The organism is Vibrio sp. 10N.286.45.E10, from assembly GCF_002874195.2.
GTDB classification, from domain to species: Bacteria; Pseudomonadota; Gammaproteobacteria; order Enterobacterales; family Vibrionaceae; genus Vibrio; species Vibrio crassostreae.
Window position 1 is genome coordinate 1,326,443 of record NZ_MCWD02000002.1, and the last position, 57,671, is coordinate 1,384,113.

Genomic DNA, 57,671 nt, shown 5'->3' on the forward strand with positions numbered 1-57,671 from the left:
TTCACATGCAGAACAGGCCGAATTTAATTTAGTGTTATACAAACATTCAAAGATAGAAATATCTAAGATAGAAGAAGCGATTAGCTTGAATAATCGTAATATCGATGGAGACACTCAAGACCCAGATATAATATTCTTTATCAAAAGTTTTTTTTTAAACCAGCTTGAGTTTGACCAGACCTCCCAGCTGGAAGTTGATGGTTCAATTTTATATAACGACTCAAGTCACCAGACATCAAACATCAGTCTAAATTGGGAAATTATAAAAGATAGTAATGATACAATTATTAAAAGAGGTAATATCAATTTTGAAAATTTGATTGGTGAGGGTAATTTTGAATTTACTCCTTCATTGCCTTCGTTATCAGGAGATTATACTCTTTCAGCTACTGCAGAAAATAATTCAGGTGTTGAAAGTAATACAGTAAGTATTCCATTTTATGTAAGTGAGAGTATAGACCCCCGATTGTCTCTGACATTAAACCAATTTTCGTTTGACCGGACCTCCCAGATGGTAGTTGATGGTTCAATTTTATTTATCGACTCAAGTTACCAGCCATCAAAAATCAGACTAAATTGGGAAATTATAAAAGATAGTAATGGTACAACTATCAAAAGCGGTAATATCACTTTTAAAAATTTGATTGGTGAGGAAAATTTTCGATTTACTCCTTCATTACCACCGCTATTAGGGAATTATACACTTTCAGCTATTGCAGAAAATAACTCAGGTGTCGTGATTGACACAAAAAATATTCCGTTTTATGTAAGTGAGAGTAAACAATCCCAATTGAGTCTGGATTTCTTAGCATTTAATGAGATGTATGCATATATTAAATTGTCCCCTACTGATCCCAATCTCGATTTTTGCCGAGCGTATTACACGTTAGACACCCAATTCACTGGATATGCTAATTTCAATTTTAGACGGGAATCTTGTGATAGTGATAAACAGCAACTGGTTCTTAAAGCACCATGGCGCGGCGCCCGCGGTGAAAGGGAAACGATAAGTGGCACCGCAAGGGTTGGTAAATATTCTGCTAAGAATAGCGCTATAGTAAGGTAACTGAGATTACTGTTGAGTAAATTGTTTCTATAGCAATTAAAAATTCATTACATCCGTGAATGGTTAATAGTAATGTTATTATAACTTGTCTTTAATGCATTTCTTAAATTAATATTTAAAATATCAAGTTAAGGAGTTGAATGATATTGTTAAATAGTGTGATATTTAATAATTGTTACTAATAGATGGTGTCTTAAATGAAAGAGAGTTTATTTAAATACAAAGCAATATCGGACTTCGGTAACAAAATCACCGGCTCTGTTTTCGCTAATTCTACAGAGTCAGCAATCCGGAAAATAGAATCAAAAGGGTACGTATTATTAAATATAAGGAAAGATTATACTTTATCTTTTAGTAATCACCTTTCGTTATCAGACAGCATGAAATTTACTGAAGAGGTGTTCGCCTATGTTACTTATGGTCTAACATTTGGTGAAGCATTACAGTATGTATCGGATGATGAAAGATTGAGTACGGGAATAAGGTACTCTGCATCGCTAGCGGCTTCACTTTTATCTAAAGGCAACGATATTTCTGTTGCTTTATTCAAATCAGGTTTTAATAAAAGATTGGCATCAGCAATATCAGCAGCAATGTATTCGGGAAGATTAGAACAAATGCTGCCGGAAATTATAAAACAATATAAAACAATACGTAAGATCAGAGGGCAATGGATATCGCTTTCTATTTATCCGTTCATGATGTTGATTATTTTAAGTATCACAATGGCTGTGATGATAGGGTATCTATCCCCCCTACAGAAAAAAGTCATGTTAAATATCAGTGGCAATAATTATGACAACATACCGGAAAGGAGTAAGATGGTATTCCACTTTGTTGAGAATTTCACTACTTATATTGTGGATTATGTTCCACTTTTATTGTTTGTAAGTCTTTGTTGCCACAAGTTGTGCTTGGCAAAATTACACAGTTATGGCGTTTTTACACGGATGATTTGGTACAAATTACCTTATAGTGGCTCTTTAATTTATAAACTTGAAGTCGCTTCTTTAATAAAAAATATCCATATTTCACTAAGTTGTGGGTTATCAGAGGCAGAGGCTATCAGTTTGGTTTATGAGCAAACTACGGACAAATTTTTATTAAAAAAGTTATCCATTTTTAAAGACACAGTACAAAATAGTTATATGACTATCGGTGATGCGTTTGAACAAGCTCAGCTTTTAAAAGGTATACATGTTGCTATATTAAGGAGCGAAAAAGGCGGTAGAGACTCGTTAATAAAGTGTTTATACAATATAGGTACAAGCATTGAATCATCTGTTGTGGAACAACTGAAGACCTTCGCAGGCTTCAGCGGGCTTATTGGTGATCTTATGATTTATATTTTTGCCACACCAGTAATACTGTCTATTGTTATTCCTCAATTTGATGGAATATTAATGGCTATATCCAAGTTTTGATAGACTTTGCTACGAGAATTAATGGAACTTAATCCAAAGCTTACGGTCCGGTTGGCTACATTTAATCAAGTCTGACGGCTCATGTCGAAACCTCGCTATAATACAACTAACTAGAAATAGGAAATTAGAGCCTGAATATACCGTGTCTCTTCTAGCTTTTGGGGGGATGAGGAAACGATAACCTAGTGGAAGTAAGGCATGCAAAACAATTGTGGTACGTCTCGTTTTCCAGTCATTTATCCATCACAACTGCTTTGATGGTAAAGCGTATTTTCCAACGCTGGTTCGCGCTTCGTTGGGTTTATGGGACTGTGTTTAACCTATTGAGCTCCTATTGCACTGCCCACATTTAGTTGTATTTGTCGTCGAGCCGAAGACGTTGATGTAAGTTTAAAAACGAAAACTAAAGGACCGATTCAGCATCTTGTTATTTATGAGTCAGGTCTCAGGTTTGATGATGGGGACAATTTGAAAGGAAGTAGGTACTTAAATTTGTTGAACTTTTCCAAGAGCTGCTATCTGATCCTCAGTGATGATTAGAATGATAATGACATGGGCAAAGTACAAAGCACACTATTTATCGGGCGAAATACAACAAGTCTCTGTGTAAACGTGGTTTGGTTAATTTCTGGATATATGGCTCAGCCATTGATGTATGAAAATGCAAAACCCATCATGGCAAGTAAGTTAAAGGTTTTCGATATTCTTTTACAGTGAGTGGAACGCCTTGATGATCAAGTCCCTCTCTCTTTGCCTTTCCATACTCTTTAAGGCTTTATCGATTTACTCGATGTTCCACTGATATCACCTGATTACACCTGTATTAGTCAACGTTTAAAGTGTGCTATAGAATCAAGTGTCACAATTTCATAATTAATACCATCTCTGCACCATTGGTGTTGTGATTAATTAGTGCCGTACCATTTAGATATTTAACTAATTCGTGAATTAAAATAAGTCCAAAACCAAACCCATCTTTTGTTAAACCATCCATATTGAGCAGACCATTATTAAATCTTTCAACTAATTTTTTATCATATTTAGGTCCATCATTAATAATTCTGACAATGTCAAACCTTGGATATGATTGAAATCGAATGTGGACACTAGATTCTGCATAACGACAAGCATTGCTTAAGATATTCAACAAAAGAGTGGTTACTAACTTCACATCAGTATGGATTAGTTTGTTTGTGCCTGTATAAGTAACACACATCTTTTTATCTAACGATTCAACAACGGAAGTCAATATTTCTTGAAAGTTTACTTGCTGCCGCTCTAACGCAAGATCTCGATTGAAAACTTTCAATAGATGAAGAGAAGATTCGCATAATCGATTCAAGCTATTTACCTGTGTGTCGAGACGTTCAAGTAAAAATGGTGTAGATTTCCTCTCTTCGACCAACATGTCACATGTAAGTTGAATTGCGGAAAGCGGCGTTCTGATATCATGTGGCAGTGAAGCAAAAACTAGCTTTTGCTGAGTAATAGAGGACCTAATCTCTCGCGCCATATTGAGTTGATTTTGTATGAGTGTTGCGACTTCGATTGGGCCATCAACTTCTATTTTAGCTAGAAAGTCTCCCTTCGCATATTGAGTTGAAAGCCAATGTAAAGACTGGATATTGTTAGTCCAAGTGCGGAGGTTATACAATAGGATGGTAACACTAAACACGACTTGAATAATACCTTCGAACAGACTGAGCCAATATAGCTTTCGATTGATTGGCTCATGATGAAAAGCATCTTCATTGAAGACTGCGCTCAACTTCCCTTCATGATAGTCAACAGTGAGAGAAAAGACTTCTGAGTCATCATCAGCATTAATTAGAGTCGGTTTCACATTATCGGCATGGCATTGCAAACTCCAAACTGGTTCAGCACTTGAACTCGTTCTTTTATCCGCGAGGAAACCGTCTACTACCATCTCGACTCTATGTCTATTGGCTTGATTTTCAAGCTCTTCCCTGTAACTGCTAAGAAAAATAACTGAAAATAAATTACTCGCTATAAAGCCTAACAAAAGTGAGCTAATAATCTGAATCACAAAAGTTTTCATTTGACTAGAATCCTATGACTTAGGAAGAAACCCTTTGCACGATGATTTTTGATTAACTCTAAATCTGGCCATTGATTGGAGAGTCTTTTTCTCAATGATGAAATGCGCATATAAACCGACCGATCATCCACTGGACATTCAAAACCATGAATGTCGTAGAAAATGTCTCTAATCGGTTTAGGGAAGTCATTTTTCGTCAGTGACATCAAAACCTCGATGTCTGATGGTAATAGTTTCATTTCAATATTTTTATGAACCAAACACTGTTTTTTGAGATACATGGTTACCTCTTGCTCCAAAGGCGCTAAGACAACGGTTGTAGATTGCGTATAACCATCCTCGAGAGAGCTCGCGGATAACTGCCTTTTTATCCTCTCTCTCAGGGCCGCTGTGCGGATTGGTTTAGTGATATAATCGTTTGCACCGAGTGATAAGGCATTGGTCTCAGTTAACTCATTATCATTCGCCGTCATAACAATAACAGGGAGCATTTCACCTTTTGACCTTAGATCAGATAAGATATTCAGGCCATTCTCATTTGGAAGCTGTACATCTAACAACACTAGAGAAGGGCGAGTTTCAAGGATGGTGTTAAGAGCCCCTTCACCAGTAGAAAGTGTGAGTACATTATAACCTTCTATATCTGCTAAAAAATAGACTAGCATATCTCTTAACTGCTGATCATCTTCGATAATAAGTATTTTTCCCATAGCATTTAATTTTCTCATTTTTATTAATTTTCTCAGTTATGATTATAGTAAATTTATTAATGTACACATGTCTATTTTTGTAATTATCTTTACTTAAATATTTATACTGTGATTTTGAAGCATATTTAAAGGTTTATCAATAAGAAAGCAGGTGATCTTGGTCTTTCTTAAAGTGCCTTACATTTGCTTGGTGTTTCGGAGGGCTGTCTTGATGAATTATGAAGGAAATCAAGTTCAATGAGCATACAGAATGGCAAACTTCTCGACTACAATATCCGGAAATGATGTTAATTTTGATTTCCTTTTTCAACCAATTGTAAACCAACAAAGTTTAAAAGTTATTGGTTTTGAATGCTTAAGTAATGTAGATGTTAGCCTATCAAACATGTCAAAAGAGAATTTGTTTGAAAGTATGCCGAAAAACTCTTTGAAGAAGTTAATAGAGCTCCAACTAAATGAATTAGCCAATTTAGAAAATTGCGATTTGCTTTTCTCAGTCAATATTCCTGCTTCACTTGTTATTGATAAGGAATTCTTTGGAAAAATAATTCAAGGTGTTACCTATAAGTTAGCATTTGAAATTACTGATTTTGATATTTCAAAGTCACAAATTCCATTGTTAAAAAAACAGGTCGAAAAATATCAAGAGTCACTATCATTGTCATTTTGGTTAGATGACTTCATTCCGAATAATATGTTCATAGATATTTGTCATTCAATTCCTTGGGATATCATAAAGTTTGACAAATCAGTTATTAATGATCTCACTCAGTTTAATAAAGCGCTTAGCATTGTCAATTCGATTAAAAAAGACAATACGACTGGAATCATAGTAGAGGGGATAGAAGATAATCATCAACACCTCACGCTGAATGGACACGGTACCTTAGCTCAAGGCTTCTTATACGGTAGGCCTAAGAATATACGATCTTATTTTTAAGGCTGATTCAATATATTTAAAATTTTTCATCTAAGAGAACTCTATATAAGGAAAGCAAATGTCAATATTTCAGGACAATTCTCAATCTATTGGAAATTCACCTTTGATTCGTCTAAACCGAGTATCAAAAGGACGTATATTGGCGAAAATTGAATCGCGCAACCCGAGCTTTAGTGTAAAGTGTCGAATTGGTGCAAATATGATCTGGAGAGCTGAACAAGATCAGCTCTTGGGTCCGGGAAAAGAGTTAATCGAGCCAACAAGTGGTAATACCGGTATTGCTTTAGCCTACGTGGCTGCAGCAAGAGGCTATAAACTGACTCTGACTATGCCAGAGTCCATGAGCCTAGAACGAAGAAAGTTATTGAAGGCTCTCGGTGCCCATTTAATCCTAACTGAAGCTAGTAAAGGGATGAATGGAGCCATTCAAAAAGCAGAAGAGATCGCAGATAAAGACCCCGAGCGTTACGTCTTATTACACCAATTTGACAATCCAGCTAACCCAGAAATCCATGAACTGACGACAGGTCCTGAACTATGGGAAGCAACTCAAGGTGATATCGATGTTCTAGTTTCTGGTGTTGGAACGGGAGGGACGATAACAGGTGTGAGCCGTTTTTTAAAAAATAGCAAGAACCATCCCGTCATGAGTATCGCAGTCGAGCCATCCGAGTCTCCTGTGATTTCGCAAACACTGTCTGGTCAAAAAGTTGCACCAGGCCCTCACAAAATTCAAGGTATTGGTGCTGGTTTTGTTCCCGGAAATCTCGATCTAAGTCTGATTGATGGCGTCGAATGTGTAAGCTCTGACGAAGCGATCGAAATGGCTCGCCGCTTGATGACTGAAGAAGGAATATTAGCTGGAATATCATCAGGAGCCGCCGTTGTAGCTGCGAATAATATTGCTGCTTTACCAGAATACGCTAATAAAACTATCGTCGTTATTTTACCGAGTTCGGGAGAACGTTATTTAAGCTCCGCACTATTTTCGGATTTATTTGAAGAGAAATAAAAACTCTATCTACAAGAAAATGTCAAATATGCCTTTTTCTATTTGATATTTAACTTTCATTAATTGATGCTTGCCGGTTATTGTATATTACTTGGATATTTATGAATAACAACAAACTCACTCTTTTACTTTTTACATCTGTATGTATCATTTGGGGAACTACCTGGTATGCTATGGAGATAGCAGTTCAAACCATACCACCTGTTCTAGCGACTGGCTTAAGGTTTTTGATCGCCTTTCCTATATTAATGCTAATCTCTATAGCATTTAAAAAACCTATTTTTTTTCCTAAAGGAAAAATAAAATGGCTCCCCTTAATTTCAATTTTTTACTTTTCTATCCCTTTTAGCTTAATGATTATGGGTGAAATGTATATATCTTCTGGTCTTGCTTCCATCATATTTGCTAACATGCCTATTGCTGTAATGTTTGCATCTATGTTATTTCTAAACCTAAAGTTAAACAAAAATCAAATTTTGGGCACGTTTATCTCGGTTTTTAGTCTCGTTGCAATAATTGCTATCGAGTTAGAGCTGTCAGGTGAAGGTTTAATCACTGGCTCCCTTTGTCTGATCTCGGCCGTTTTAATTCATGCTCTCATGTATGTCTTTGTAAAAAAAACATGTTCCGACATCCACGTACTCACCTATAATACACTACCAACGGGGTTTTCCTCTTTAATATTAATTACTTTGTCACTTTTATTAGAGGAACCGAACATAGACGCTTTTTCTTCACAATCATTATATTCAGTTATTTATCTTGGATTGTTTGCAAGTGTTGGAGGTATTTTGGCTTATTTCATGTTAGGGCAAGTATCATCACCGTTCATTGCATCGCAATGTTTTTTAATCTTTCCACTGATAGCAATATCTATCAATAAAGTATTTACTACAAACCCAATTTCTGAATTCTCTTTAATGTTGCTGTTACCTTTATTATTAGGAATCATGCTTACAAAATTAAAGGTATCCCTGAAACCACTACGTTTGAGTATTCATAAAGCTTAAACCCCATAAACCCGATATAAGGAGACTACTATGTCTATTACTTTTCAAGGTGAACCACTTACTTTATCCGGAACATTTCCTGAAAAAGGTGATAAAGTCCCCAGTTTTTCACTGTGCACTGCCGACTTGTCGGAGATTAATTCTGAACAGCTGCTAGGCTCTAGAGTCGTGCTGAATATTTACCCTAGTGTAGACACGCCTGTGTGTGCTCAAAGTGTAAAAAATTTCCATGACAAATTATCTAAAGTTGACACAAAACTGCTTAATATCTCTGTTGATCTTCCTTTTGCTACATCACGTTTCTGTGAGCAAGAGAATATAAATGACACTTTGATTGGCTCATGTTTTCGTTCTCCTGAATTCCTTGAAAACTTTGGATTAGGGATTACAGATGGCCCCCTAAAAGGTCTGGCAGCCAGAGCGGTAGTTATTATCGATGAAACCGGTAATATATTACACAGTCAGCTGGTCTCTGAAATAACTCAAGAACCCAATTACAGCGCAGCGATGGAGGCTCTTGTATGTTAAAAAAAACAGCCTTTACGATCATGTTGTCATTGACGGCAGTACATGCTGTTGCCAACAACTTCCCGACAACCATAGAAACAGCAGCGTTTGGACAAGGTCAAACGGTTACTTTAGAAAAACACACACTCTTTGACCTTGTTGGCACGCCAATTAAAGCTGGTGATCAAATGCCATCTGTCAATTTGCTTACATCATCGCTTAAACAATTTGATACAACAGAACAGACAGGTTCAATTAGGGTTTACAGTGTATTGGCATCCGTAGACACGCCCGTTTGTGTCCAACAAGCGATAGAGTTGTCAAATTACATTAATACACACAGTAAAGAATTGGCAGGCATCGATTTTTACGCCGTAAGCTCTGATACCCCATTCGCACAACAACGTTTTATCAACCAGCATGATCTAGATTCGGTAACCTATTTATCGGATTCCGTTAAACATGAGTTCGGCTATGAAACTGGCTCTCAAATCGAACAGTTAGGCTTACTTACTCGAAGTATAATAGTGACTGATCGCAATAACAAAATCATTTTTATACAAAGAGTTCCAGAACTTACAACTATACCAGATTTAATTAAAGCCGTAGAAATCGCAAAAGCGAGCGTTTAACCATCATAGAAACTTCAGTCAATTTTTGGCTGAAGTTTCTACACTTCATAGACAGTTCTTTTCTATATATTCCTTTTTTCATTTTAATCCATTTCCTAAGCACCTTAACTTTGCTTACTCGTTTGTATCTTTACATTGTGGCTTAATACAAGGTTCACGTTGAATGTCTTAAATATTTCATTATTGCATTCAGCCGTCTCATCCTAACAGACAATCGGAGAAAATGTGTCTATATCTAAGCTTCAAACCAAACCTCGAGAAAAGTGGGGCTCCAAGTTGGGCTTTATTATGGCAGCTGCCGGTTCCGCTGTTGGCTTAGGGAATATTTGGAAATTTCCTTATACTGCTGGTGAAAGTGGCGGTGGAGCCTTCGTTGTTATATATCTATTCTTTGTTATTTTCATCGGTTTTAGTGTCATGCTGACCGAATTTGCCGTCGGAAGAAAGACAAACACCTCTGCCGTAGGCGCGTTTAAGTCAATTGATAAACGTTGGACCTTTACCGGGCTAATGGGAGTTATTACCTCTTTGCTTATTATGGGTTTTTACCCCGTCGTTGGTGGTTGGGCTATCGCCTATGTATATAAAGTCGCAACGGGTCTACTTGATACACCGGTTCTCATTGGTGAAAGCTTTGAGTCATTTATTTCAGATCCGGTTCAGCCACTAATTTGGATAGGTCTTTACCTTTTTATTAACTTCGCTATCGTAGCGCGCGGTATTTCTGGAGGTATTGAAAAAGCTGGAAAGATCCTGATGCCGCTATTATTTATGATTCTGATCATCATATCTATCAAAGGCTTAATGGTACCTGGAGCTTCAGCTGGTATGACATTCTTGTTTAGCCCCGATTTTTCAAAAGTAGATAGCAGTGTTGTTCTCGCAGCATTAGGCCAAGCCTTTTTCTCTCTCAGTTTAGGAATGGGCTGCATGTTAACCTACGGTAGCTACTTAAAACGGGAAGAAAACTTAGTACAAACCGCAGCGCTCGTCACGACTATGGATACTTGTGTTGCGATACTGGCCGGGGTTGCAATGTTTCCTGCTATGTTCGCATTTGGTATAGAACCTTCAGCAGGGCCAGGATTAGTATTTGTGGTGGTACCGCAACTATTTTCTGAGATGGGGGGAGCAATAGGCCTGTTGCTTGCGCTCTTTTTCTTTGTTGGCCTGAGTGTCGCAGCGTTAACTTCTTCAATTTCTCTATTGGAAGTTGTTACCTCTTATCTTATTGATGAACGCGGCCTGAAACGCACGATGGCAGCATTTATCGCAAGTATAATAATGATGGCACTTTGTGTATTTGCATCACTTTCTTTGGGCGGCTTTGGGCCAACCTTATATGAAACCGGCGCGTTTGATATTTTCGACTTGCTCACCGATAAAGTGTTTATGGCTCTAGGTGGCATGCTAGTTTGTATCTTTGCAGGATGGAGACTGAACCGTGAAGAGCTAAAGAGTGAAATAACAAACCATGGAGAGATCCCTTTCCCTCTCTTCTGTATATGGTACAACATCGTCCGATACGTTATTCCTTTGGCTATTGCTGTGGTCTCATTCATGGGTATCAAGGCTGGTTTTGATATCGGTAAGGGCGAAATTATGGTGATGGGCATAGCCGTCTTCCTAGTCGCCGCACTATTCTCTCGGAAATTGTAGAAACTTCATCGACTGGAAATATGATAGGTGATTCGGTACGCCATGGCAGTAATTTCTATCTAAATCCTCTGAGCTGAACCCGAAAAATTGCTCTGTTTAAAATCGTTCTATGCTAATTAAGCGGTAGCTGTTTCCCATTCATAGAAAGCACGCTACCGCATGTTCTCGTTCCATCGGTAAATCTTCTATAGTGATGGAATTTTGATTTATTACAGCCTCTTCATAAACACCTCATTCAAATCACTAATCACAGGTAATATGTTCAACCCTCCCAACAGAAGAAGTCATGTAATGGGAAATTCTTCGTCGGCTTCGACTCTTCTGCGACCACACGCTCTTAGACGACACTGTCTGATTTGTCTGTTCAGTTGGGCTGGTATCATCCTATTACTTCGCAGGTTGAGCTTTACGCTTCTGGCGGGGTGAATTGGGTTAGGCCGCAGAGACGCTCTTCGTGCCGAAATGACACCATTCTTGGACCGTGTGATAGAGAGACCACCAAAAACTACGATGAGGGCTTTATCGGTGAGGCTGGGGCGATTGTTTCTATTAACGAGCGTTGGTCGTTGCAACCATTTTATAGTTATTCTGACACGCATAAACATGGTTTAAACAACTTCGGGATTGTGAGCTCGGTTGACGTTCTTTCTTGGCTTGCGGTCGATGTTGGGTATGAGCACACGTATAGTAAAAACCTAAACCAGAATACACTTCGTCTAGGGGCAAGGTTTACGTTTTAACGGTGAAAGGTGAGTTACAAAAAAGCCCTACATGAAAATGTAGGGCTTTTGGTATGCATCAACCTATTTCAAGGTGAGACAACTGAATCAAGATTAAGCTAGAAGCTCTTTCGCTGTGTTTACTACGTTTTCAGTAGTGAAACCGAACATCTTGAATAGCTCACCTGCTGGTGCAGATTCGCCGAACGTTGTCATACCGATGATCTTGCCACCGAAACCAACGTACTTGTACCAGAAGTCAGCGATGCCAGCCTCTACAGCGATACGAGCTGTTACGTCAGATGGAAGTACAGATTCACGGTACTCAGCGTCTTGCTTGTCGAATGCGTCAGTTGCAGGCATTGATACTACGCGTACCTTCTTACCTTCAGCTGTCAGTTCAGCTGCAGCGTTAACCGCTAGCTCAACTTCAGAACCTGTAGCGATAAGGATTAGCTCTGGCTTACCTTCACAATCTTTCAGGATGTAACCACCCTTCGCGATGTTAGCTACTTGCTCTTCGCTACGCTCTTGCTGTGCAAGGTTTTGACGAGAGAAGATTAGAGACGTTGGGCCGTCTTTACGTTCGATAGCCAGTTTCCAAGCGACTGCAGACTCAACTTGGTCACATGGACGCCATGTGCTCATGTTTGGAGTTAGACGTAGAGAAGCCATTTGCTCAACTGGTTGGTGAGTTGGGCCATCTTCGCCAAGACCGATAGAATCGTGCGTGTAAACTTGAATGTTCTGAACTTTCATCAGAGCAGCCATACGCATTGCGTTACGAGCGTATTCCATGAACATTAGGAACGTTGCGCCGTATGGTACGAAACCACCGTGCAGAGCGATACCGTTCATGATAGCCGTCATACCGAATTCACGTACACCGTAGTGGATGTAGTTACCCGCTGGATCTTCAGCAGAAACAGATTTAGAACCAGACCACATAGTTAGGTTAGAAGGTGCAAGGTCAGCAGAGCCGCCTAGGAATTCAGGTAGCATAGCACCGAACGCTTCTAGTGCGTTTTGAGACGCTTTACGTGATGCAATGTTTGCTGGGTTAGCTTGAAGATCAGCAATGATTTGGTTCGCTTTCTCTTCCCACTGTGCAGGAAGTTCACCGTTTACGCGGCGTTTGAATTCAGCTGCCAGCTCAGGGTGTGCTGCTTCATAAGCTGCAAGTTTCTCGTTCCACGCTGCTTCCTTAGCTGCGCCTGCTTCTTTCGCATCCCATTCTGCGTAAACTTCCGACGGAATTTCAAAAGGACCGTGCTCCCAACCAAGTTCTTTGCGTGTAGCTGCAATTTCTTCAGCGCCTAGTGGTGCACCGTGACAGTCGTGTGAACCAGATTTGTTTGGAGAACCAAAACCGATGATAGTTTTAGTACAGATTAGAGTAGGGCGTGGGTCTGCTTTAGCTGCTTCAATTGCTGCGTTGATTGCTTCAGCGTTGTGGCCATCTACTGCTGGGATTACGTGCCAGCCGTACGCTTCAAAACGCTTAGGCGTATCGTCAGAGAACCAACCTTCAACTTCACCATCGATAGAGATGCCGTTGTCATCCCAGAAAGCGATAAGCTTACCAAGACCTAGCGTACCTGCTAGAGAACATGCTTCGTGAGAGATACCTTCCATCAGACAGCCGTCACCCATGAATGCATAAGTGAAGTGGTCAACGATGTCGTGGCCTTCTTTGTTGAATTGTGCTGCAAGAGTTTTCTCAGCAAGCGCCATACCAACAGCGTTAGTGATACCTTGGCCTAGTGGGCCAGTTGTTGTTTCGATACCCGGTGCGTAACCGTACTCTGGGTGACCCGGAGTCTTAGAGTGCAGTTGACGGAAGTTCTTAAGGTCTTCGATTGATAGCTCGTAGCCTGCTAGGTGAAGTAGAGAGTAAATCAGCATAGAGCCGTGGCCGTTTGAAAGAACGAAACGGTCGCGGTCAGCCCACTCTGGGTTTGACGGGTTGTGGTTCAGGTGATCACGCCAAAGAACTTCAGCGATGTCAGCCATACCCATAGGTGCGCCTGGGTGGCCAGAGTTTGCTTGTTGTACGCCGTCCATGCTTAGAGCACGAATAGCATTAGCTAAATGTTTACGGTCCATAATAACTACCAGTGTTTAAATATTGGATTGGAAATTGAAAGGGGAACGCAAACGTTCCCCTTTTTTAATTCTGTGTGATTACAGCTTAGCTGCGATCATGTCTTCTAGTTTGCCTTGGTCAACTGCGAAGTTGCGGATACCTTCTGCAACTTTCTCAACTGCCATTGCGTCTAGGTTGTGCTCCCATAGGAACTCAGCGTGAGTCATTGGAGCTGGGCGCTCTTTAGAGCCTTTAGAGTCAACTAGCTTCTCTACAACGTCTCCTTCAGCAGCTTCTAGTTCAGCTAGAAGTGCAGGAGCGATAGTCAGACGGTCACAACCAGCAAGTTCTAGGATCTCGCCGATGTTACGGAAGCTTGCGCCCATAACAACAGTGTTGTAGCCGTGCTCTTTGTAGTAGTTGTAGATGTCAGTTACTGAGATTACGCCTGGATCTTCAGATGCTTCGAAGTCGCGACCTTCTTTCGCTTTGTACCAGTCCATGATACGACCAACGAATGGAGAGATTAGGAATACGCCAGCTTCAGCACATGCACGAGCTTGTGCGAAAGAGAATAGAAGCGTTAGGTTACAGTTGATGCCTTCTTTCTCTAGGATTTCAGCAGCACGGATACCTTCCCAAGTAGAAGCCAGTTTGATTAGGATGCGATCGTTAGTGATGCCAGCATCGTTGTACATTTTTACTAGCTGACGAGCTTTAGCTACGCTGCCTTCAGTGTCGTAAGAAAGACGAGCATCAACCTCTGTAGAAATACGGCCTGGAATTGTTTTCAGGATTTCTTTACCGATGTTTACTGCAAGCATGTCACAAGTGTCTTGTACTTGTTGTGCTTTATCAGCGCTTTGTGCTTTAGCGTATTCGATTGAAGCATCGATAAGTGGCGCATACTCTTCGATTTGAGCCGCTTTAAGAATCAGAGAAGGGTTAGTTGTTGCATCTTCTGGCTGGTACTTTTTGATTGCATCGATTTCACCAGTGTCTGCTACTACTGTCGTTAGTTTACGAAGTTGCTCTAATTTGTTGCTCATTTTGATCATCCTATCTATCGCATTACATCTCGTGAGAAGAGAGATGTGGGCATTTGCAAGCTAACTAATGAAGTTCTCAGTGGAGTTTCCAGTGAGCCAAACTTACATTAATTTAAATTTTTCTTCGAACGAACATTTGCACAGAACATTTGATCGCTCGATGAGTAAATGATGTAGCCATATTTATCTGATCTAGCACCAAAGTCAACGACAAATAGTGCGGTATGGTGACTTCAGTCAAATATATTTCGCTCTAGTAATCATGGGCGATAGAAGCAAACGTTTAATGCGCTGAGCAAGGTGAATTAATCAACAATAAAACTATGGCTAACACCTTGAACAAATGTTCCTTGTTGTTACATATGTTCAAGGTGTAAACTTGTGTATCACTTGCTTAGTCATCGAACATTTGTTCTTCAAGCAGGTAAAATAATTGTTAAATATAGGTTGAGTGGTATATGAGTAAGAATATCCAAGATGTTTCCGAAGAAAACACTGATCTCCTCACTGAAGTCGCGGTTGCTTATTATCAGGACGGTGCCACCCAAGAAGAGATCTCGAAAAAGTTCTCTATCTCTCGTGCAAAGGTTGGTCGTATGCTCAAGCAAGCCCGTGATGAAGGTATTGTTGAGATAACCGTTAAATACCACCCTGTATTTAGCGCTAAGATCGAGCAGCGCTTAATTGAACGCTTTGGTGTTAAGCGCGCACTGGTCGCTCTGGATCAACCGAATGAAGAACAGCAACGTCTTCAAGTTGCCGGCTTAGTATCTAACTATCTAACCAGCACATTAAAAAACGGCATGGTCGTAACAGTCGGGCAAGGTCGTAACGTGTCTTCTGTTGCTCACCACACAGGGGTAATTACTCCTCGTAATTGTAAGTTCGTGTGTGGCATCGGCGGTATTCACCCAAGAGGCGGTATGTTCAATGCTGACCACATTTGTCGACAGCTAGCAAAAAAGTACGGTGGTTCATCGGAAACCTTGTATGCGCCAGCTTATGCAGAGAACAAGGCCCAGAAAACCGCTTTTATGGAAAACAGCACAGTAAAGCAAACACTCGATCTCGCTCGAAAGGCGGATGTAGCATTAGTGGGTATCGGTGACATGAGTGAAAACAGCTACATGGTTGACCTAGGTTGGTTTACCGCCGGCGAGGTAGTTCAATCGCGTCTATTACAAGGTGTGGTAGGTGACTTCGCTGGCTATGACTTCTTCGACGTACACGGTAAAGCCGCCAATACAGTAATGAGTGACCGTGTTATTGGCTTGGGTTTAGAAGAGTTTCGCCCTATTGCTGAGGTGATTGCCATTGCTGCCGAGAACAGTAAACCGCTCGCGTTGTTAGGTGCATTAAGAACCGGCGTGGTTGATGTTATAGCAACCAGCGTAAGTAATGCACTAACTGTGCTGAACTTAGACGAGCAGATGACATTAATTGATAAATAAATTATTTATTGTTGGTCTTCCTTTTTAATGCGCTTTTATTTTGATTAAAAATGGGTGGGTTATTCAGCCTTCCCATTTGATTATATTATTTATATTGTCATAAATTAAATTTATATAAGATTAGGTATAATTATTATTTATAGGTTTAGTTAGAAACTTAATTGGTTTACATAAATCCCCATTGATAAAGTCGCGTTGCATTTAACGCATCAATTATCTCTTATTGAGAAAGAATTATTAATGGGATTATCCTAATGAGGACAAAACTAATTTGTACCTTCATAACAGCGTTATTAGCTGTTATTACAGTACAAGCAAGCACTTTACCTGCACCAATTTGGCATACGATAACTTTTGTTGACGGCAGTTCTAAAGAACTACGGTTAATGGGCTCTCAGCATATGTTTTGGTATCAAGACCAAACAGGTAGCCTCTATATCCAAGACTTTGACAGTCAATGGTATTTTGCTAGATATGAAAAGAATGAAGAAGAGCAAGGCAGAATAGTTTCCACTGGAGTTCTAGCTTCGAGTGAGACAGATGTACCTTCTGAATCTAATGTTAGGCATATAAGAATAGAGCCAACATATTTCAATGAACTAATTGAATCACCCGCGGCTAACAACAAGAGGTTTAATTATATAAGGAACCAAAGTTCGCATGAAAGCCAAGCTTTAAATAATAAAATCATAGAGCAGCCATTATTAGTGGTACAAGTTAGCTTTTCAAACGAAAAAGTGGACCATGACTTTCAGTCGACGATATTTGGAACCAATCAACAAAGTGTCCAAGATTACTTTCTAAAAAATAGCTACGGTAACTATAAAGTTGTTCCAGCGAAAGAGAGTGAAGGAACAAAGAATGACGGTGTCATTAATGTCACTCTAGATATTGAACATCCAAACTGCCACTCCAAATCAGAGCGTAATTGCCAAACTAAACTCAATAATGTGTTTGAAAAAGCGTATGAAGCCTTAGACGTGGATTTCAATCTTGCTCAATACGACTCGAACAATGACGATAGCATCTCGCCTCAAGAACTCTCCGTTATGTTCGTCTTTGCGGGTAATGATAAATCTAGCGGTACACGAAAGACTCCAACGATTTGGCCTCATAAGTACGCACACAGTACCGTCGAGATTGATGGAAAGCGAATCAGCGCTTATTGTTTGTTTGCTGATTATCAAGACGATCATCAGTCAACCATGGGAGTAATAGCGCACGAACTTGGGCATTTAATGTTGGGTTTGCCGGATCTTTACTCTCATAAGCATGACGGCTCAATTGGACATTGGGGTTTGATGGGAGGCGGAAGCTGGGCAAGAAAGCCTAGCGACGAATACGCAGGTCAGACTCCAGTAAACATGCTGGCATGGAGTAAAGAGGCGTCAGGTTTTCTTAAGCCAACCGTTCTTTCAGAGAATGGCCTGGTCCAAATTGACACTCTTAAGGGGGAAAGTGTGATTCACCTTGACCCATACTTAAAGCAGTTTGGGCCTCGAGCTTATATTGAGAACCGACGCAAAACCGATTATGACCAAGCACTTCGTGGCGAAGGCTTGCTCATTACGGCGGTAAATATAGATAACCAGTTCAATAGTGATGGCCCTATGCAGGTTCAGGTATTTCAGGCTGATGGCGATGGGCTACTTGAGAGTGGGTTTTCATCCGGTGACTCGGGCGATGTTTTTCCTGGCAGAGAGGCAGTGACGAATATCTCTGATGATTCTGAACCATCTTTGACTGACATTACCGCAGGAAGAAGTACCGATGTAACCATCTCAAATATTAGTAGTGATGCTGATAAGGCAACATTTTCTCTAGCTATCCCCAACGCGGCCACTAAGTCGTCTTGGGTCACGTCATTTGGCCGAACTTATCCCCGTTATAGTACAAATACAAACGTGCTTGGCTTCGCCATTGATGTTGTTGAGGGGCGTGAGGATATTGCAGGGCTGCACTTCTACGCTAAGGCGACGAGTGTTGCTATGCCGATGTTTTATCGACTGATTGAGTATCCGTTTCAATCAAGATTTGGTAATGCTGTGATTGATGAAGCCGCTGGCCGTCTATTGCATCGAGGTGTTGCGCAGCAAGGTGGAGGGCAGATTATTTTTGATGAGCCTGTAAAGCTTGGACTTGGATCCAAGTTATTGGTTTTAGAGATTGAAAACGGCACACCTGAATATTCAACACAGTTTTTAGATGCTTATTTGGGTGATGGACAGAGGAAAGCACAATTCTCAGGGGCAATGTCCGATTATAAAACTCGAGGCTTGAGTCGTGGCTTCGGCCAAAACTTCCCTTTTGCGGTACTTTTTGAACAACCAAGCCAATCCATGCCTATTGTGGTAGATGACTCTGTCGTTACGGAAGAAGACAGTCCGTTTATGCTCAATTTATTGGCCAATGATCTTAATTTGCCGAGATCTCACCCATATTCAATTGAGATAGGTCGTAAGCCAGCTAAAGGTGTTATCAGAGGTATTACATATTTCCCCTCGAACAACCAGTTTGGACGAGATAGTTTTACTTATCGTCTTGTTGATGGTGGTGGATACCAAAGTGATTACGCGACTGTTGAGGTTGAAATTAGGCCGGTTAATGATGTTCCCCAATTTAAGCTCAATAAGATTCAGGTTGGTGCTGTAGCTGGTGAGAAAGTGGTATTCGAAGTAACGACGATTACGGATGTTGATTCAGCTGAACATCAGGTCACTTGGACTCAGACAGAAGGTGCTAGATTAGCATTGAGTGGTACACAATCGAAAACATTGACTATACATGTACCGAACGGAGCGTTGGAAGGTGAAAAGTATCGATTGAGCGTCAAGGTGCAGGATCCCGTAGGGGGGTACACCGAACAGTCGGTTACTATTGATGTGCATAAAAAGAAAGTATCGTTGTTGGAAACGAAGTCTCTACAAGTCAAATATGGCGATGAAGTCCAATTGTTTCCAAATATTAATGGTGAAGTGAAAGCGTTAAATATTCTTAAAGCCCCACGTAATGGACTAGCTAATATAATCGGTGCCCAGATTATTTATAATGCGCCAGCAGAGCGCAGGCAGGCTTTATATGACAATATTAAATATAAGGTCTTATTGTTGAGTGGTGATGAGTGGGTTGGTTCTTTTGATATAGAAGTTTTGCCTAATGTTTCAAACGAGTCAGAGGTGACATTGAATCAAGGTGATTCGTCAGGAGGCAGCTCATCGTTTCTTATTCTTTTTATACTCTGCTTACTCTCCAGGTTACGAATGAAGTGTTGAAATAAAACCATAATATAATTATGCATATACGGAAAGGGCTACGATCATTAGCCCTTTTTTGTGTCTTGCAAAACCTCATTTCAGAATAAAAACAGCGTATTTTGTCGCATTTTTTTGAATTAAGTAATATTTATAGGTGTTTAGTTTCACTTGATGGCTATCTAGATCACAAATTTGAACAATCATGTTTTTGAGTGACTTTTCATCTGAAGTCTTATAAATGACGAATTTTTACATAAATTTCAGAGCTTTTATTGCACCTTAAAGGTGGTCGATGTATAGCTTTTGGTTATAATTGTGTTCATTATCATTAGTGTTGAGCATGTGTTGTGTAAGGGCTCAGGAAAACGAATGACAAGTTAAATATGTTGTTTGTAAAAGCACATAAGGATTGTGAATCAGTTGTTGGTTCGGGAAATGTATTTGTTTATGTAGATGGATATAAACATTACTTATGACTATATAAATAATGTTTTTTTGTATCTGAATGACACTATTGTTACTTTTACGCTGATTTTTAATAAGAATAATTAATAAAACAACGCAACATCGGGGTAGTTTTCACCATGAAAAACGTCAACAGATCTATCGACGTAAAATATTTAAGAACATTTTCACACGTTGCTAAGCACAAAAGTTTTACAGCTGCCGCTGAGTCTCTATTTATGACACAGCCCGCGGTATCTCAACATATTAAAAAGATCGAGAGTACAATAGGGGCAAGTATTTTTGATCGAAAAGAAGGGTTTTTACTGACTAAACATGGAAAAGTATTACTGGATTATGCTGACCAAACCATGTCCATGTATGAGAGGTTATTTGAAGATCTAGAGAAAGTGGAGCTAAGAGATCAATTTAACATAGCGATCGACGAGTCATTTTGTTTCGATTTGGTCAATCGAGTAATTAATGAATTTCGAATGTTAAACAATATCGACTTATCCATAAACAGTTTTACTAAGTCTTCTTCATTGGAGTTGTCGCGTTATGACTTAATATTTACTATGGATAGAATTTCACAGGGGAACGGAAAGTCCTATCAATTAAAAACGGTAAACTATGTGATCGCGTATTCTTGTTCCCTTGACCCTTATGAGTGTTATCCACAGAGAGTTGTTTTTTGCAGTTCATTGTCTAAGTCATATGTTCAAGAGCTATTAAACGACTACAATGTTGAAACATCTCACGTTACAAGTTGGGTTAAAACAAGCTCATGCCAATTGTTAAAAAATGAACTCGATACTAACGGGACGGTTTTGATCTTTCCTGAGTGGTCGGTATGTGATGAAAAGTGTAAGACAATCCCGTTACGTCAGAAAGTAAATATGTATGTCTGGTGTAGTGATGAAATTTCACAAGAACTCGAAACTCTAGGAATAAAAGATAAAATACAGCAACTTTTTCAGATTAGTGATATTTCCGAATCAGGAATAAAGCATAATATTATGTGATTAGTTTGATAGTGTTGAAATTGTGCTGAAAATAAAACAACTTAAAGCAATGGGTATCCCATAAGGGATACCTTTTTTGTAGCTATTGAAACGCTTTATCTTACCGATTATATACATTATTAAAACTAATCCCCCTCCCATAAAACCTATAGAAATCAAGGTTGCAATGACTAGATCAGGTTGAATTCCAACGACCAATGCTGTCAGCAACTTAACATCGCCAGCACCGATTACCTTGAGGTACCAAAGTAAAACTCCAATAACGAAACACACAATAGAGATCGGTAGGGATGAAGCCAAATAACCGTTTGATAAGGCTACAACCAGGTTAACTACCAATGCAATTTTATTTAAGTTGTTTGGTATTTTCCGGTGTTTCCAATCCAAAAAGCATACACAAGAAAATATTGATAGGTTTAGAGCGATTAAAAATGAGTAATTAATTATTTCTATATTCATAATTAAAGGGTATCTATGATTGGTTCTAATATCAATAAAATTGTAATTAATAATTATTATGAAGACATAAAAATAGTTTATCTATCTATTAAATAAGATTCTGTTATGCGATCATAATAACTATTAATTGGATGTATATTTCTAAATCCGGTAACTTTCATTTCGCAATTTCAATAAGACCAATGGTCGATATACTTTTTAGAGGATTACTATGTACTACCAAACTTTAGCAAAACTAGCTGAACTAAAAATGAAGTTCGAAGATGATATTCGCGGTGTTACTGCGGTGGAATATGCAATTATCGCTGTTGTAATGTCAGCTTTAGTACTTGCTGCATTTCAAACAGATGCGCTTAAAAATGCAATTACAGGTGCGTTGAATGCGGTTACAGCCAACTTGACTACTGCAACTACAGGCAATTAAACGGCCACAAATAATATTATATTAAGGGGCTTGGGCCCCTATTTTAGGCTTAATATGAACAGAATTATCATTCTCCTTCTTATCGCTTTATCTATTTTTTCGACATTGATATATATCAATAGTAATTATATTTCATCGGACAAAGAGCCACAACAAGTCCAGAAAAAAGAAGAACTCAAAGTGAGTATTTTAGTCGCTCAACAAGAGATCAAGCGCTCTCAACCCTTGACTCCCAATTTTTACGAGAAGAAGTTTGTCCATATATCGGATTTAGACGGCTATTACTATACCTTAGAAAAAGACATTGTTGTTCAACCTGGGGCTCTTTTTAAAGAAGACATCAAAGAAGGTACTTATTTAACACAAGAGATGATTTCAAACCCAGGAGACCGAGATTATATGTATCTGTCGCTTAATGATGGCGAATTGCCTTATTTTTATGAAGTAACAGGCATCGGGGTTGTACAAACATCGACCCTTACTCCTGGCGATAAAGTGAGCTTTGTTTCTACTACATCTTCAAAATCAAACCTAGTAGAGAGTGGATATGGAGACATCGGTGATTTGGTCAGCCGAGTCATTATTAGTGGAGCGCGAGTATTACAGGTGATTAAAGGTAGCGAAGATACCGACTCACAAGATGCTGAAGATAAAAAATACAGCTTAGTTATTGCTCTAAATATGCGCAGTGTATTGAAACTCGAAATGGCTCAAAAAATTGGGGATGTAAATATCATTCCTTCAGAAATTGAAAACCGCTATTTATCTATTCGCAGTAGTGACTTATTAGAAACACAGTTTGGTGTCAGAGAACTACGTGGTAAGGACTAACATGAATTTAAACAAACAACATATAGCCTTGCTATTGTCTGCAATTCTCTCTTGCCCATTGCTCGCATCTGACTTAATGAACTTAGATCAAGGTGCGGCGAAGACCATTAATTTAAAGAGACAAATATCGACAGTATTTGTAGCGAACCAAGAGATCGCTGACTACAAAATTATTGATGAAAATAAGGTTGTCGTTTATGGCGTTGGCCAAGGCACTACTTCAGTGATTGTTTATGATCGTGGCGGAAACGAAATTTACAATGCTGAATTGGTGGTTAATCAAAGTCTAAGGCTACTAAAGCAGACGCTAATCGCACGATTCCCTGATGAAAACGTAGTGGTTTCCAATATCGGTGATCAAGTGGTACTCGATGGTATTGTTGGCAGTGAAGAGATTAAACAGAAGATCAACCGCCTTGTCGGTGAAATGCTTAATAAAGAACGTCGTCGTGCCGCTTACGAACTCAAAGATGCAGACGGTGAAGCGCTCGACGAAATAGAGTACACCGCACAATACAACTACGACCAAGTGATTAATAACTTAAAAGTGCTTACCACCGAGCAGATCAACGTAAAACTAACGGTTGCGGAAGTCTCGAGTTCATTTTTAACCGAGTTGGGTGTGACTTATAGTGACAGCGGTGAGCCAGGTACTTTTGTTAATAAGCTGCTCGACTTTACCGCTCAGGATATTGTTGCTGTTATTTCTGCGAGCGGTGATGACAAGATTGGACGCGTGCTGGCAGAGCCCAATCTATCCGTTATTTCTGGCGAACAGGCTAGCTTCCTAGCGGGTGGTGAAATCCCAATCGCGGTGCGAGACGAAGATGGCATTACCATCTCCTATAAAGAGTATGGTGTTAAATTGGCGATGGTGGCAAAGGTCACGGATACAGAGAACATCCGCTTAACCTTGATACCAGAAGTGAGCTCAATTGATGAATCAAATAAGACCACGACCGGGCTTATTTCCGTGCCTTCGTTACGTACTAGAAGAGCCCAAACTACGGTCCATTTGAAAGATGGCCAAAGCTTTGTACTCGCAGGACTGCTGACTTCAGAAGAGCGTGAATCGTTAACCAAGATTCCAATTTTGGGTGACATCCCAATCTTGGGCGCACTGTTCAGTCACACCTCTACTAACCGCTCTAAAACTGAACTCATTATCGTCGCTACGGTTAATTTAGTCGATCCAGTTGAGCAAGAGCAGGTCAAACTGCCGAGCTTTAGGCGTACCAGCGACCTTGAACGACTCCTGAGAATCGACCTTTCTGAACTTGATGAGCCAGAGCTAGAAAACACAATCAACCAAGGAGGGTTCAACTGATGAAATGGATCGCTATTACTCTACTAGTACTGCTTGCCTCTGCTTGTACGCATGTTGATAGCACGAACACCAGTGTTATTGAGCAACTAGAAGAACGCTTCGAGTTTGATACAACGATCAGCGAAGATTCAATGTCACGCTCTGTGGCTTTTATTCGAGAGCTGAGTGCAAGAGAGCCTAAGTCAACGTTCTACGTCAAATACAAGCCAGATGCGAGTGAGTTCGTAGCTAAGTTTCGAGATAGGTTTAAATCGGAGTCGATTGCCAAAGACAGATATAAAGTCGAGCTTGCTGCTGATGACCAGCAGAAAAACATCCTGATCATAGGGCGATACGTTCGCATTAAAAGCAGTGATTGCGGCGTGATGGTGTTTTCGAAACGTGAGGACTACCAATTTGGCTGTAGTGTTGAGCACAACCGTAACATTAGCTTGGTTAACCCAATCAAAAAGGCGAAGTAGCGATGGACTTAGATATTTTATTTCGTAACTCGTCGTCGAAAATGAAATCGTCGGTTCAAGCGACAGACTTGGTTGTTTCTGACGACAGCACGCTAACTGCATCGATCCAAGATCTTTACGCAATCGAAGGCTTTCCCAAACCTATTGAGGTGACCGATATTGATTTAGACGGTGCTTGGAATCAGTCAAACATCAAGCTGAACCATGTTGTATTGGACCTTCGCAGTGCACCAAACGTAATAGAGCAAGTCTCTGAGATTTCGGTTCGACTGGATGTGAACATCTCTTTACTCGTTCTATGTGATGTTGACTCGATAAAGCTGCGTAACCAAGTGCACGCTTTAGGTGCGACGTATGTGCTGTGGGATTCTGAGCTTGATGCGTTACTTGCGGCAATTAAGTCTACGCAAGAGGGTGAAAGCACCGTTAAAAAAACGCGTGTTGCTAAGCGTATTTTAGTACTCGGAACCAAGGGTGGGATTGGCATTTCATATGTGAGTTCAGTCTTGGCTCACTCTTTGGCTGAACAAGCGAATTTAAAAACGCTTTTAGTCGATCATGACTCAGGGGCTTTGAATAGCGACATCTATATCGGTGTGAAAGGCTTAAAAGCTAAACACAACAGTATCGATTTGAATCAAATTGATATCGACAGTGCCATCGCCAAGACCTACGTACACCCGGTGAAAGACAAGCTTGATTATTTGGTGTTAGAGAAGAACGTCGCTTGTCTCTCTGATCACGCGTCGACGCTCTACAACCTTTCTAATCAACTGATTGATCAATATAACTTTATTATCGATTCAGCGCCGTTGTCTTGTTACGAAGAAATGCACGATCAGGAATTGTCAGATAAGTACCATCGCATCTTTATTGTTTGTGAACCGTCGGTGTCTTCATTGCGCTCTTATAACTCTTTGAAGAAAAAGATAGGTAAATCCGAACACCAAATCATTTTCAATTTAAATAGGCCGGCAAAGGACTTTATGGTGACACTTGCTAGCGCTAAAGAGCGGATCAAAGCCAAGGACAGCATTGACTTCATGTATGAGCCGTCGCTCGAGAAGATGGTGGTCCAGCAAGGCATCAATGAGTTGCTTAAATCCAAGTCCTCGTCTGCTGTGCTGAGTATAGTTGCGACATTGACGGGTAAGAAAATTAAACCTAAATCACGCTTTAGTTTGTTTAGAAAATGAATCAATTAAAAGAAATCTACATTCAACTTCGCGATGAGATTTTCGATGCGTTGGATGCGGCGTCACTCGTCGAAATTAGTAATCAAGAGCTTGAAGAGCAGCTTAAAGACTCCGTAAATATCTTGATCGACAAGAAGCAGTTGCAAGTCAGCTCCTTGAAACGGGTCGATTTGGTTAAGGCACTGCTTGATGAACTTAAAGGCTTGGGACCACTGCAAGCCTTGGTCGATAACGATGATATCTCGGATATTATGATCAATGGGCCTTCGGATATCTTCATTGAAATCAATGGCAAGGTAGAACAGTCGCCAATTCAATTTGTTAACGAGAAGCAGTTAAACACTATAGCTAAGCGGATCGCCTCTAACGTAGGGCGCCGTATTGACGAATCTAAGCCACTTTGTGACGCACGCTTAATGGATGGTAGCCGTGTCAACATCGTAATACCTCCGCTGGCGATTGATGGTACTTCTATTTCTATTCGTAAGTTCAAAGAGCAGAAAATTAAGCTCGAGAACCTTGCAGAGTTTGGTGCTATGTCTGTTGAGATGGCCAAGCTTTTGTCGATTGCTAGCCACTGTAAATGCAACATATTGATCTCTGGTGGTACAGGTTCAGGTAAAACAACGCTACTCAATGCGTTATCTGGTTTCATCGGTGAAGGCGAACGTATCGTTACCATAGAGGATGCTGCCGAATTGCAGCTTCAAAAGCCGCATATCGTTAGGCTTGAAACTCGACAAGCCAGCGTTGAAGGAACGGGTGAAATTACCGCGCGCGATCTCGTGATCAACGCTCTTCGTATGCGCCCAGACAGAATCATTGTTGGTGAGTGTCGTGGCGGAGAAGCGTTCGAGATGCTTCAAGCGATGAATACCGGTCATGATGGGTCTATGTCGACATTGCACGCCAATACACCACGCGACGCGATTGCTCGTACTGAGAGCATGGTGATGATGGCAACCGCTAGCCTGCCGATATCTGCAATACGCAGAACCATCGTTAGTGCAGTAGACCTGATTGTTCAGGTAAAGCGTCTTCATGATGGCAGCCGTAAGGTGATGTACATTTCGGAAATCATAGGAATGGAAGGGGATAGCGTTGTGATGGAAGATATTTTTCGTTACGAGGCGAGCTCTGATTTTAAAGATGGGAAAATGGTCGGTGAGTTCAGGACCCCCGGTTTATCAACCCGCTCTGTCATTTATGAACGTGCTAAGTTTTTCGGGCTAGAGCAAGCGGTCAGGGAGATCTTCTCATGACATTCATTCTGATTGCGTCATGGAGCGCGTTGCTGATCTACTTCCTTATTCATCGCTCTCGTCAAAACAAAAAGTTGAGTAGCTTGATCGAGATGGAGGCTGAATTCGAAGGGGTAAAGGGCGTTCGATCTGTTATTGATTCTCAGCAGTTTGAAGAGAGCTACAAAACCAGGTTCCGGAAAAGCTATAAGAAGATGGTCAAGGTATTTCAGCCTAATATGTCGCTGAAGCTTATTTTGTTTGTCTGTGTTTCTGCGTCAGCGGTGTATGCCATCAATGAGTTCTTCTTAAGACAGGATTACCCTGTTTGCCTGATGATCGCTGAGCCCGTTTTGTTCTTCGTTTTCTATAACAAGCTCAAACAGAGACAGATGGACCGGTTTAAAACTAATTTTCCAGATGCCTTAAATATTCTGAGCGGGGCGATATCTTCTGGGCAAAGTATTATCCATGCATTCGAATATGTTGGTAAGCAGCTTGATAACGAGGTAGGTAAAGAGTTCAAATTTATGGCTGAGCGCCTACTGATAGGTGAGGCCCCTGACGACGTACTTGAACGAAGCAGCAATACATTCCCTTATTTAGAATATTTTTTCTTCGCTTCAACAATCCGAATCAACCTAGCACGAGGTGGTCAGCTGAAAGATGTCATCAACAAAATTAACCGACTCATGTTTGATTCGAGAGCGGTAGAGAAGAAAAAGAATGCGCTGACCTCTGAAGCGCGCGCATCAGCAAAAATTATTGCTTGCTTACCAGTAATATTCCTGATCATTTTAAAGTTCACCAGCCCAGAGAACTACAGCTTCGTGATGTTCGAAGAGGCTGGTCAGCCGATTTTTTATTACGTTTTAGTAAGTGAGCTGCTCGGGTTCTTTTGCATTTGGCTGATATTGCGGGGTGTTAACTAATGGACATGAAAACCCTGGGCATTTGGGGCGTGATATTTGTAGTTTCAATGGTGCTTGCCACGTACTGCTTGCGATTTTGGGACAACACCAGAGCAAATATTGAAACCCGAAGAATTATTGGTTCGACACGCGAAGAAAAGAAGCGAACCGACTTATTTAAATCGATATTATCTCGAATCAGTTTTAATAAAGATGAAACTAAACGCAAGTTAGTAGCGGCGGGTTTTTATAGTGACTTTCTCGCCGATGCTTATTACCTCTTTAAAATCGTTCCTTTTAGTATCTGCTTGATTCTTATTGGCTTTGATTTTTATAGCGGAGAAACCGAAGTACTGTTTTCTTTGTTGTATTTATTGGGCGCGTTATTAGCGTTTGTTATTGCCCCTGATGCTTATGTGTCTGCTCGGGGGAAAGCCAATATTAAACACATTAGTTCGAGGCTACCTTTTTTACTCGACTTGATGAATGTGTGTGTTCATACCGGGATGACTATCGAATCGAGCCTGGAATACTTAGCTAAGGAACTTCATTCTATTGATAGCAATCTTGCTCATGTTGTCCGAGTTACGGTGGAACGTTCACGCCTTGTTGGTTTGGAAAAGGCGCTAGAGGAGTTTTACGACCTTGTACCAACCAGTGAATCGCAAAGCTTTGTGATGACCATGGTGCAGAGCTTGCAGTTTGGTTCATCTGTAGGCCCTGTGCTGGCAACGCTCGCGACTGATATCAGAGAATTGAACATGATGGATCTGGAAGAAAGAATTGGGAAGATGGGGGCAAAAATGTCCATCCCTCTGATTGCTTTTATCATGGTTCCTATTGTTGTTCTCATTGCTGCCCCAGGTATTTTAAGGATGTTGATGTGATTAAAAAGTATTTATTTATCACTGTGCTCTTCGCTTTACTTTCTGGTTGTACAACCGTGAATAATCAACTTGAGACCAAAGAACAACTACTCATAGGGGCCGGCGATTCGCAGAAACTTATCGAGTTCTACAAAGCAAACATACAGTCTGACCCTATATATAAAGTAAAACTCGTTAACCTGTATTTAGACCTAAAGGATATCAAGTCGGCGGAGCTATATCGCAATACCTATAGCGAGAGCAACCTTGATAACCCGGAATACATACTAACTAATGCTCGAATTTACTATCAGAAAAAGAACTTTGAACGCGCGCTAGAAGAGCTAAATAAATACCGCGACGAAGGAGGTACCGAATATGAGTATCAACTTTTAACCGGAAAAATTTTGGCTCAGCAGAAGCAGTTTGTCAAAGCCATCGAACACTTTGAAGAGAGTCGTAAACAAGGTGCATCTGATAGAGAGGCCGGTAATAACATTGCCGTGGTGAAAATAATGCAGGCTGATTATTTAGGTGCGACGGACATTTTATATGACCTATACCTCTCGAATCCTAATGATCAAAGAGTGAGCTCTAACTTGATTCTTTCTTCAGTTAAATCTCAAAGGCCAGATATCGCGCTCGAGGTTTTGAAACATTCAAATAGTGATGAACAAGCGCGTAAGCAACTTAAAGCGTTAATGATGTCAATATCTAAAAGCGGAGGGAAGAATATCGTGACACAGTCAAAAATAGAGATGGAACAGCAGCTTATTGGCTCTCAAGTGAATTCAGGTGGCTTTGTTGCCCCAACATCACGTGTGAGCAAGCTTGATGCTACCAAAGACTTTCAAGCGTCTAAACACAGTGTCGGTGGTTCTGTACTTGATCCTAGAAAGCTTAAACCAAACGCAAAGCCTATTTATCGCGTACAAGTTTTGGCAACGTACACTGCAATTCCTTCAGACTTTTTGAATTATTTGAAAACAAACTATGGCGCTGTGTATTCCTATACACATGGGCTGTGGAAGCGCTACTGCATAGGTGATTTCAATGACCTGGATGAAGCCAAGGCGTTTCTGAATAGCATTGATATTAAAGGAGCATTTGTTGTTGATTACACCAAGAAAAGGTATGTCCGTTTATGAGATCGTTTAAACGTAAGCAAAAGGGAGCATTAACGGTTGAAGTCGCTATGGGTATTCCAATTTTCCTCGCGATTGTCTTCGGGTGGGTTGAGATCTGTATTTTGACGTTTTCAATGAGTATGACTGACCACGCATTAACAACGGCAGTGATGAGAACCAAAAAAGCGGGTGACTCGAGTAGTAGTCAATCGATTAACTACGGGCAAATGATCAAAGATGAGTTGGACAAAGCCGGTGGAGCGTTATGGAGCAACGTCGTTAAAGAGGGTAGCGTCATCATTCATGTGAACTATTTCCGAGACTACGAAGGTTTTTTGAAATGCACGGACAACTATGCCTCTGCAGATAAGTGTCCGGATAAGAAAGATGAACCAGAAGACATGGCACTTGCAGTTTACGCTTTGGAATACACTTACGATCCCATTGTGTCTATTTGGTTCCCAGATATGCCGATAAAGCGCGAAGTTATTACGATCCAAGAGTATGAAAGATGCTCTTTCAAAATTGGTCAGGGGGCAGGTTGTGCAAGTTAAACAAAAAGGATCGTTTGCGGTTGAACTGGCGATGGTGCTTGTCTTTGCTTCTGGCATTTTCTTAGTTGTAGTGAACCACATGCTAGCGATTAACAAGAAAGGCCAATTGGACAGAGCTACATATTCAATGACCACGATTTTCGCAGAGCGGAAGCAGTTATTTAACGCCAAGATGGATATTTGCGCAGGTGATTGCAGGAAAACAGAACATAACGCCTTTGCAATTGCTTCGGCTTCGATGAAGCGGATGATTCCGAACTTTGACAAAACCAAATTCGGAATGCGAATTGATGAGATAAGGCTCGAAGAGGCTGCCGTTTCTGGAGGTAAATTGAACTTCCGAAGGGTTCAAAAGACGCTAACCAAAGGAAACATACAAGGTTGTGACTTTCCTGACATGAGCGATATCACCAAAGAAAAAGCGATTGAAATGCTTCCCGTCACTTCCAGAGGGCGCAGATTACCCATGTATCAGGTTTCATTGTGCTACGAAATCCCAACAAACCTGATTGGTATCGCGAACGGTGAGGTTTTCCGTCTTGTGAGTTCTTCTTATTCATTTGCGAGGGTTTAAGGTGCGTTCAATAAAAAGAAATAAGGGAGTCGCGGGTATTTTGTTCGTCGGCCTGTTACCGATGATGGTTATTTTTATGGCGTTTTCGATGCAGATGTCGCAACAGATGCTTGCACATACAAGGTTACTGGAAGCGGCAGAGGTAGCTAGCCTAGCGCTTATCGCAAGCCCTAGAGAGGATGAAGAGAACAACGTTAAGTATGCACGCTACTTAGTGGATCGTTATGTTGTCGATAATACAGATGATGTTGATGTAGCGGTGTATACCAGTATATGTGAGTACAAGGATGGTTGTGTACAAGCAAGTGGTGAGCTCGCACCGTTCAGCGACTTTGTGGTGAGGGCGACGGCCAAATACACGTCTTGGATTGCATACGAAGACGTGAATTTAAAGCCTGAGTTTTCAGTCAGTGGCCGAGCTGTGACGCGCAAATATCTTCCTCAGCCAGTAGACGTTTACTTTATTGGTGACTTCAGTGGTTCTATGGGGAACCCATGGAAGAACGGAAAAATGAAGTTAGATGTCGTGAAAGAAACCATTAAGCGAGTCGTCGATGACATTGAGGAGTTTAATACGGAAGAAAAGAGTCGAGTTGCTTTGCTCGGGTACAACCCGCTCCATGTAAAACAATCTGATGAGATAGTAAGACTTAATGCTTATGGTTATCGTGCTTCATGGCGAAAGAAATATGCTTATGATTACGCTCGGAACTCTCCTGCGACAACGGTTAGACGAATGTTTGATAAACCAACTTTGTATAATGAGATCATTGAACCATCGTATGGAATGAGTAGATATCAAGTAGAGAGACTTTATAAGCGAAATAATGATTTTGATGATGACTACAAGTTTTATGATATTCCACTGACTGAAGACTATGACAACTTTCGAGCTCAGTTGATGAGCGCTCAGTTGAAAGCTGGTGGAGGCACCTCTTCTTGAACGGGATCATTGCCGCTGCGCAAGAAGCCAATAAGGCGACCAACCTTAACCCTGAACAAGTGTTTATTGTGTTATCCGATGGTAGCGACAACGACGAGACTTATCTACAGAAATTGGTGGATCAGGGGTTATGTAAAAAGCTGCGCTCAACCATTTCAGCGAAACGAAACCGCTTTCAAAGTAATGCCCCAACTGAAGCCGAGAAAACGAAAGTCACGATGGGCGTCATTGGTATTAATTATAAAGTGGCAGAAACCGATGGCTTTGGAGATTGCTTTGGTAAGAAGAACATCTATCACGCTAAAGATGGCGAAGATGTATACAAGTACATTTTGAATTTGATTAATGAAGAAACCGGAAAACTAAAGGATTAACATGAGATACCTAGTGATTTTATCTACGATGCTAATGTCTCCATTGGGCTATGCAAACTGCTTGGGTGATGTTGGCGAATACGTCACTTCTAAAATGTTGGTGTCTTCTCATACTGTTACGACACAAGTGACTGGGAAGCTGGTAGAGCTAAATGAGAAACCTCAAAATGAGGTGATCAATAGAGAGAGTGAAGTGATTCAAATCGGAGCACAAGATGATGTGTGTTTCTATGATAAAGCGACGCAATCCCTGGTGCTTAATTACCCAACTAATGTGTACCAATTGGATGAAAGCCATAAGCAAGTATTAGGTCAGTACCTTAGCTTAGTCAGTGATAAGTCCAAGATTTATATAGAGGGTCACGCAGATAGTGTAGGCAGTAAAGGCTACAATAAAGCCCTGTCATCTCGCCGTGCCGGACAAGTGGCGAGCTACTTAAAGAAAGATCTTCACCAAGGAAGTCGCATCGTTGAATATGCGTATGGCGAAAGCGCACCCATTTGTAAGGTTGTGGATAACAAGGCAACAGGTTGCAATCGACGAGTTGTGATAACAGTTAAGTCGTAATGGGCTTTGTTGTCGTTGTCTGTATTTTTATTTTTTGGGCCGCTCTGTTAAGTGGTGTGTAAATCATTTACAGAGTAAAAAAGGGAGCCAGTTTGGGCTCCCTTTTCTCTATTAAGATCTGAACTAGGATGTTTTCAATAACCTGACTTTTCAGCTGTGGTAATTACTACTTTACCGCCATACTTTGCTCCAAATTTAGCTTGAACAGGTCGATAAATGAGCGAGTTTTTTTCGATAACGAATTCGCGGAAGGGTAGATCATGGTCAAACTTAATTTAGGGAAAACAACCTCTGGCAAAACATGTACTAGGTTGGATTCATCCCCTGATCGCGTTAGATAGATATCTGGAAGAAAGGCAATCCCTTGGTGTTGTAACGCTAACTTGAGTAAAAGGTTTAGATCGTCGGACTTTAAATGGATTTGAATGGACTTATCAAGAAAGTCAGCGCTGTATCTATTGGACAAAATACGATGGAGCTTTAAGTCATTTAAGCTTTCGCAGAAGGGATGACTATCAAGGTACTGTTTGGTCGCGATGAGCCTTGAGCCATAATGTAGCAAGCTAAACTGAACATAACTATCGTCGATGATCTCGACGGTATTAGGCAGTATCTGTAGGTCAAGCCCCTGGCGCTTTAAGTCCACGGAATCTTGGTAATTTTCAATTTCGATTTGCACATTGGGAAACTGTGCTGAATAGTCTTCGATAGTGGAATTAAAAATACTAGAACTCATCAAAGCTGACGGAATGGCTAGGCGCAATAGGCCATTGAAATCCCGCTGACTTTCCTGCAACGCTTCGACTCCCTGCTCAATGTGATAAACCTGCTTAGCCACCAATTCGTACAAGTGTTTCCCAGCCCCAGTTAGTTCAATATTCCGTGTGGTACGAATCAAGAGCTCTGTACCTAGAGAGGATTCTAACGCTTTTAAGCGGCGGCTGACCTTTGAGCGCTGCATATTATTTGCCTTAGCTGCAGCACTGATCCCTCCATGAAGTACGACTTGGGAAAATAGTCTGATATCGTCAAAACTTGCTTTCATTGTCCTATTTTTAGCTCAAGTGTGGGCTCTTTATGAGCATACCAGATAGATTTTATTATGACTATAATTGCACAAAAATCTTTTCGGTTAGGATGTAGCATGAAGCAAAAGCAAGTATTTAAGCGCACTATGAAAATTTTGGGTAGCGTATTTGTTGTCTTATTTGTGTATTTAATTATCGCGGATCGTCGAGCTCCTTTCACAACAGAAGGACGTGTTTATGGACAAGTTGTGCAGATAGCGCCAGAGGTGACAAGTCGAGTCATACGAGTATTCGTTGAGAACAATGAGGTGGTTGAAAAGGGCGACGTGCTATTCGAACTGGACTCGAGTCGATACCAAATAGCGCTGGAGCAAGCTGAGTTGTCATTGAAAGCGGCAAAAGAACAAGAACGTTCTTTATATGCTCAGAAAAAGATGGCGATAGCGAGCATATCTAGGGCCGAAGCCAGTTATAAAAATGCACAAACAGACTATCTACGAATTGCCGAGCTTGCCAAAAATCAAGCAGTGTCGGCATCATATCTAGACAATGTTTTTAAACAGTACCAAGTTGCAAGCTCGGTACTTGAGATTGAAAAGCATAACCTTAGCACTTTGGTCGCTCGTTTAGGAGAAGCGGGTCAGCCAACAACTGATGTATTGCTGGCTGAAAGTAGAGTTAAGCAAGCACAGCTTGATTTAATGAATACCACAGTACGTTCACAAAGCGATGGTGTCGTTACTAACCTACGTTTAGAAGTTGGAGCAATGGCGACAGCCAATATGCCGTTGATTACATTAATATCTGATGGTTCTATGTGGGTCGCGGCTGATTTTAGAGAAAAGTCTGTGGCGCATGTTCAAGAAAGCTATCGAGCGCTTGTTACGTTTGATGCTCATCCCGGACAGATATTTGACTATCGCGTCGCGAGCCGAGATTTAGGTGTTGCTTCCGCTCACCAAACCCCAAACGGTACGTTAACTCAAATTGAAGGGAATAACCGTTGGGTACGCGATGCGCAACGAACAAGAATTAATCTACAGAGTGACGGTGTGTTGCCGAGCCCACTATTTGTTGGTTCTAGAGCGACGTTAGCCTTGTACTCAAACGATAATCGCTTTTGGGGGTTTGTCGCTAAGATGCGTATCCGTTTGGTTAGCTGGTTTCATTTCATCTATTAGGCGGTCGCGATGAAGACGTTTCGAATATGGTTTGGTTGTGCATTCGGTTTAGCCATAAGTATGAGTATGGGCTGGGAACTGGGCTTTTTGGCGATTCTGCTGCCCCTTTTTATACTTAGCCTAAGTGATAGCTTGAACCTACCTCTGTTGTTGATCATTGCGGCTAGTGCACTTTGGTCAATAATTCAGGCTAATTTACTATGGGGAGCTTTCGGAAGTTATCCCTTTGCTTTGTTGATCGCTGTAGCGGGAGTATTTCTCTTTAAATGTATTGCGATGACAAAAAAACAAACCTTTATTATCGGGTATATGGGATTGATTGCGATATCTATTTTATTGCATCTAAGTAGTTACGACTTTATCGATATAGAAGAAATATCAATCACGATTGGCGTGTATTGCTTTATGAATATTGTTATCTGCTCTATGGCATATTGGTTATTCCCGGACGCGACAGACAAGAACCAACAGCCAGAAGAAACAGCACTGCCTATTCAGTACGATGCAACGCAAATCATGGTGATTTGGGTTGTCGTGATGCTGTCTTTTATCGTATTTCAAGTTGTTGATCTTTATGACTCATCGGCTGCATACGCATCAATACTTGTAATTTTGGCACCTTTAACTTGTTCAGGTGCAGTGCAAATGGCCAAAGTGAGAGTGATTGGTACAGCGCTGGGCTGTATTACAGGATTGGCTGTGCAATTGATTCTTGGACCATGGTACGAAAATGCAATTTTGTATTGGTTATTATTCACAATTGCTATGGGGCCATTCTGTTATTGGCACACACAAGGTAAATTAAAATCTGCCGTTGCCTCTGCCGGGATGGCTTCATTAACGGTACCTTTGACAACTGCTTTAACCCCAAGTGAGCAAGACGCTATTTTTTCTATTTTATATAGGTTTAGTTCAATTTTTATTGCAGTTGTCGTCAGCGCTTTATTTATTTTGTTGATGCAAAAAATACTTGAATATAAAGCGTTAGATAACTCCCCAAGTTTGAAAGAGAAACGATAATGACGCCACATTATGCGGTAGTTATTACGCTGTTACTGATACTCGTCACGTCTGGGTGCGCGCAAACCCCTGAGCGAAACATCTCCTTAAAGTCTGAGCAGATAAATCCCCTTAATACTCCTGGGTTGAGATTTTGGGATGAGTCTGTCAACTCTGCTGATAATTACGATATCGATAACGCGATAGATTCATTAGTTGAGCACAGTAACCTGTCTGGACAGGTGAATCATCTTGCTTTGTCTGGGGGCGGGTTTGATGGAGCTTTCTCTGCTGGTGTTTTGAATGCATGGACCAAAAGCGGTACTCGACCCGAGTTCGACGTGGTCACGGGAGTTTCAACCGGTGCAATTGTGTCGGTGTTTGCCTTTTTAGGAAGTGATTACGATCAAGCACTAGAGTACTACTATACGAGAACGTCAGCTGAAGAGATGTTTAAGCGTAACTCGATTTTTAAGTTACCTTTTCGTAACTCAATGGTCGATGTGAGTGGCTTTGAACGCAAAGTGCGTCACGCTGTCGATGTCACTATGCTTAATCAGCTTGCTCTTGAGAGAAGTAAAGGGCGGTTATTGCTGATAGCAACAACCAGTTTAGATAATCAAAAAATGGCAATTTGGGACATTGGAAAAATAGCGCAGATCGGTACGCCTGAAGCACAGTATTTGATTCAAGATATTATTATCGCGAGTAGTGCTGTACCAGGCCTGTTCCCTGCGACTCGAATTGTGTTGCCTTATGAAGGAGGAACGCTAGATGAGTTGCATGTAGATGGTGGCGTGTCACGACAAGTGTTTCTCATTCCTCAAGGTTTTCAAACACCTTTGGCGTCAACGTCAAGAGACGTAAAAAGGAACATCTACGTCATACGTAATGGTTTCCTGAAGCCAGAATTCGAAGAAGTGGAAAATGGTTTAGCGTCAGTCTCTTACCGTGCTTTATCGATTTTGATTCGCCGGCAAAGTATTGGTGATATAGAACATATCTATAATTACAGTGAGCGAAATCAGATTGGCTTTCATCTTGCTTACATAGACGATGATTTTTCGAAAGATAACCTTAACTCGTTTAGCCTAGAGTATATGCAAAAGTTGTTTGCGTACGGATATCAAAAAAAGATAGAGAGTGACTTATGGAGCCAAAATTTACCGAATCCAGATTGAGTGAGCTTTAAATGCATCTATGGTTTTTGGGGAAGCATAGATGTAAATCTACTTTCCCCATCTGCTTGATTCAGCCAATGTCTAGAGGTTTGAATCGTGACGCTACTCGTTAACTTTCGGATTTTGTCAGCTCGACTTCCTTTGCTAAAGCTGGAGATAAAAACTCACACAGCTCATCGTAAGGAATAGGGCGAGAGAAGTAATAGCCTTGCATTAAGTCACATCCACACGCCTTTAGAATCGCGAAGTGTTCGTTTGATTCTACGCCTTCAGCCAATACCACCATGCCAAAGTTCTTGCCGATTGCGATGATGTTTTGAACCATAGTTAATGATTGCTGATCCACCGCAATATTTTCAATAAAGCTTTTGTCGATCTTAAGTTCATCGATAGGGAGTGCTTTCAACATACTCAGTGATGAATAGCCAGTACCGAAATCATCTAAAGAGATCTTTATATTCTTCTCTTTGAGGGCTTCAAAAGTTGGTTTCACTAAAGTTACATCTTCAATGAACAAGCTCTCTGTAATTTCTAGCGTTAAACAGCTAGGAGAGAGTTGATACTTTTCTAGTGTCGCGAACAGGTGCTCAGAGAAAGATTGATGAGAAAACTGACGAACTGATATGTTGATCGACAGCCCGATCTTTTGTTCCGTTGTTCTGTGCAAGTGGGCGATCTGCATAATGCTGGACTCAATAATAAAAGTACCCAGTTTTTGCATTAAGCCTGTGTTCTCAGCAACCGGTATGAAGACATCTGGCGGTACAAAACCCAATTCGTCATCAATCCAGCGAACGAGTGCTTCTACACCATGAATACTTTCATTTGCACGAACTAGCGGTTGAAAAACCATGAACAGCGTTTGTTTCTCGATAGCGATGCGTAGCCTTTGTTCTACTTTCATTTTGTAGAGGTGCGCATCTTGCATTTCCGTTGTGAAAATACTGTATGAGTTTTGCTGTTGTTTCGCTTTGTACATCGAAATATCGGCAGAACGTAATAAACTGTCTAGATCTTTCCCGTGTTCAGGGAAACGAGCTACGCCGATGCTGCAACCTAACAAAAACTGAGCGCTTTCAACTTCATAAGGTTGAGAAAGTACTTCAATAATACGCTTGGCGAGTCGTTTTACCTCAGCTTCATTCGACAATGGCGTTAAGAACAAAAACTCATCGCTTGATTCACGTACTAAGAGGCTGAGTCGAGATCGGAATCGCATCAAACGCAAAGCTATTTGTTTGAGCACCTTGTCGCCGAAGTCGTGTCCGTGGGTATCATTGACACATTTAAAGTTATCGATATCAATAAACAACAGCGAGAACTGCTCTGACTCATCCTCAATCCATTTACCAATATTTTTACGCATGTACAAGCGGTTTGGTAGAGAGGTTAATGGATCATGGTTAGCCTGATAAATGAGTTGGCTACGAGTGCGCTGTTCATTCTTGGCAATCGACTTAACCAAAAAGTAGAAACCAAATTGAAGAAAAATAAAGGCAACGAAAAGAATGCTGAACTCTTGTATAAATATGCTATCGACGTGAGTTAGAACCGTACGTCCAACTACCCATAATTTGTAGTTTGGGATGTATTTTGCGCTCATTAAAGAGTGGTATTGTTCATCGTCGACGACAAAAGAGTAGGTTTCTTGCCCATTCATCGCTTCTTGCACGCTGATTCCGAAGTGGTCGGTAAAGGTCCGTGCAATACGTTGTAGGACATCTTTGCCGACTGGAGAGGAATATGCACTCTCAGATTCGATATCACTCGAATAAAACTGGCGATAACTGTCTGTTCTGATCAGGCTTAGTGTATTGAAACTTCCGGCGTGAGCATTATTTTCAAATACGATCGTGGCGTCTAACCGCAGCCCTGCGGTCATTACTGCATCGATTTTATTACCATCGATCGAAATGGATTTTCTCAGCGGGATAACCAAGCTATTCAACGATTCTTGAAAATAGGTACGGCCAAGCACCATGCTACTGCTTGATAGGGCGTCTAAAAAGGAGTCTTTCGTTGGCGCGTATTGCAGTAAGTTCCTTTGATTCGCAAGTTGGAGATTTGAGCTGATCGAGAGGTAGTCACCGTCGGTGTTCAACAACCCAAACGCTGCAATCGCAGGGTGAGTATCTAGCAGTTTATCCAGTATTGGTCGAATTTGAATGGAGGCAGTACGAGTGAAGTCAGACTGCTGGGCGAGTTGGTGCCCAACCACTTCAAGCAGTGCCTCTTGACTGGTCAATAGTGAGCTTACAGAGCTCGAAAACAGCTCGACTTGGATATGTTGTTGTTGGGTGAAGTCATCTCTGTTGGCTTGCCATTTAGTTACGCCCAACGCGGCGAAAAGTATCAGGGTCAGTAGTACGATCAACGCGTACAGCGACCAGATATTTTTCTTAAATAGAGCCATGAGATGCCTTTTGTTGGTTACTACTTTTAACAGAGTGCAAGTGACAAACTATTGGGTCGTCAGCGTGATTCGTGCAACGAAAGATACAAACATCAATGATGACAGTATCAATGATTAAATAGTGTAACGACTACGAGCAGAGATTCTTGAGTGAAATATTATTATTCACCACATTGATAATGATTTACCCAAGATTAATCACGGTTTATGGTCAATAAATCGCTATAGATTAAAAGCAACCGAGTAAATCCAGATTTGTTTTCAAACGACGTAGCATTACCGCAAAGCAAAGAGCTTACTGTGTGAGACGTTAAGTCATCACTACGAGTAAGCTCTTTATGCATGCGCAGTATATTCTAACAGTGGCAGTAAGCGAAGTTGAATTACCTTTTAGTCACAGCGATGGGTAATTTCTCGTTAGCGCCCCATTCAGTCCATGAGCCATCATAAACGCCCATTTCACCTGAATATCCGGCCAGTTTAGCGGCTAATAATATGATGCAGGCTGTTACTCCAGAACCACAACTAAAGAACATCGGCTGAGAAGGGGTTAATTGCAACGTTGAAAAGATATCGACGAGCTCTTCTTGAGGCTTTAACTTACCGTTATCGAGCACTTGGGCAAATGGTAGGCAAATCGAATTCGGTATATGGCCACTACGTAAGCCTTCACGTGGTTCAGGAACTTCTGAATCAAAGCGAGCTTGAGAACGAGCATCGACAATGTTTGCGCTTTTGTCAGTTGAGTAACCTTCAATCTGCTGAGCACTGACAAAGTAGTTGTCTTGAATGTTGCCTTCGAAATTGCCCGGCGTGACTTCAGCTCTGTACGATGTGTCTGTTGCGTAACCCGCATCAATCCATGCAGGTAAGCCGCCATCTAAGATGTAAACATCCTGATGTCCCATTGCCATAAACATCCACCAAGCGCGAGGCGAAGCGAAAGTACCCGAGTTATCGTAAACCACAATGGTGCTGTCTTGGTTGATACCAATTTCACGTGCACGAGTATTGAAGTGTTTTTCGGAAGGGAACATGTGAGGGAGTAGGGTATGTTTGTTGCTGAAGTCTTTGTCGTAGTCGAAACGAATTGCCCCAGGAATCATTTGTCCTTTGATCTTTTCTGACTCACTTGGGATCTGAAATTCGATACTGGCATCTAGGATTATAATGTTGTTTTCTTCTAGCAAACGTTGTTGAAGTTGTTCTGGTGAAATGAGTGGCTGAGTCATTCTTCTTATATCCATTCTTGTTGTTATATCGACGACTAAGGCGCTGTTCTACAGTGGATGAACTGATAGCTGCTTTGTCCGGTTATTTGATTGTTTAATGTATCAAGCGCGACCACAGAATCAAGAGGGCAGTCTGTTGTTGGTGGAGTGGAAACGCGAAATATTTCGTTGTTTTGAGTTTCAACCGTGAGGTAGCGCCTATGTCCGTCTAGTGACTGAGTGAGCGTGTTAGAAATCACTTTGGCTTCAATACGTTGCCCCGTTAACGGGAAATGGGTAAGAGCAACTAATACGCCGACACCACACATTAATATAAGTAGACCTATTTTTAACTGTTTCATGAGAGTAAGTCTTTGAAGGTTATCTTGAAAATATAAGTTAGATTCGAAGTAAAGTGAATGAACGCCTATCAGATAATTTTCGCTGTTATTAGTGTGGGGCGATTAAAAAAGTGAGCATTGCTGCTCACTTTTAGTTGCTGATATTCGAAGCTAAACTTTCATTACCACACGATCTGAGAGTTGCTGCTCGATACTACTTTTTGTAGAGGTGGCTGCCCATCGTAAAACCAAATCTCAACAAGAAGTGAATCGTGGTTGACTGGGCTCGAGAAGTTAGAGGCGAACACACCATTGTTTAATGATCCTGCAATCACTTTGCTTGAGTAGTCTGGTTTCAATGTCGAGTCGTCACGAGCACTAAAACGGCTATACACGGTAACAAATGAACGGTCTGTTGAAATACTACTGATGTCGATGTCGATATCAAACTGCTCTACAGAGCTGTAATCAAAACCATCGGGTACCACTAAATCACTCATAGTGTAAGTTGGTTCCGCTGCTGCACTGGCTACTGGAGACGGTGATGGCGTTGCAGTTACTGGCGTTGCAGGTGTCGCCGGTGATGATGGTGAAGGAGAAGCCGTGCTGCCACCACCGCCACCTCCGCCCCCACCACAACCTGCTAGTAGGAGTGGGGCTGTAGCTAAAACTACGGTCATTGTTTTCTTCATGTTCCAAGAGCTTTGTGCAGACATATTATTTTCCTTAGAGAGGTTGCTTCTCAACTCAACGTTATGATGTTCGCGATTAGGTTTATCTTTGATACTCATGACGTCTCTCCTTATGGCTCGTAACATTGGTTGTCTGCTGGTGATGTGTACCAAGTTTGGTTATTGTCACCACCTGACTCTGCCCACTGCTTAAACTCTGGGTAAGCAGTTACGATATCAACGTATTCTTGTGGCCATTCCCACTCTTCTGTTGACGTGATAATCAGTGCCCAAGGGTGGTTTTCTGCTGTTTTGAAATATTTACCTGTTGCTGGGTCGCTATCATCAACACCGATTCCAGAATCAAATAGGTTCACAGTGTCAAAGGCCTCGGTTGGTGCTTGGTCTGGCAAGTGAACTTCCCAACTACGTCCTGGGTGCATCGGTAGGTTGTCGCCGTGATAGTAGCCCGGTGTTGCAAAAATGAAGGGGTCGTAAGGCATGTCTGTCCATGACGCAGTACTCACACCGTCGCCTGATAAGTTGATACCGATTTGGAATGCGAACTGTTCATCTTCTTTACAAGCGTTGCTTGTACGGTAGAAGGCGCATGAAGTATTCGCTTTTTCAGACAAGTCTTCAGCGGCGATAAAGATAGCTTCACTACGACCGTCTTCCATACCTAAATCGGTGAATACGCCATTGTGTTTCATGTATGAGTTAACGGTATCTACCGAGCTTGGTGCAAGGTTTGGTAGGCGAATCGCAAAGCCATTTTTGTAGGTTGCCCCCACAGCCGCTAGGCGACCATCGATGGTAGACTTAACAACCTTACCGTCTTTTAAGATCTCAGTGATGCGATACATGATAACGGCATCATTCATGTCATAGTCGGCTTTATAAGGCCAATTGTCTTCATACGCTAGGGTGGCGTAGCCAGAAGCACTTGGGAAGTAACGAGCCGTTGCGCCATCATTAAGAACATCGACTTGAATATCGACCACCTCACCAGAGGTAGAACCACCAAAGTAGCTCAGGTTAGTTTGTTGGCTGAATCTGAATCGAGCCCAAGTGGTACCCGTTAAGGCATTAATATCGACATTTAAGAATAAGTCGTTCTCACCGGCCGCCAATAAGTAATCGGTAAAGACTTGTTCGTTGGCGCCGTCGAAGCTGCCGTCTTGGTTCCAATCTATCCAAGCTGAAAGATAGCCCGTTGTTGAAGCTTCAATAATTACTTTCGAATCGAGGCCAGCTTCAAGTGCGGTTACGAAGCCGATACCACCATTCGTCCATTCGTCATCAATGCCGACGCTTTCATCCGATTGTGGAGAAACGTATCCATCCAGATCTGCATCTGGTGCATCTGTCCCTAACCATGTGACACCATCGAGTTCATGTCGAGGACCATTACTCGCTAGTAGAGTTAGGTAGCTGTCTGGCGCGTCACCGAAGTCGATGTTTGAATCTTCATCAACAACAGGTGCGTTGGCACAACGAGCACCATCGTTTTGACCAGAAGCTGGGCCATTCGAAACAAATTCAACGGCTGGAACAATACCTGCCGCGATATTGGCAGCGTTGTCTGGAGACAGGTTGATACGGTAAATTTTACCGTCTTGATTTCGCGATACGTAGTAGTAGCCATTGACATCAAAATAGCCAGCACCGAACGTACCTAACTCGCCGGTGTCGCCGATATAGGTTTCGGCACCAGTTGTAGGGTTGAAGCTGTATAAGCCACCAGAGTTATTATCGATACCATATAGAGAGCCATCGCTTGGGTGGAAAGCGAAATCAGTTAATTTCACTGTTGCTGGGCTGCCTGCGATTTTGTTAACGGTAACTGTCGCATTTGGATCAGAATCCAAAGGTGATAGATCAACCGTGAAGAGCCCTTTACCAGTGCGGTACAGGTAGTAAACATGATCGTAAACGTCACCCACATAGAAGGTATGGTCTGTCGGCAGTCCACTGGTGTTGATGACTTCTGCTTGGAAATCCTTGCCTAGGCGCACCAAGCGCTTGTTAGTGGTGTCATAACCGTAGATGTATCTGTCTTCGAAGTCGAAACCGACACCATTGATGTTAGCGTTCATCCCCGTGTCGTCTTCGAGAAGGGTCGTTGAACCAGTCACTAGGTTAACGCCCCAAACTTCCACAGGGGTGGATTGAAAGAGGTATGCCTTACTCGGGCAAGTATCGAATGGCGCTGCGTTGGCGACCAGTGGCGCGCTTAATAGCAAACTTAACGTTGTAATTCTCATATCTACATCCTTGTGATGGAAGGTCTAGATACTTAATCAAGTAATGTGCCATTTTTAAGGTTATGATTTTGTTGGTTTTTATTTTGAGTGGTTCTAGTTTTTGTTGTTTTCTCAAAATGAGAATTCAAATGAAACTCATCCCTTAATAACTATTTCCAAATTGATAGCCTTGAGTAGAAGCTAAACATCGGGCATAAAAAAGCCCTGACTTATCATCAAGGCTTAGGTTCTTGTTTTGAAGGGATGGTTTAGTCTATCCACAAACCGAGCAATTAGGCATCTTCATTAAATTCATTTCACGCCAGCTGTGAGACATGGCATCGAGAATCAGAAGCTTGCCTTGCTTTGGTTGCCCAAACTTGGCAATCACCTTAATCGCTTCTAAAGCCTGGGCCGCGCCTACCATGCCAACAACTGGCGCCATCACCCCCGCTTCAACACAACTTAGGGCTGCATTGCCGAATAGAGCACTCAAACATTGGTAGCAAGGTGCGTCTGCATCTTGATAAGTGAATACGCTAATCTGACCTTCCATTCGAATCGCAGCACCAGAGACTAATGGTGTTTTCGATGCGTAACATAGGCGGTTCAACTGATTACGTGTTTCGACGTTGTCACTGGCATCAAGAACAAGAGAGTGAGTTTCAATCAACTTTGCAAGCGCTTGATCATCAAGCCTGTGGTCGACAGTTTCAATTGTCAGATGAGGGTTCAATACCTGCAGCGACTCAGCGGCAGAATCGACTTTCTTCTTACCAATGTCAGCATCGGCGTGAAGGACTTGTCGCTGTAAGTTTGAAAGCTCGACAATATCATCGTCGATCAGTGTCAGCTTACCAATCCCCGCGGTCGCAAGGTATTGAGCAGAAGCACAACCTAAGCCTCCAGCCCCTAATACTAAGATTGAGCTCTGCTTTAGCGCTTCTTGGCCTTCAAAATCAAACTGCTTAAGGATGATTTGGCGGTTGTAGCGAAGCATCTCTGTGTCAGACAGTATTTCCATCAGTGAGCCTCGTTAGTAAAGCGTCGAGTTAAACAGTTGGATCTGAACCGTTTCACCAACTTCAACACGACCGCGTTCGCGCTCTAGTACCACAAAGCAGTTTGCTAGGCTCATTGAGCGGAAAGCGCCAGAGCTTTGGTTACCTGTAGTTTCTACGACAAACTGACCGTTTTCAATCGAGTAGATGCCACGCTGGTAATCAGTACGGCCTGGGCCTTTTTTGAATGCAGACTTGGTGATAGCAGGAATAGATTCTGGCGCTGTCCACGCGGTATGACCCGCAAGCTTAGCCAGCATAGGTTGAACCAGTACGTACATCGTCATCATCGCTGATACTGGGTTACCCGGTAGGCCGCAGAACCACGCGTTATCCAACTCACCAAATGCGAACGGTTTACCGGGTTTGATTGCAAGTTTCCAAAAACCGATTTGCCCCAGTTCTTCAAGAATGTCTTTCGTGTAATCAGCTTCGCCAACGCTTACGCCACCAGAAGTCACAACCACGTCTGCTATTTGCTGTGCTTTCTCGAACGTCTCTTTAAGCGTTGCAGGGCAATCTGGGATGATACCTAGGTCGATAGCTTCACAACCAAACGCTTCAATCAGCGGTTTAATGCCGTAGCGGTTGCTGTCGTAGATCTGACCGTCTTCAAGAGGCTGGCCTAATGGTTTTAGTTCATCGCCAGTAGAGAAGAACGCGACTTTAGGCTTGTGTAGTACTGTAACGTGGCTTACACCCAGTGAAGCAATCATTGGAATATCACGAGGTGTTAAACGTTCACCGCGGCTAAGTACGATATCACCCTGCTTGATGTCATCACCAGTAGGACGAATGTTATTGTTCAGCTTGATGTCGTCTTGTTGAATCTCAATGACAGCGTCAGTTTCAACCGTGTTTTCTTGCATGATTACGGCGTCGCATCCTTCCGGGATCTTTGCGCCAGTCATAATGCGAATACAGGTATTTGCTGGCCATTCACCTTCAAAAGGTTGACCTGCAAAAGACTTACCCGCTAAAGGCAGCATTTTACCGTTTTCAAGGTCTGCTAAGCGCAGTGCATAGCCGTCCATTGCTGAGTTGTCAAAAGGAGGTACGAAAATAGGGGAAAGAATATCTTCAGCAAGGACATAACCTAATGCTTCAGCAAGAGGCAGAGATAAAGTCGTTTGGATTGGTTTGATTGGTGATAGCAGCTTGTCTAGTGCTTCTTCAATTGGCATTAAGCCGGGAGCGTCGCAACAGCCCATAATTGAAATCCTTTGGTCGTTATTATTTTGATTTGGTGGTTGGCAGCAGTGATTCAATAATGATCAAATTAATACTATTTACCAACGAAATTGCAGCCACTTTAGCATAGTTTAACCCCCGTAAATAATGACCTCCCTTAAAATATGGGTGTATTTATTCAAAATTCCGAGTATCCTTGTTTGCCATCCAGAAGGGGCAATAAAAGAGGAAGTTCAATGTCAGGTCTTAGCGAATCAGCGAAGTTGGTTAAAGATGCGCTAGCAAGCCGCGGATTAGAGACACCAATGCGTCCTAATCAGGTTAGCCGAGAAGAGAAAAAGGAACGAATCGAACACCATATGCGTGAGATTCTAACTCTCCTTGAACTTGATCTTACAGACGATAGTTTGGAAGAAACACCACAACGTATTGCTAAAATGTACGTGGATGAAATTTTCTCTGGTTTGGATTACGCCAATTTCCCTAAAATTACGGTAATTGAAAACAAGATGGGCGTTCGTGAGATGGTACGTGTAAAAGATATTACCGTGACCAGTACTTGTGAGCACCACTTAGTGACGATTGATGGTAAAACAGCGGTCGCTTATATCCCGCGTGGGAAAATCATCGGCCTTTCAAAGATTAACCGTATTGTTCGATTCTTTGCTCAGCGCCCGCAAGTTCAAGAGCGCATGACACAGCAGATCCTTGTTGCATTGCAAACGCTATTAGAAACCGATGATGTTGCTGTAACCATGGATGCGGTTCACTACTGCGTGAAATCACGTGGTGTAATGGACGCAACTAGCGAAACAACAACGACAGCATTGGGTGGTATCTTCAGATCAAACCCAGCAACGCGCCACGAATTCTTACACGGCCTGCGTTAATTCGCTTCGTGATTCGATGAGTACGATTTAGCCTCAGCAAATCGGCAACCAAGATTCTAAGCCTCGCTCTCAGCGGGGCTTTTTTGTGCCTGTAATAAAGTTAACTGCATGACTGCGAATGTTGTCATTACCGAGAGTGAAGAAGGAGCGAGTAAGGAATCTGTTTGTCTCCGCAGTTTTATGACTTTGTATGAGATCCCCGACTCAGTCGTTCCTCCCTCTCGGGGATGACGGAGAATTTCGACGAGTTAATTCAGGTGAATCTTGAGAATACTGGTGAAAGTGTCTACGTGAAACGCACTCAATAAGTTTTGAGCACATACCCCGTTTCCCTAAAGCGAGGGACGTATATGGACTCCCCTAGTATTGCAAGGAAACGAGTAAAGGTACGCAAGTGCACGTATATTCGGTTTCTTTATGGGGAGCTACCCCGAACCTCTATGGCTTAATCCACTCAGCAAAAGTTCTTATCGAGCGTGTGGTGTATTATCACCTTCGTCCCTCTCAGAGTTTCTTTTGCTTGCTATGCTTACTCTTTACCATAATTTACTTGCTTACATGGGGGGATTGATGTCTCCCTTAACCTTATAAAATCAACTGTTAAGCGATTAACGTCTCATTATAAGATTGATTGCTTTTCAGCATGGCACAAGCCATTCTGATCGTTTTGTTCGCAAGGGCGACAACCACTTGGTTAAACGACTTTCTTTCTAATAAGTTTCGTATCCAGCAACTTAAGCGATCTTCTTTATCTCGGATATTCGCTACCACCGCTCTTGCTCCATGAACGACAAGAGAGCGTAAGGTTTTATCACCTGATTTACTTATTCCGTGGTTTTTGTTCTTACCACCACTGCCAGTATGAGCCGGAACTAAACCTAAGCTCGCACTAGCTCCTCGACCATTTCTATAGGCCGAAGCGTCACCTAGACGGGAAAAAATGGCACTTGCAATCACCCAACGTACACCTCGTAAAGTGATTAATAACTGGCAAGCGGGTATTTGCTTTGCAAAGTCTATAAGTTGCGATTCAACTCTCTCGATAGGCTCATCAAGATTTAGTAGCTGAGCATGTAATTCTCGGAGAACGAATCGAGTTGTCGGTGTTAATTCATTCTCCATATCTTCGATAACGAAAGGGAGCAGTTCTCGCAGTTTATTGGCTCCTTGTGGGAAGGTAATGCCACATTCCGCTGCATAGCCACGGATACGTAGACTTACTGCCGTGCGTTGTTTTATATAGCTTTGTCTTAAACTCAGCAGCATTGCGATATCTTGCTGCTCCGGTGTTTTTACAGGTACAGCATGAATATCGGAGCGTAAGGAAGCTTCGTAAATCGCGATAGCATCATTAGCATCGTTCTTATTACCACTGCGATACGGCTTCACTTTTTGGGGAGGTATCATTTTGACGGTATGACCACGGCTTTGAAACGTTCGTCCCCAATAATGAGATGCTGCACAGGCCTCTATGCAAATGGTCGCGCCAGGGTGTTGGCTGATGACCGTTAGCATTTTCTTTTTAGACATAGCTTGGTTCAACTTACGCTTGCCATGGCGGTTAAATACCGCGACTTGAAAGACGGATTTGGCTAAATCAATCGAGATTGTGTTAAATTTATTCATGGTATGGGCTCCTGTTTTGGTTCGCACCTGTAACTTTAGCTGACGCTGTCAGTTGAGGTGGGGAGTCCATACCATTGAGCGTAGTAGGGAATCTCATGTTCAGGGGTAATAGTGGGAAAAATGGTTGGAAATAGGTGCGCTCTACACAGTGCAAAGCGCAAATTGATTTCAGCTGGTGGAATGCTTAAGTAAGATTAAACAAACGCTTAAAGCGATGAACAAAACCTGATGGTTTGTTCTCAGCTTGATAGAGGTTCAAGCCATCATAAAAGCTGCCCATGAACTCGACTCGAATCTCGTCATCAGTATTTCTCGAAAGGCGAGACAGTAATGTTGCGGTCGCAGCAGCATGATCATTGGCTAGGCTGTAATCCATTCCTAGTCGTCCTTGAATGAACAACCACAAATGCGTGACTAGTTTTAACTGTTGGGCGTTAGAGTTTTGAAACTTGTCGCTATGTTCAGTGCCCACTGTATTATCGAATACATTTTGCATCGCCTCATTCGCTTCTTTATTACTTTCAAAGCGATAGCTTGCATCGATATGTACTTTAGTTAGCAGACCAAGCAACGTCTGACGTGCAGAGTTGTCCGGTTTGTTCTCGCAAGCGTGTTTAAACAGGGCATGATTTTCGTCAATAAAAGACGTTAGCTCTTTCTCAAAACCTGTCGCAATCGCAGTTACTGAGTCTAAGCCAGACTCCTTCAAACAAACGTGAAGTCTGGTTTTAGCTTGTTGGTTTGCTTCAAGCTTTTGCTGATTACTGGTTGGAAGCTCAGTCATTACTCTGCAGCTCTTCCCATGTGACTTCTGCTGATTGTGTATCGCTATTAACGAAAGCAGAGTTGCCTGTCAGCATGACAGAAAGATCCATCGTGCGTTGTGTCATCGCTGCAAGCTGCTCAATACCATCGTTGTCTAGACGAACGATTTGAGCTTTTAGATAACCGAATTTGCCTTTGTTCTGTTCCCACCAAACATTTGATTTAGTGTTGAAGCTGAATACGCGAACTGATTTCGATAGACGAGTTGCCTTCTTAACACGCTCTGGATCGGGTTCGCCGACATCAACCCATTCTACGATTTGATCATCTAACGACTTCTGCCATAAATCGGGCTCTTCAATGCTAGACAACCCTTTGGTGAACTCAAGTTCAGGAGAGGCATTGATACAGAAAGCCATGATTCGAGCCATCATTCGCTGTTCTGTTTCCGAAGGGTGTTGTGCAACCGTTAGATTAAAAGAGTCGTAATAGTCGCGATTCATATCAGTTAAAGAGATACGAAACTTATAGATTGTCGGTTTAAGAGCCATTGAGAGGGTGTCTTAGGTAGAAATAGTGAAGGGGAATATTACCTTAAATCTCTGAATAGCGGGTAAAAAAATAGCCAGCAGAGGCTGGCTATTTTTAGAAAGCTTTAAAATACTAAATTAAAGTACTTTGATGCTGTCAGCTTGTGGGCCTTTTTGACCTTGAGATACTACGAACTCAACTTTTTGGCCTTCAGCAAGAGTTTTGAAACCTTCGCCAGTGATTGCAGAGAAGTGTGCGAATACGTCTGGACCGTTTTCTTGTTGAATGAAACCGAAGCCTTTAGTTTCGTTGAACCATTTTACTGTACCAGTAACTGTGTTAGACATGATGTTATCCCTAAAATTAATTTTTATAGTGAGCCAATTGTGGCACTGATAGCGTGGAAAAGTTTATTGCTATTGCGTACAACACAACGGGGTTACTAGTAATCCAACGAAATGTTTATATACAAAGAACTTTCTTTCTAGCCGAAATGGAGTCTAAATCAAATCAGGGGATAGTCAATCGAATCCATAGTGAAAGGTTGCAGAAACTTGGGGGTAGTCAAACTTTGCATTCCTTAAATATCATGGAGTTACAGTTGTATGGTGATTTCTTGTCGTTTTTGTGAAAAACCTAGGTGAATTTGATGACAAAATTAGAGTGGTTGCACTGTTTTTGCACATTCTACTTTGTGACAAGAAAGCCGTTAAATTGACTTGAGGGCCTGTATTTAACGGCTTTATTTATAATAATCATTATCAAATATCGTCTGTTTGTATCTGTGTCGCCACTACTTTTTCAAGCGGTATAGATTACCATTATCGGTGCTGAAGAAGATGTCTCCGTTTGGTGAAGTTTCGATGTCTCTTATCCTTTCGCCTAAGTCCTCTAAAATGCGTTCTTCCTCGATTGCCTCACCTTGCCCGTTAACTGTGACGATATTGATGTGGGTAAGTTTTAGTGCCCCTGCCAACAGCTTGCCTTGTAATTCTGGGTACTTGTTACCTTGGTAGACGATCAAACTGCCCGGAGCGATTGAAGGAACATAGACCTTTTTAGGCGCTTCTATGCCTTCTTTGGTTTCAGATTCGCCAACGCTGATAGGGCCCCAATACTCCTTACCGTGTGATGTGACTGGCCATCCGTAGTTAGCTCCTGCTTTTATTAAGTTAATTTCATCACCGCCACGCGGACCGTGTTCTATAGACCAAAGCTTTTGACTTGGGAAATCATAGAAAAGCCCTTGCGGGTTGCGGTGACCGAAACTCCAAATCTCGTCGAGAACCTTGTCGTTATTTATGAAAGGGTTGTCGCTTGGCGTGCTTCCATCGGCATTCAGTCGTAATATTGATCCGGCGTGAGTCATAGTGTCTTGGCCGTTGTCTCGATCACCTCGATCACCGATTGAAAAATACAGGTGGCTATCATCAAAGGTGATACGGCTACCAAAGTGACGTCCTGTGTCCGTTCTGGATTTAGATACAAACACGTCTGTCCAATTGGTGACTTCATTATTGCTGTAATTAGCAGAAGCCAGTGTCGTTACGCCTTCACCATCGACGTCTTGACTGTAAGTGACGTAAAACTTTCCGTTTTCAAAAGGGGAGAGTGCGATATCCAATAATCCACCTTGGCCTTTCGCCCATACATTGGGCAGCCTGAACAGTGTGTTTTGATCGCCTGTTTTTAAATCGACATGTTTAATGACGCCTGCTTTCTCTGTGACTAACATGGACTTATCGTTGACATAAGCCAGTCCCCAAGGGATCACGAGTCCGTCGGTGATCTTCTCGGCTTGCCAGGCGAAGGCCGCCGTTGAGGCAATAGGACCGGACACAACAAGTGCCAAAGCAGAGCATAGAATGCGGTGATAAGTGTTCATTGAAGTCTCTTGATTTCATGAGGTGGTATTAGTGTAGCTTGTGTTGATTTAAGTTTAAGGAAACATTTACTCTGTTTTCACTCGTTATGCTGGTGAGTTATCCAAAGAATGAGTACCTCATTCACTTAACTTTGATTCTTCGGGTTACTCGCAGACAACGGCGACCTTTTCGCTTGCTGTTGTCTTAGCTGGAGCTGGATGATCGATCAGTCGGATAGGGGATTCATACAGTGCAGACAAAGCCTGTTCATCGAGTAACTTATCGGCGCTGCCTTCAAATGCAATCTGACCTTTCTTCAGAGCAACGATGTGCGTCGCGTAGCGCAGTGCAAGGTTCAAGTCGTGCAGAATCACGATAACGCCAACGTTTTCATTTTTGTTCAGTTCAGACAATAAACTCATCAGTTGGAATTGGTGATGAACATCCAATGCAGAAGTCGGTTCATCAAGGATCAATACCGGTGACTGTTGAGCCAGCAACATAGAGACCCACGCTCGTTGACGTTCACCACCAGATAAGTCATCCGCTAATGCTTGTGAGAATTCAGTAACACCGGTTCTTTCCATTGCTTGTCGGATGATCGACTTATCTTCTGAATTCCAACGACCAAACGCGCCTCGCCAAGGAAAACGTCCTAAACGAACCAATTCTTCGACCGTTAAGCCTGCCGAAGCAGGGAGCTTTTGAGGTAAATACGCAATCTTCTTGGCTAAGTCTTTGCTTTTGAAAGAAGAGATAGAAGTGCCATCCAGCTTTACTATGCCGTGATCCGGTGCCATTTGACCTGAGAGCAAGTTAACCAGTGTCGATTTACCAGAACCATTGTGACCAAGAACGACCGTAAGTTCATTTGTTGGAATAGAAAGCTCGTCAATTGAGAGAATAGTGCGTTCGTCACGAACCATTTTTATATTTGAAAGCTGAAACATGTCAGTCCTGGATTTTAAGATTAAGTGATGGTGTTAAGCGGTTTTCTTATTGGCTGGGTGTCTAGGGCAATCGTCACAATATTTTCTAGAGTCACACTTGTAGACTAAGCAACAGCTGACTCTAATCAGTTTAAGCATTCCTGAATCGGCATCGACCTTGAGGCTGTCTAAGTGACTTTCAGGTAATTGGCATGCTTCTAACCAAAGCTTAGCTTGTGCTGTGATGTAGTCGTTGGTCAGGCTCGGTTCATGCTGCTGCAATTTGATCAAACTGCCTAACAGTAGATCCGCCAGCAAATGGTTAGTAAAACCAGGGCGGATGCGTGTCCATTCACTTATTTGGCTGCGATAAAACTCAGTGAGTGCAAGTATGGCTTCGCCAGCTTTAGGTATCAACTCCTCAGGTGAACCGTGTTGATGGTCACCATTGAAGAAGCGATACCCTGTCACAAACTCTTTGTACCTAAACTGACCGATATTCTTGATATCTGGCAATGAGTGAAGGCCGTAGATAGATACGAAGGTCACATAGATAGGCTGCCAGCAAACTAGATCCCAAGTTCGCGTCAACCAATACGCTTTTCCTGCTTCAGAATGATTTTCCGCTAAGCCATCGTAAACGCGTTTGATCTCGATATGGCTTTTATCGTTTGTCATTGCGATGCTTTTGCTGCTCAGAGAGCCATAACTTCCACTTAGATAAGGCGTTATTTGTTTTGAGTAAGCGAAGATTTTCTGGTGCAGGGAGGGGGCTCTGCGACGAGTGGCAATATTGTGCAGCTGGGAAAGCATTTTAAACCATTAAATGAGAATCAGTTGCGTTATCATAGCGAACCTCATTGACGATAACCATACAAAATGGTGCATCTCTTCAGAGAACTCTTGGTTTGAAAAATTTATAAATTGAATGCGCCTTGGCCATTATTAAGTGATAAAAGTCGCTTTAAATGTTAAAAAGTATTCCTGTATAGACTTAATTGTTACCACTATCGAGATTATAAAAGCGTGACTATGAACACTCCTGCATTTGACCGTATCAGCCGCGTATTGGCTTATATCCATGCGAACCTTAGTTCGGCACTATCGCTAGAAGATATTGCGAAACAGAGCTGTTGGTCTCGCTGGCAGCTGCAAAGAGTGTTTCAAGCGGAAACAGGGCTTACTGTGGCCAACTATGTGAGAGAACTAAAGTTAAGTCAGGCGGCTGAAGAGTTGCTTGATGGGAAAGAGCGTGTCATTGATGTTGCACTTGGTCTTGGGTTCAATTCAGAGATTAGCTTTAGTCGTTCGTTTAAACAGATGTTTGGGGCAAGCCCAAGCCAATATAGAAAAGCGGGCAAAAGAGTAGGGCTAAGAAAGCCGATACAAGTGTCTGAAACTGTCAGCGCAGAAGAAAAAGGCGCTCTGAGTTTTGTTGAAGTTCGTATTGACGAAAGAGAGTCTTTCCTTGTTAAAGGCATAACATCAGAAATCAGCGGCTTGTTTTCGCTGACGCAAGATTTTGCACAAAAAGTCCCTCAGTTATGGTCACGCTTGGAAAGAGAGGTGAGTTTGCCCGATGACAACGCACTGCAGTTTATTGGTGTTATCGATCTCACTCAGTCATGCTTCGACGGGACTAACATTCATTATTGGGCAGGTGTCGAGCTTGATGACGAAGTTTCAATTCCGCAACTACCAAGTCTAATTTCTGAAAAGTTAAAAGTGCTGACTATCCCCAAGCAAACCTATGCCGTGGTGAAGCATTGCGGGCCTATAGAGAACCTGCGATATACCTTGAGTTGGTTTGTTCTTAATTGGTTACCGAGTTCGGGTTATCGCGGTGTCGATGGCTATGAACTCGAAGTGTACCCATTTGGCTATCAAGCTCACGCCTCTGACGCTGAGATGGAGTATTGGGTTCCTATTATTAAATCGTAGTCATATCCTCGTCATTCCCTTCCTAGCAGAGCTTTGCTACTGATAAGGTAAATTGTGCTTTTAATCAGCAATTGACCTGATTCCATTGAAAATAGGCCAAGTTCTTTGTGAGTTTGCACCAAATTGTTAATTATCCCATTCATAGATACATACAATGCAAATGAGATTTATTATTATTTATATTAAGCATTGGTACCGAGGGAATCATGACCACTCACACTCGTTTTAAGTATTCATCACTTGCAGTTGCATTGCTCACTGCATTTTCAGCGCAAGCGTTGGCGGAAGAAACCGTTACAGCGGCAGATTCGAATGTAGAAACTGTCACAATTATGGGCAAAGCGTATCGTAATACCGCGACTAAGTCGGCACTTGAGCCAGAAGAAACGCCTCAAGGTATTACCGTTATTGATGAAGAACAGTTAGAGCAACGTGGCGTTCAATCTCTGAATCAAGCCCTTCGTTATGCTCCGGGTGTTGTAACCGAGCAGAAGGGCGCATCAGTAACCATGTACGATACGTTCTCGATTCGTGGCTTTAGTAATAACCAAAGCTACTACGATGGTTTGGTACTTCCGTTCCTTACTGGTTGGAACTTACAACCTCAAATAGACCCTATTGCGATTCAGCAAGTTGAAGTGTTTAAAGGCCCTACGTCTGTGTTGTATGGAGCTATGCCACCGGGTGGTATGGTCAACATGATTGCAAAGACGCCGCAAGAAGACGGGGCTACAAAAGTAGGAGTATCTACTGGCTCAAGAAATCTTATGGAAGCGTCAATTGATACAACAGGTCAATTGGGGGACAGTGATTTTGCATATCGTTTAGTTGCTCTCGCTCGTAAACAAGACAGCCAAGTCGATAACGCAGAAGAAGAGCGTTATGTGATTGCTCCATCGTTAGATTGGCAGGTCTCTGATAGAACACTTATTAACTTCAATCTTTACTATCAGAATGATCCGTCGATGGGTACTAACTCTGCAATGCCGCTTGAAGTGCTGAAGGCAAGTGATCCATCTGTGTCCATGGGCGACAAGAACTGGAGTACCTTTGAACGTGAAGTCTTGATGTTAGGCTACAAGATCAATCATCAAATAAACGATAATTGGACTTTCCTTCAGAACGCTCGTTATACCGATGCGTCTCTGTATCAGGAGAATACTTACCACACCGCGACTAATTTCAATCCAGCTACAGGCAGTTTAATCCGAAATGCTTACAGTACAGATGAGGATTCACAGAGCTTTGTTATCGATAACCAAGTTTCAGGCCGCGTCGAAATTAGTGGCTTAGAGCATAATTTACTATTCGGTGTCGACTACCTAAAGCTAACAGGTGATTCTCTGTACAAAGAATTCACTGCGAATGCGGGCTTCTATGGGTTTGATGCTTACAATCCGAAAACTGACCTTTTGGATAAAAGTCAGCTTCAAGAGAACTACCGTGAATCTCACGACATTACGACCGAGCAGCTAGGACTATATTTCCAAGACCAAGTACGCTACGACGCGCTTGTTCTACTTGCTGGTGGTCGTTACGACATGTTCAAGGCGAGCGATGATAAAAATAGCTCTTACCCAACTTATGATGGAAAAGAAGAAGCTGAACATAACCAGTTCTCTTATCGTGTAGGTGCCTTGTATGAGCTAGATAATGGTATTTCTCCGTTTGTAAGTTACGCGACGAGCTTTGAGCCAGCGGCAGGTACTGATATTAATGGCAACTCTTTAAAACCTCAGCTAGGTGAACAGGTCGAGCTGGGTATTAAATACTTGTCTCCAGATATGTCGCAACAGGTTACGGCTTCCTATTTCCATATTACTAAGAAAGACTCAATTGCTGCTGATCCATCAGATCCTACATACCGTTCTAAGATTCAGCTAGGCGAGGTGCGCTCGCAAGGTTTGGAGCTTGAAGGCCGATGGTTTGTCACGGAAGATTGGGATGTGAACGCGAGCTATACATACGTCGATATGGAAGTAACGGAAGATGCAAACCCTGACCTTGAAGGAACGACACCAATCTACGTACCTACACACGCTGCGAATTTGTGGAGTAATTACTATGTGTACGGTGGTGCTTTAGCAGGTACGCGTTGGAGTGCTGGCGCTCGTTACATGGGTGACATGGAGATGGATGCAACCAATACTCAAGGGAAAGTGCCGTCTTACACTGTCGTTGATATCTCTATGGGTTACGACTTAGGTGAGGCAAGCGACACACTATCTGGTGCAACGGCTAATTTGATGGTTAACAACCTGTTTAATGAAGAGTACTACACCTGTTACGACCAATCGAACTGTTGGTTCGGTGCTGAGCAGTCTGTAGAGCTCAGCGTTAACTACGAGTTCTAATTCATTTGAATACATAAATCTAAGCAGCCTGTGTAGGCTGCTTTTGTCGTTAAATAAACAATTAAAAAGTGACAGTGATTATATGAAAGCCAACTATTTTACTTCTCGTTTTCCTAAAGTGAGTTCGTTCATTGTCTCATTGAGCTTGTTGTTATCAGCTCAAGCGATGGCCAACTTTCAAGTTGAAGACAGTGAGGGTGTTAAAACCCTTGAAGTTCAGCCTGTTAGAGTGGCTGCGCTGAACTGGGACATTGCTGAACAAGTGATTGAACTCGGTGTAACACCAGTGGCAGTGCCTGATATCGCTGGCTATACAGATTGGGTTGTTCAACCTGCGATTCCAG

At 42.0% G+C, this 57,671-nt stretch carries 50 protein-coding genes and 2 pseudogenes (2 of these 52 running past the window's edge); 32 read left to right on the plus strand and 20 right to left on the minus strand.

The genetic code is table 11. From position 1 onward, the window contains the following. From BCU34_RS18880 to BCU34_RS18890, 3 genes and pseudogenes are all read left to right on the plus strand, one after another. On the plus strand, positions 1 to 1,066 hold the 3' portion of the coding sequence (locus BCU34_RS18880; RefSeq protein WP_108145150.1) for a hypothetical protein. It extends 47 nt beyond the left edge of the window; the window shows 1,066 of its 1,113 coding nt (coding positions 48–1,113); its start codon lies off the left edge, out of view; the stop codon is at positions 1,064 to 1,066. A gap of 197 nt (positions 1,067 to 1,263) precedes the next feature. Beyond that, positions 1,264 to 2,490, plus strand: a complete 1,227-nt coding sequence (locus tag BCU34_RS18885; RefSeq protein WP_102479132.1) for a type II secretion system F family protein — start codon at positions 1,264 to 1,266, stop codon at positions 2,488 to 2,490. Between the two features lie 348 nt (positions 2,491 to 2,838). Continuing rightward, positions 2,839 to 2,940 (plus strand): annotated as a pseudogene (locus tag BCU34_RS18890) (IS5/IS1182 family transposase); the annotation flags it as partial. A 409-nt stretch (positions 2,941 to 3,349) separates the two neighbouring features. Here BCU34_RS18890 and BCU34_RS18895 read toward each other — a convergent pair. Both BCU34_RS18895 and BCU34_RS18900 read right to left on the minus strand, forming a co-directional pair. Further along, positions 3,350 to 4,549: a sensor histidine kinase gene (locus tag BCU34_RS18895; protein ID WP_102479133.1), complete on the minus strand. Its 1,200-nt coding sequence runs from the start codon at positions 4,547 to 4,549 to the stop codon at positions 3,350 to 3,352. Next, the gene (locus BCU34_RS18900; RefSeq protein WP_241905477.1) at positions 4,546 to 5,277 is read right to left on the minus strand and encodes a response regulator transcription factor; all 732 of its coding nucleotides are present in this window, start codon (positions 5,275 to 5,277) and stop codon (positions 4,546 to 4,548) included. Before BCU34_RS18900 ends, BCU34_RS18895 begins: the two co-directional genes overlap by 4 nt. 232 nt (positions 5,278 to 5,509) lie before the next feature. Between BCU34_RS18900 and BCU34_RS18905 the strand changes: the two genes are divergently transcribed. The 6 genes from BCU34_RS18905 to BCU34_RS18930 all read left to right on the plus strand — a co-directional run bounded on the left by BCU34_RS18905 (position 5,510) and on the right by BCU34_RS18930 (position 11,019). Continuing rightward, positions 5,510 to 6,199 (plus strand): EAL domain-containing protein, encoded by a 690-nt coding sequence (locus tag BCU34_RS18905; protein WP_102478600.1) that lies wholly within the window; start codon positions 5,510 to 5,512, stop codon positions 6,197 to 6,199. Positions 6,200 to 6,257: 58 nt separating this feature from the next. Beyond that, a complete protein-coding gene (gene cysK, locus BCU34_RS18910) occupies positions 6,258 to 7,211 on the plus strand; it encodes a cysteine synthase A (RefSeq protein ID WP_102478601.1) in 954 nt (317 codons plus the stop codon). A 101-nt stretch (positions 7,212 to 7,312) separates the two neighbouring features. Continuing rightward, the gene (locus BCU34_RS18915; RefSeq protein WP_102478602.1) at positions 7,313 to 8,221 is read left to right on the plus strand and encodes a DMT family transporter; all 909 of its coding nucleotides are present in this window, start codon (positions 7,313 to 7,315) and stop codon (positions 8,219 to 8,221) included. Positions 8,222 to 8,251: 30 nt separating this feature from the next. Next, complete coding sequence (tpx, locus tag BCU34_RS18920) at positions 8,252 to 8,749, plus strand: thiol peroxidase (RefSeq protein ID WP_102478603.1); 498 nt, start codon at positions 8,252 to 8,254, stop codon at positions 8,747 to 8,749. Beyond that, on the plus strand, positions 8,743 to 9,360 hold the full coding sequence (locus BCU34_RS18925) for a peroxiredoxin (RefSeq protein ID WP_102478604.1): 618 nt from the start codon (positions 8,743 to 8,745) through the stop codon (positions 9,358 to 9,360). Before tpx ends, BCU34_RS18925 begins: the two co-directional genes overlap by 7 nt. 231 nt (positions 9,361 to 9,591) lie before the next feature. Beyond that, a complete protein-coding gene (locus BCU34_RS18930) occupies positions 9,592 to 11,019 on the plus strand; it encodes a sodium-dependent transporter (protein ID WP_258187981.1) in 1,428 nt (475 codons plus the stop codon). Positions 11,020 to 11,852: 833 nt separating this feature from the next. Here the strand turns inward: BCU34_RS18930 and tkt are convergent. Beyond that, positions 11,853 to 13,844, minus strand: a complete 1,992-nt coding sequence (tkt, locus tag BCU34_RS18935; RefSeq protein WP_032552751.1) for a transketolase — start codon at positions 13,842 to 13,844, stop codon at positions 11,853 to 11,855. 78 nt (positions 13,845 to 13,922) lie between these two features. Next, on the minus strand, positions 13,923 to 14,873 hold the full coding sequence (tal, locus tag BCU34_RS18940) for a transaldolase (RefSeq protein ID WP_004737207.1): 951 nt from the start codon (positions 14,871 to 14,873) through the stop codon (positions 13,923 to 13,925). A gap of 458 nt (positions 14,874 to 15,331) precedes the next feature. On the opposite strand from tal, the gene BCU34_RS18945 reads away from it, so the two are divergent. From BCU34_RS18945 to BCU34_RS18955, 3 genes are all read left to right on the plus strand, one after another. Further along, a complete protein-coding gene (locus tag BCU34_RS18945; RefSeq protein WP_102478605.1) occupies positions 15,332 to 16,324 on the plus strand; it encodes a sugar-binding transcriptional regulator in 993 nt (330 codons plus the stop codon). A 254-nt stretch (positions 16,325 to 16,578) separates the two neighbouring features. Beyond that, positions 16,579 to 19,596 carry a M6 family metalloprotease domain-containing protein gene (locus tag BCU34_RS18950; protein ID WP_102480891.1) on the plus strand — a complete coding sequence of 1,006 codons (3,018 nt, stop codon included), beginning with the start codon at positions 16,579 to 16,581 and terminating at the stop codon, positions 19,594 to 19,596. A gap of 566 nt (positions 19,597 to 20,162) precedes the next feature. After that, positions 20,163 to 21,047: a LysR family transcriptional regulator gene (locus BCU34_RS18955; protein ID WP_008216276.1), complete on the plus strand. Its 885-nt coding sequence runs from the start codon at positions 20,163 to 20,165 to the stop codon at positions 21,045 to 21,047. Here the strand turns inward: BCU34_RS18955 and BCU34_RS18960 are convergent, their stop codons facing one another. Next, positions 21,048 to 21,506, minus strand: a complete 459-nt coding sequence (locus BCU34_RS18960; RefSeq protein ID WP_108145151.1) for a prepilin peptidase — start codon at positions 21,504 to 21,506, stop codon at positions 21,048 to 21,050. Between the two features lie 211 nt (positions 21,507 to 21,717). Between BCU34_RS18960 and BCU34_RS18965 the strand changes: the two genes are divergently transcribed. From BCU34_RS18965 to BCU34_RS19025, 13 genes and pseudogenes are all read left to right on the plus strand, one after another. After that, positions 21,718 to 21,930, plus strand: coding sequence for a Flp family type IVb pilin (locus BCU34_RS18965; RefSeq protein WP_004737212.1), 213 nt, complete (start codon positions 21,718 to 21,720; stop codon positions 21,928 to 21,930). Between the two features lie 54 nt (positions 21,931 to 21,984). Beyond that, on the plus strand, positions 21,985 to 22,761 hold the full coding sequence (locus BCU34_RS18970) for a hypothetical protein (RefSeq protein WP_004737213.1): 777 nt from the start codon (positions 21,985 to 21,987) through the stop codon (positions 22,759 to 22,761). A gap of 1 nt (position 22,762) precedes the next feature. Beyond that, positions 22,763 to 24,088, plus strand: coding sequence for a type II and III secretion system protein family protein (locus BCU34_RS18975; protein WP_004737214.1), 1,326 nt, complete (start codon positions 22,763 to 22,765; stop codon positions 24,086 to 24,088). Continuing rightward, entirely contained in the window at positions 24,088 to 24,549 is a 462-nt protein-coding gene (locus BCU34_RS18980; protein WP_102479231.1) for an ATPase, read from the plus strand. The genes BCU34_RS18975 and BCU34_RS18980 overlap by 1 nt, the downstream gene beginning before the upstream one ends. 2 nt (positions 24,550 to 24,551) lie before the next feature. Continuing rightward, positions 24,552 to 25,745 carry an AAA family ATPase gene (locus BCU34_RS18985; RefSeq protein ID WP_004737216.1) on the plus strand — a complete coding sequence of 398 codons (1,194 nt, stop codon included), beginning with the start codon at positions 24,552 to 24,554 and terminating at the stop codon, positions 25,743 to 25,745. Then, entirely contained in the window at positions 25,742 to 27,007 is a 1,266-nt protein-coding gene (locus BCU34_RS18990; RefSeq protein ID WP_004737217.1) for a CpaF family protein, read from the plus strand. Before BCU34_RS18985 ends, BCU34_RS18990 begins: the two co-directional genes overlap by 4 nt. Continuing rightward, positions 27,004 to 27,918: a type II secretion system F family protein gene (locus BCU34_RS18995; RefSeq protein WP_102479230.1), complete on the plus strand. Its 915-nt coding sequence runs from the start codon at positions 27,004 to 27,006 to the stop codon at positions 27,916 to 27,918. The genes BCU34_RS18990 and BCU34_RS18995 overlap by 4 nt, the downstream gene beginning before the upstream one ends. Next, positions 27,918 to 28,784, plus strand: coding sequence for a type II secretion system F family protein (locus BCU34_RS19000; protein ID WP_102479229.1), 867 nt, complete (start codon positions 27,918 to 27,920; stop codon positions 28,782 to 28,784). Before BCU34_RS18995 ends, BCU34_RS19000 begins: the two co-directional genes overlap by 1 nt. Continuing rightward, positions 28,781 to 29,911 carry a tetratricopeptide repeat protein gene (locus BCU34_RS19005; protein ID WP_102479228.1) on the plus strand — a complete coding sequence of 377 codons (1,131 nt, stop codon included), beginning with the start codon at positions 28,781 to 28,783 and terminating at the stop codon, positions 29,909 to 29,911. The genes BCU34_RS19000 and BCU34_RS19005 overlap by 4 nt, the downstream gene beginning before the upstream one ends. Further along, entirely contained in the window at positions 29,908 to 30,444 is a 537-nt protein-coding gene (locus BCU34_RS19010) for a TadE/TadG family type IV pilus assembly protein (protein WP_102424797.1), read from the plus strand. The genes BCU34_RS19005 and BCU34_RS19010 overlap by 4 nt, the downstream gene beginning before the upstream one ends. Beyond that, positions 30,434 to 31,018, plus strand: coding sequence for a tight adherence pilus pseudopilin TadF (gene tadF / locus BCU34_RS19015; RefSeq protein ID WP_102479227.1), 585 nt, complete (start codon positions 30,434 to 30,436; stop codon positions 31,016 to 31,018). The genes BCU34_RS19010 and tadF overlap by 11 nt, the downstream gene beginning before the upstream one ends. 1 nt (position 31,019) lies before the next feature. Next, positions 31,020 to 32,335, plus strand: a pseudogene (locus BCU34_RS19020) (TadE/TadG family type IV pilus assembly protein). Between the two features lies 1 nt (position 32,336). Further along, on the plus strand, positions 32,337 to 32,903 hold the full coding sequence (locus BCU34_RS19025) for an OmpA family protein (protein ID WP_048662558.1): 567 nt from the start codon (positions 32,337 to 32,339) through the stop codon (positions 32,901 to 32,903). Positions 32,904 to 33,069: 166 nt separating this feature from the next. Here the strand turns inward: BCU34_RS19025 and BCU34_RS19030 are convergent, their stop codons facing one another. Then, positions 33,070 to 33,948, minus strand: coding sequence for a LysR family transcriptional regulator (locus tag BCU34_RS19030; protein WP_102479583.1), 879 nt, complete (start codon positions 33,946 to 33,948; stop codon positions 33,070 to 33,072). 99 nt (positions 33,949 to 34,047) lie between these two features. Between BCU34_RS19030 and BCU34_RS19035 the strand changes: the two genes are divergently transcribed. From BCU34_RS19035 to BCU34_RS19045, 3 genes are read left to right on the plus strand one after another with little or no spacing between them, the layout of a single operon-like run. Further along, positions 34,048 to 35,112 carry an HlyD family secretion protein gene (locus tag BCU34_RS19035; protein ID WP_102479584.1) on the plus strand — a complete coding sequence of 355 codons (1,065 nt, stop codon included), beginning with the start codon at positions 34,048 to 34,050 and terminating at the stop codon, positions 35,110 to 35,112. A gap of 9 nt (positions 35,113 to 35,121) precedes the next feature. After that, entirely contained in the window at positions 35,122 to 36,132 is a 1,011-nt protein-coding gene (locus BCU34_RS19040) for a DUF2955 domain-containing protein (RefSeq protein WP_102479585.1), read from the plus strand. Continuing rightward, positions 36,132 to 37,292 (plus strand): patatin-like phospholipase family protein, encoded by a 1,161-nt coding sequence (locus tag BCU34_RS19045; protein WP_065676218.1) that lies wholly within the window; start codon positions 36,132 to 36,134, stop codon positions 37,290 to 37,292. Before BCU34_RS19040 ends, BCU34_RS19045 begins: the two co-directional genes overlap by 1 nt. A gap of 109 nt (positions 37,293 to 37,401) precedes the next feature. Here BCU34_RS19045 and BCU34_RS19050 read toward each other — a convergent pair whose 3' ends face one another. The 7 genes from BCU34_RS19050 to moeA all read right to left on the minus strand — a co-directional run bounded on the left by BCU34_RS19050 (position 37,402) and on the right by moeA (position 46,446). Further along, on the minus strand, positions 37,402 to 39,705 hold the full coding sequence (locus BCU34_RS19050) for a putative bifunctional diguanylate cyclase/phosphodiesterase (protein WP_102479586.1): 2,304 nt from the start codon (positions 39,703 to 39,705) through the stop codon (positions 37,402 to 37,404). 383 nt (positions 39,706 to 40,088) lie between these two features. Beyond that, positions 40,089 to 40,937, minus strand: coding sequence for a sulfurtransferase (locus tag BCU34_RS19055; protein ID WP_102479587.1), 849 nt, complete (start codon positions 40,935 to 40,937; stop codon positions 40,089 to 40,091). 35 nt (positions 40,938 to 40,972) lie between these two features. Beyond that, positions 40,973 to 41,278, minus strand: coding sequence for a hypothetical protein (locus BCU34_RS19060; protein ID WP_102479588.1), 306 nt, complete (start codon positions 41,276 to 41,278; stop codon positions 40,973 to 40,975). Positions 41,279 to 41,439: 161 nt separating this feature from the next. Further along, positions 41,440 to 42,048 carry a hypothetical protein gene (locus tag BCU34_RS19065; RefSeq protein ID WP_102432963.1) on the minus strand — a complete coding sequence of 203 codons (609 nt, stop codon included), beginning with the start codon at positions 42,046 to 42,048 and terminating at the stop codon, positions 41,440 to 41,442. An 11-nt stretch (positions 42,049 to 42,059) separates the two neighbouring features. Beyond that, on the minus strand, positions 42,060 to 44,195 hold the full coding sequence (locus BCU34_RS19070; protein WP_102432964.1) for an LruC domain-containing protein: 2,136 nt from the start codon (positions 44,193 to 44,195) through the stop codon (positions 42,060 to 42,062). 253 nt (positions 44,196 to 44,448) lie between these two features. After that, entirely contained in the window at positions 44,449 to 45,198 is a 750-nt protein-coding gene (gene moeB, locus BCU34_RS19075; RefSeq protein ID WP_048662564.1) for a molybdopterin-synthase adenylyltransferase MoeB, read from the minus strand. A 12-nt stretch (positions 45,199 to 45,210) separates the two neighbouring features. Beyond that, a complete protein-coding gene (gene moeA / locus BCU34_RS19080) occupies positions 45,211 to 46,446 on the minus strand; it encodes a molybdopterin molybdotransferase MoeA (RefSeq protein ID WP_048662565.1) in 1,236 nt (411 codons plus the stop codon). 216 nt (positions 46,447 to 46,662) lie between these two features. On the opposite strand from moeA, the gene folE reads away from it, so the two are divergent. Next, the gene (gene folE, locus BCU34_RS19085) at positions 46,663 to 47,316 is read left to right on the plus strand and encodes a GTP cyclohydrolase I FolE (protein ID WP_048659985.1); all 654 of its coding nucleotides are present in this window, start codon (positions 46,663 to 46,665) and stop codon (positions 47,314 to 47,316) included. 600 nt (positions 47,317 to 47,916) lie between these two features. On the opposite strand, the gene BCU34_RS19090 is transcribed toward folE, so the two are convergent. From BCU34_RS19090 to BCU34_RS19120, 7 genes are all read right to left on the minus strand, one after another. Beyond that, positions 47,917 to 48,942, minus strand: a complete 1,026-nt coding sequence (locus BCU34_RS19090) for an IS110 family transposase (RefSeq protein ID WP_102479589.1) — start codon at positions 48,940 to 48,942, stop codon at positions 47,917 to 47,919. 184 nt (positions 48,943 to 49,126) lie between these two features. Continuing rightward, positions 49,127 to 49,726 carry a hypothetical protein gene (locus tag BCU34_RS19095; protein WP_102478431.1) on the minus strand — a complete coding sequence of 200 codons (600 nt, stop codon included), beginning with the start codon at positions 49,724 to 49,726 and terminating at the stop codon, positions 49,127 to 49,129. Next, a complete protein-coding gene (locus BCU34_RS19100) occupies positions 49,719 to 50,258 on the minus strand; it encodes a YaeQ family protein (protein ID WP_102478432.1) in 540 nt (179 codons plus the stop codon). Before BCU34_RS19100 ends, BCU34_RS19095 begins: the two co-directional genes overlap by 8 nt. A gap of 117 nt (positions 50,259 to 50,375) precedes the next feature. Beyond that, positions 50,376 to 50,585, minus strand: a complete 210-nt coding sequence (locus BCU34_RS19105; RefSeq protein ID WP_004737278.1) for a cold-shock protein — start codon at positions 50,583 to 50,585, stop codon at positions 50,376 to 50,378. A 446-nt stretch (positions 50,586 to 51,031) separates the two neighbouring features. Further along, positions 51,032 to 52,123, minus strand: coding sequence for a PQQ-dependent sugar dehydrogenase (locus BCU34_RS19110; protein WP_102478433.1), 1,092 nt, complete (start codon positions 52,121 to 52,123; stop codon positions 51,032 to 51,034). Positions 52,124 to 52,267: 144 nt separating this feature from the next. Further along, complete coding sequence (locus tag BCU34_RS19115) at positions 52,268 to 53,053, minus strand: ABC transporter ATP-binding protein (protein WP_102478434.1); 786 nt, start codon at positions 53,051 to 53,053, stop codon at positions 52,268 to 52,270. A gap of 33 nt (positions 53,054 to 53,086) precedes the next feature. Next, complete coding sequence (locus tag BCU34_RS19120; RefSeq protein WP_102478435.1) at positions 53,087 to 53,845, minus strand: siderophore ferric iron reductase; 759 nt, start codon at positions 53,843 to 53,845, stop codon at positions 53,087 to 53,089. A gap of 219 nt (positions 53,846 to 54,064) precedes the next feature. Here BCU34_RS19120 and BCU34_RS19125 point away from each other — a divergent pair, with 219 nt between their 5' ends. The 3 genes from BCU34_RS19125 to BCU34_RS19135 form a co-directional block, all read left to right on the plus strand. Further along, positions 54,065 to 54,973, plus strand: coding sequence for an AraC family transcriptional regulator (locus tag BCU34_RS19125; protein ID WP_102478436.1), 909 nt, complete (start codon positions 54,065 to 54,067; stop codon positions 54,971 to 54,973). Between the two features lie 206 nt (positions 54,974 to 55,179). Then, the gene (locus tag BCU34_RS19130; protein ID WP_102478437.1) at positions 55,180 to 57,327 is read left to right on the plus strand and encodes a TonB-dependent siderophore receptor; all 2,148 of its coding nucleotides are present in this window, start codon (positions 55,180 to 55,182) and stop codon (positions 57,325 to 57,327) included. Positions 57,328 to 57,409: 82 nt separating this feature from the next. Then, positions 57,410 to 57,671: the 5' end (the start) of an iron-siderophore ABC transporter substrate-binding protein gene (locus BCU34_RS19135; protein WP_102478438.1), read on the plus strand. 677 nt of this gene lie beyond the right edge of the window; only the first 262 of its 939 coding nucleotides appear in the window; its start codon is at positions 57,410 to 57,412; its stop codon lies beyond the right edge, outside the window.

Coding starts and splice junctions, on each gene's coding strand:
- BCU34_RS18900 (WP_241905477.1), bottom strand. CDS start 5,277: ATGAGAAAATTAAATGCTATGGGAAAAATACTTATTATCGAAGATGAT.
- BCU34_RS18960 (WP_108145151.1), bottom strand. CDS start 21,506: ATGAATATAGAAATAATTAATTACTCATTTTTAATCGCTCTAAACCTA.
- BCU34_RS18965 (WP_004737212.1), top strand. CDS start 21,718: ATGTACTACCAAACTTTAGCAAAACTAGCTGAACTAAAAATGAAGTTC.
- BCU34_RS19130 (WP_102478437.1), top strand. CDS start 55,180: ATGACCACTCACACTCGTTTTAAGTATTCATCACTTGCAGTTGCATTG.
- BCU34_RS19090 (WP_102479589.1), bottom strand. CDS start 48,942: ATGAATAAATTTAACACAATCTCGATTGATTTAGCCAAATCCGTCTTT.
- tkt (WP_032552751.1), bottom strand. CDS start 13,844: ATGGACCGTAAACATTTAGCTAATGCTATTCGTGCTCTAAGCATGGAC.
- BCU34_RS19110 (WP_102478433.1), bottom strand. CDS start 52,123: ATGAACACTTATCACCGCATTCTATGCTCTGCTTTGGCACTTGTTGTG.
- BCU34_RS18905 (WP_102478600.1), top strand. CDS start 5,510: ATGGCAAACTTCTCGACTACAATATCCGGAAATGATGTTAATTTTGAT.
- BCU34_RS19045 (WP_065676218.1), top strand. CDS start 36,132: ATGACGCCACATTATGCGGTAGTTATTACGCTGTTACTGATACTCGTC.
- BCU34_RS18915 (WP_102478602.1), top strand. CDS start 7,313: ATGAATAACAACAAACTCACTCTTTTACTTTTTACATCTGTATGTATC.
- BCU34_RS19025 (WP_048662558.1), top strand. CDS start 32,337: ATGAGATACCTAGTGATTTTATCTACGATGCTAATGTCTCCATTGGGC.
- BCU34_RS19125 (WP_102478436.1), top strand. CDS start 54,065: ATGAACACTCCTGCATTTGACCGTATCAGCCGCGTATTGGCTTATATC.
- BCU34_RS18970 (WP_004737213.1), top strand. CDS start 21,985: ATGAACAGAATTATCATTCTCCTTCTTATCGCTTTATCTATTTTTTCG.
- BCU34_RS18995 (WP_102479230.1), top strand. CDS start 27,004: ATGACATTCATTCTGATTGCGTCATGGAGCGCGTTGCTGATCTACTTC.
- BCU34_RS18990 (WP_004737217.1), top strand. CDS start 25,742: ATGAATCAATTAAAAGAAATCTACATTCAACTTCGCGATGAGATTTTC.
- BCU34_RS18945 (WP_102478605.1), top strand. CDS start 15,332: ATGAGTAAGAATATCCAAGATGTTTCCGAAGAAAACACTGATCTCCTC.
- BCU34_RS19060 (WP_102479588.1), bottom strand. CDS start 41,278: ATGAAACAGTTAAAAATAGGTCTACTTATATTAATGTGTGGTGTCGGC.
- BCU34_RS19065 (WP_102432963.1), bottom strand. CDS start 42,048: ATGAGTATCAAAGATAAACCTAATCGCGAACATCATAACGTTGAGTTG.
- BCU34_RS18885 (WP_102479132.1), top strand. CDS start 1,264: ATGAAAGAGAGTTTATTTAAATACAAAGCAATATCGGACTTCGGTAAC.
- BCU34_RS19050 (WP_102479586.1), bottom strand. CDS start 39,705: ATGGCTCTATTTAAGAAAAATATCTGGTCGCTGTACGCGTTGATCGTA.
- BCU34_RS18955 (WP_008216276.1), top strand. CDS start 20,163: ATGAAAAACGTCAACAGATCTATCGACGTAAAATATTTAAGAACATTT.
- BCU34_RS19030 (WP_102479583.1), bottom strand. CDS start 33,948: ATGAAAGCAAGTTTTGACGATATCAGACTATTTTCCCAAGTCGTACTT.
- BCU34_RS18985 (WP_004737216.1), top strand. CDS start 24,552: ATGGACTTAGATATTTTATTTCGTAACTCGTCGTCGAAAATGAAATCG.
- BCU34_RS19095 (WP_102478431.1), bottom strand. CDS start 49,726: ATGACTGAGCTTCCAACCAGTAATCAGCAAAAGCTTGAAGCAAACCAA.
- folE (WP_048659985.1), top strand. CDS start 46,663: ATGTCAGGTCTTAGCGAATCAGCGAAGTTGGTTAAAGATGCGCTAGCA.
- BCU34_RS19010 (WP_102424797.1), top strand. CDS start 29,908: ATGAGATCGTTTAAACGTAAGCAAAAGGGAGCATTAACGGTTGAAGTC.
- BCU34_RS19105 (WP_004737278.1), bottom strand. CDS start 50,585: ATGTCTAACACAGTTACTGGTACAGTAAAATGGTTCAACGAAACTAAA.
- BCU34_RS18980 (WP_102479231.1), top strand. CDS start 24,088: ATGAAATGGATCGCTATTACTCTACTAGTACTGCTTGCCTCTGCTTGT.
- BCU34_RS19000 (WP_102479229.1), top strand. CDS start 27,918: ATGGACATGAAAACCCTGGGCATTTGGGGCGTGATATTTGTAGTTTCA.
- moeB (WP_048662564.1), bottom strand. CDS start 45,198: ATGGAAATACTGTCTGACACAGAGATGCTTCGCTACAACCGCCAAATC.
- tpx (WP_102478603.1), top strand. CDS start 8,252: ATGTCTATTACTTTTCAAGGTGAACCACTTACTTTATCCGGAACATTT.
- BCU34_RS18895 (WP_102479133.1), bottom strand. CDS start 4,549: ATGAAAACTTTTGTGATTCAGATTATTAGCTCACTTTTGTTAGGCTTT.
- BCU34_RS19040 (WP_102479585.1), top strand. CDS start 35,122: ATGAAGACGTTTCGAATATGGTTTGGTTGTGCATTCGGTTTAGCCATA.
- tal (WP_004737207.1), bottom strand. CDS start 14,873: ATGAGCAACAAATTAGAGCAACTTCGTAAACTAACGACAGTAGTAGCA.
- BCU34_RS19115 (WP_102478434.1), bottom strand. CDS start 53,053: ATGTTTCAGCTTTCAAATATAAAAATGGTTCGTGACGAACGCACTATT.
- moeA (WP_048662565.1), bottom strand. CDS start 46,446: ATGGGCTGTTGCGACGCTCCCGGCTTAATGCCAATTGAAGAAGCACTA.
- BCU34_RS19070 (WP_102432964.1), bottom strand. CDS start 44,195: ATGAGAATTACAACGTTAAGTTTGCTATTAAGCGCGCCACTGGTCGCC.
- BCU34_RS19100 (WP_102478432.1), bottom strand. CDS start 50,258: ATGGCTCTTAAACCGACAATCTATAAGTTTCGTATCTCTTTAACTGAT.
- BCU34_RS18950 (WP_102480891.1), top strand. CDS start 16,579: ATGAGGACAAAACTAATTTGTACCTTCATAACAGCGTTATTAGCTGTT.
- cysK (WP_102478601.1), top strand. CDS start 6,258: ATGTCAATATTTCAGGACAATTCTCAATCTATTGGAAATTCACCTTTG.
- BCU34_RS18925 (WP_102478604.1), top strand. CDS start 8,743: ATGTTAAAAAAAACAGCCTTTACGATCATGTTGTCATTGACGGCAGTA.
- BCU34_RS19055 (WP_102479587.1), bottom strand. CDS start 40,937: ATGACTCAGCCACTCATTTCACCAGAACAACTTCAACAACGTTTGCTA.
- BCU34_RS19120 (WP_102478435.1), bottom strand. CDS start 53,845: ATGCTTTCCCAGCTGCACAATATTGCCACTCGTCGCAGAGCCCCCTCC.
- BCU34_RS18975 (WP_004737214.1), top strand. CDS start 22,763: ATGAATTTAAACAAACAACATATAGCCTTGCTATTGTCTGCAATTCTC.
- BCU34_RS19035 (WP_102479584.1), top strand. CDS start 34,048: ATGAAGCAAAAGCAAGTATTTAAGCGCACTATGAAAATTTTGGGTAGC.